The organism is Chelativorans intermedius (genome assembly GCF_025398255.1).
Classification (GTDB): Bacteria; Pseudomonadota; Alphaproteobacteria; order Rhizobiales; family Rhizobiaceae; genus Chelativorans; species Chelativorans intermedius.
The window spans coordinates 388,849-446,519 of sequence record NZ_JAODNW010000001.1 but is presented as its reverse complement, the minus strand read 5'-3'; the positions used below and the strand labels follow the sequence as shown (position 1 = coordinate 446,519).

The window sequence follows — 57,671 nt, the reverse complement described above, 5'->3', positions numbered from 1 at the left end:
GGGCTCTACCCGGCGCGGCGTTAACGCGCGGCTAACCGTAAGCTATGGCGGGCCTTGCGGTCCGTCCATGCGGTGCGCCCTTCTGCCGCTGCTTTGCACGGGGTGCCAGACCCCACCGAATCGACCCTGATTCCTTCAATCGGCGCCGAGGTCAAGCCGCTGTGCCATGATTCGCATGGAAAAAGCGAATCTCGACTCGGTGCAACCGAAGCGCGTTTCACACAAGCTCTCCGCCCGGCGGAGCGATCAGCGCCCCGACAGCCTCTGCCCGGCAGTTCTAGGACCGCCCGGCGCGCCCGGAGAGAATGCCAAATCCCTCGATCAGTGCTTCCGTTGCCTGCACTTTGCGCAGCTCTGCCTGAATCTCCACTAGATGCCGATAGTTCTCTTCGGTCGGTTCGTTGGCCAGCGCGTGCTCGGCCGCCTTGAGTTCCTTATGTAGAAAGCCGGCGCTGCGATGCAAGTGCAGGGCCTGCTGAAACGCCTCGCGCGCGTCCTCCAGCGCGGCGTCGGGCAAGGCCGGCCATTGGTTGGCACGGCGCAGGAGCGCCTCGGCGCGCTCCATCACCTCGCCTGCGCCGGCCGCCTGCACGGCCTCGCGCAGAACCTGCCGCTCCAGCGCCGCCCCGTGGGCCAACGCATCGAGCAGCGCGGCGCGCAGACGCGCCAGATCGCGGCTTGCCAGCGGCAGGGCTTCGATGGCATCGAAATGCTCGTCGATGAGCGCGGGGTGATTGACCGCGGCCACCATGATCGCTGCCTCGCGCAAGGGCATATGCCCGCCTGCCGCTCGCACCATGGCCGAGCGGGCCAGGCTTTCGGAGACGGCGAGCCGGCCCGCCGCCGCCCCCGGCCTGCCGTGCGGCCGCCCGCCGGGTCCATGCCGCCCCCCCTGCCGGGAGGAGCCGAAAAAGGCATTGACGCGCTCTCGCAGGTCCTGGGCATAGTGCCGGCGCACGCTCTCGTCGCGGATACGGCCGGCGAGCGCGCGCAGGCTCTGTTCCAGTGCGGCGCGGCGTTCCGGCGTGTCGAACACCCGCCCGGAAGTCTCCCGCATCCATAAAATATCAGCCAGCGGCCGCGCCTCGGCCAGCAAGGCGTCGAAGGCCGCACGCCCCTCCTCGCGCACCAGATCGTCCGGGTCCTTGCCCTGCGGCAGAAGCGCAAAACGCAGGGAGCGCCCGGCGCGCACCATCGGCAGCGCCATATCTGCCGCCCGCCATGCCGCGCGCAGGCCGGCCTCGTCGCCATCGAAGCAGAGGACCGGCTCCTCCGCCATGCGCCACAGAAGCTCAAGCTGCTGTTCCGTCAGCGCCGTGCCGAGCGGCGCCACCGCGTTCTCCACCCCCGCCTGGGCAAGCGCGATGACATCCATGTAGCCTTCCACCGCGATGACGGGCCCGCCGCGCGCCGCCTTGCGCGCCCGCGCATGATTGTAGAGCACCTGCCCCTTGTGAAAGAGCTCGGTATCCGGCGAGTTCATGTATTTGGCAGGCACATCGGGCGACAGCGCCCGTCCGCCGAAGGCGATCACCCTGCCCCGCGGATCCGTGATGGGAAACATGATGCGCCCGCGGAACCAGTCATAGGAGACCGGGATGTCCGGTCCGTGGCGAACGAGCCCGCAGGCCTCGATCTGCTCCTTCGCCACGCCCTTGCCGGCAAGATGCTCCTTGAGCGCATTGCGGCTGTCGGGCGCAAAGCCGAGGCGGAAGGCCTGCTGCGTGGCAGGCGAGAGGCCGCGCTCTCGCAGATAGGCGCGGGCCTCGGCGCCCTCCGGCCCCTGCAGGCGCTCCTCGAAGAAACGCGCCGCCATCTCCATCACATCGGTAAGGCTCGCCCGCTCCTTCTCGCGGCGTTCGGCCTGCGGGTCGCGCGCCGGCATCGCCACGCCGGCCATCTCCGCCACCCGCTCGACAGCCTCGGGGAAACTGATCCCCTCAAGCTCGGTAAGAAAGCGGAAGTGATCCCCGGACGCGCCGCACCCGAAGCAGTGATAGCGCCCCTTGCTGTCCTCGCAGTGGAAGCTCGGCGTCTTCTCCCCATGGAAGGGACAGCAGGCCCAATAATCCCCCCGCGCCGCATTGGTCTTGCGCCGGTCGAAAGTCACGCGGCTGCCCACCACCTGGCTGATGGGCACGCGGTCACGAATCTCGTCCAGAAAGCTGGTGGAAAAGCGCATTGGGTTGGAGCCCTCTCATACGCCCTATACATCACTTCGTGATCCGCCGCGACCATCGGTGCACAGCCATCCCCGCTTGTTCACAGGCCAGAAGGGGCGGCATCCCGAACCCGAAGGCATTTATTCCGGGCGCTGTATGCGCGGGCGCGCGCGCCAAACACGCAGCGCGCTTATGTCATTGATAAGCTAGAATTCCCTTCCAAGCCGCTTCGCCCAAATGTATCGTCTTATCATTGCATAACCTTCTTGTTTGCAACCTTGGGAGGATTTTTCATGAGCTATATAATCAGCATCGCCTATATGGCGGTGCTTTTAAGCGCCCTGTTCGTTCTTCTCCGTTGGGGACAGGTCCGTTGCCAGGGGCAGATGCCGGTCGGTACGTTCACATTCGTTGCCCTGCTTTTTACGGCCGGTCTCGATATGGGCCTCGTCATGCTGCCGCTCACCGAGTTTCCAACCTATGCTGCGGAGGAGGCCTATCGCTTCGCCAATCCCCTGGCGATCGAGTTCGGGATGTGGGGACCACTTGTATGGTTGATGTATTTTCTTTCGACGTTCTACTTCGTCGTTCTTGAGCCAAGGCTTCGCGTATTTGAAATTCCTGCAATCAAAATCACATACAACCTCACGGTCATTGCAACATGTGCCTTTACCTGCTACCTGTTCCTGGTATCTATCCCCAATTACATTGGCAACATTTCTCAACCTGAATCCTGGGCGATTGTTGTTTTCGTTATTGCAGTTTCTGTATATTCAAGCGGTAGCATCAATTTCATGAAGGTACTTGCTACCAGTTCGACATGCATGTTTGTCATTCTATCGTTTGTTGCACTTATGACAGCAGCTTACTACTACAGCGGCGTAGGGATATCCGGGCTAACCGAGAACTTGGGGCTTCTCCTCGAGTATTTCTCCAACCTGCACAGGTTTGTCAGCCCGATCACCGCCTACCATGAGTTCTATCTGTTCTGGTGGTTTTCCTGGAGCATCATGATCGGTCAATTCGTTTCGATCTTCGTCGGCGGCCTGAGCGCATGGCGACTTGCCGGCGCGATGGTCCTGTTGCCCTCCATCCCGCTGGGGGTGTGGTTCGCGGTTCTCTACATCTATTTCGAGCAGAGCATCGTCATTCCACCGTGGCTGAACTGGTTCATGGTGGTCGTGGGCATCGTCTTCGTGATCAACTCTGTCGACTCCCTCATCCGCCTCTATGGGCTCAACCTCGGATGGACAAAAAGCAGACTCGGCTGGAAATCGTATTATGCACTTCATTTTCTGCTGCAGCTTGGTCTTGTAATGGCCTATCAATTCACACCTTTCAGGATCGAGTGGGTGGGGCTGGTGGTGATCGGTATCTATGCCGCAACCTACCTGCTGATGGTGCAGCGGCGTGCGCATGTAGGGGCCGCAGTTGCCGAGGCAAGAAACGCCGCTGCTGACGGATGAGCCGATAGGCGGAATTTTCTTCCCGACAGGGTCTTACGCTGCGCTCCACCTTCCCCTATAAGGCGCGCCTAGCTTGACAAAAGACCTTTACAGCAAGCCGGACGGGACACCCGCCCGGCATTTTGCGCGAGCGACGGACCAGAAGACGAATGCCCAAGCGCACCGACATCCAGTCGATCCTGATCATCGGGGCCGGCCCCATCATCATCGGCCAGGCCTGCGAGTTCGACTACTCCGGCACCCAGGCGGTCAAGGCACTGAAGGAAGAGGGTTACCGCATCATCCTCGTCAACTCCAACCCAGCCACCATCATGACCGACCCGGAGCTGGCTGATGCCACCTATATAGAGCCGATCACGCCGGAGGTGGTGGCGAAGATCATTGCCAAGGAACGCCCGGATGCGCTGCTGCCCACCATGGGTGGCCAGACGGCGCTCAACACCGCCCTCAGCCTGCGCCGCATGGGCATTCTGGAGCGCTACGGGGTGGAGATGATCGGCGCCAATGCCGAGGCCATCGACATGGCGGAGGATCGCGCCCTGTTTCGCGAGGCGATGGCGAGGATCGGGCTTGAGACGCCGAGGTCCATGCTCGCCAACGCTACGGAGGTGAAAGAGGAAGACCGCCGCCGGCACGAGGCCGAGCGCGCCGCGCTGCGCGAGAAATATTCCGGCCCGGCGCTCGATGCCGCGCTCGACGAACTGGAGACCGAGTGGCAGCTCGGCGAAGCGGATCGCAAGCAGCGCTACATGACCCATGCCATGGCCGTGGCTGCCCAGGCGCTGGATGTGGTGGGCCTGCCGGCCATCATCCGCCCCTCCTTCACGCTGGGCGGCACGGGCGGCGGCATCGCCTACAACCGCTCGGAATATTTCGAGATCATTGAACGCGGCCTTGACGCCTCCCCCACCACCGAAGTGCTCATCGAGGAATCGGTGCTCGGCTGGAAAGAGTTCGAGATGGAAGTGGTGCGCGACAGGGCGGACAACTGCATCATCGTCTGCTCCATCGAGAACCTTGACCCGATGGGTGTGCATACCGGCGACTCCATTACCGTCGCCCCCGCGCTGACGCTGACGGACAAGGAATATCAGCGCATGCGCAACGCCTCGATCGCCGTCCTGCGCGAGATCGGGGTGGAGACGGGTGGTTCCAACGTCCAGTTTGCCATCAATCCCGAAAACGGCCGCATGGTCGTCATCGAGATGAATCCGCGCGTCTCCCGCTCCTCGGCGCTCGCTTCCAAGGCGACGGGCTTTCCCATCGCCAAGGTGGCGGCCAAGCTGGCGGTGGGCTACACGCTCGACGAGCTCGAAAACGACATTACCGGCGGTGCGACGCCCGCCTCCTTCGAGCCTTCCATCGACTATGTCGTCACCAAGATTCCGCGTTTTGCGTTCGAGAAGTTTCCGGGCGCCGAGCCGGTGCTGACGACCGCAATGAAGTCGGTCGGGGAGGTCATGGCCATCGGCCGTACCTTCGCCGAAAGCTTGCAAAAGGCGCTGCGCGGCCTGGAAACGGGACTGACCGGCCTCGACGAAATCGACATTCCGGGCTACGTGATCGGCGGCGACCCCTCCGAGAACAAGAATGCCATCCGCGCTGCCCTCGGCACTCCCACGCCAGACCGGCTGCGCATGGTGGCGCAGGCCATCCGCATGGGCACCTCGCTGGCCGAGGTTCATTCCATGTGCCAGATCGACCCATGGTTCCTGGAGCAGATCGCCGCCATCGTCGCTTGCGAGGAGCGCGTGCGGGCGCACGGGCTGCCCCGGGACGCAGCCAATCTGCGGCACCTGAAATCCATGGGATTCTCCGACTCGCGGCTTGCCTCGCTGGCGCGGATGGAGACGGAGGAGGTGCGCCGGCTGCGCCATTCCCTGGGCGTTCATCCGGTCTACAAGCGTATCGACACCTGCGCAGCCGAGTTCGCCGCTCCGACGGCCTATATGTACTCCACCTACGAGCCTCCCTTCGCCGGTGTTCCGGCCGACGAGGCCCGTGTTTCCGACCGCAGGAAGGTGGTGATACTCGGCGGCGGTCCCAATCGCATCGGCCAGGGCATCGAGTTCGACTATTGCTGCTGCCATGCGGCTTTCGCACTGGCCGATGCCGGCTTCGAATCCATCATGGTCAACTGCAATCCCGAGACGGTTTCCACCGACTACGATACATCCGACCGTCTGTACTTCGAGCCGCTGACCCCTGAGGACGTGCTGGAAATCCTGCGCGTCGAGCAACAGCGTGGCGAGCTGGTCGGTGTGATCGTCCAGTTCGGCGGACAGACGCCGCTGAAGCTTGCCGACGCTCTGGAGAAGGCCGGCATCCCCATTCTCGGCACGGCGCCGGACATGATCGACCTGGCCGAGGATCGCGACCGCTTCCAGAAGCTCTTGACCAGGCTCGGCCTCAAGCAGCCGAAGAACGGCATCGCCTTCTCCGTCGAGCAGGCCCGCGTCGTGGCCTCGGAGCTCGGCTTTCCGCTGGTCGTGCGCCCCTCCTACGTGCTCGGCGGGCGTGCCATGCAGATCATCCCCGACGAAAGCCGTCTGCAATCCTATCTGCTCGACACCGTGCCGGGGCTGGTGCCGGAGGAGATCCGCCAGAAGTATCCCGCCGACAAGACCGGCCAGATCAACACGTTGCTGTCGAAGAACCCGCTCCTCTTCGACACCTATCTCGCCGAGGCCATCGAGGTGGATGTAGACTGCCTGTCGGATGGCGAAAACGTCTTCGTCGCCGGCATCATGGAGCATATCGAGGAAGCCGGCATCCACTCCGGCGACAGCGCCTGTTCGCTGCCCGTGCACACGCTCCAGCCCACCATCGTCGAAGAGCTGGAGCGGCAGACGGCGGCGCTTGCCCGCGCGCTTCGCGTCGGCGGGCTGATGAACGTGCAATACGCCGTCAAGGATGGCGAGGTCTACGTGCTGGAGGTCAACCCGCGCGCCTCACGCACCGTGCCCTTCGTCGCCAAGACCATCGGCCGGCCAATTGCCAAGATCGCTGCACGGGTCATGGCGGGCGAACCTCTCTCCGGCGCCTTCGCCCATTACGGCGAAATGCCTGCGCTTTCCGGTCTCGGTCACATCGCGGTCAAGGAGGCCGTCTTCCCCTTCGCCCGCTTCCCCGGCGTCGACACCCTGCTCGGCCCCGAGATGAAGTCCACCGGCGAGGTGATGGGACTCGACACCGATTTTGCGCTGGCCTTCGCCAAGGCGCAGCTCGGCGCCGGCGTCGAGCTGCCGCGTTCGGGCACGCTCTTCGCATCCGTGCGCGACGCCGACAAGCCGCGTGTGCTGAGCGCTGTGCGTCGCCTTGCCGATCTCGGCTTCAAGGTGCTGGCCACCGGCGGCACTGCGCGCTACCTGCGCGAAAACGGCGTGGAGGCGGAGAAGATCAACAAGGTGCTGGAAGGCCGCCCGCACATCGAGGACGCCATCCGCAACCGCCAGGTCCAGCTCGTCTTCAACACCACCGACGGACAGAAGGCGGTCTCCGACTCAAAGTCGCTGCGCCGCGCCACGCTGATGCAGAAGGTGCCGTATTATACGACCATGGCGGGGGCTGAGGCCGTTGTGGAGGCGATTGCGGCGCTGAAGGCAGGCAGCCTGGAGGTGAGACCCCTGCAGGACTATTTCCGGTAGCTGCCTTGCGGCCGTCTCGCCGCAGGTCACGGCCGCGGCATCAATGCGGGCGGTGGCGCGGGCAAGGAAACCGTTGACACCGGGCCGCGCAATCGTCCATGCTTGTTTTCATCACCAGGGGGGTCCCGACAAGGGGCTGAGATACCGCTGGCATTTCGCAGCGCGGTGACCCGTTGAACCTGATCCAGTTCATACTGGCGTAGGGATGGTGCAAAGGCCCTGGCGGCACACCGGCAAAAGCGGCATCGCCCGATTCTGATCGCGACAGGGCTTCTCCTCATCCTTCCGGCGAAGAACTGGGTCTCCATTGCATGCCAAGCAAGGAGCCTCGTCATGGATGCCCGGACACCCGATCAACCCACCCTCAATGTCACCACAGGCGCCCTTCCCGCCTCCCGCAAGGTCTACCGCCCCGGCACGCTTCACCCGCAAATCCGCGTGCCGATGCGCGAGATCGAGCTGCACCCGAGCGCAGGCGAGCCGCCGCTCACCGTCTATGATTCCTCCGGTCCCTACACCGACCCGCAGGCCGGAATCGACATTGCCCGCGGCCTGCCCCGCCTGCGCGAGGGCTGGATCGCAGCGCGCGGCGACGTGGAGGCGTATGACGGGCGGATCGTGCGGCCCGAGGACAACGGCTTTGCCGCCGGCGAACGCCTGACGCCCGAATTTCCGATACGTCACAGGCCGTTGCGCGCCAAGGCGGGCCGCGCCGTCACGCAGATGGCCTATGCGCGCGCCGGCATTGTCACCCCGGAGATGGAGTTCATCGCCATTCGCGAGAATCTCGCCCGCGAGAAGCTGAAGGAGAGGGTGAAGCGCGACGGCGAAGGGTTCGGCGCTGCCGTCCCCGACTTCGTGACGCCCGAGTTCGTGCGTGACGAGGTGGCACGCGGCCGCGCCATCATTCCCGCCAACATCAACCATCCAGAGACCGAGCCGATGATCATCGGCCGCAACTTCCTTACCAAGATCAACGCCAATATCGGCAATTCCGCCGTTACCTCCTCCATGGCCGAAGAGGTGGAAAAGATGGTGTGGGCCATCCGCTGGGGGGCCGATACGGTGATGGATCTGTCCACCGGGCGCAACATCCACAACATCCGCGAATGGATCATCCGCAACGCGCCCGTGCCCATCGGCACCGTACCCATCTATCAGGCGCTGGAGAAGGTGGGGGGCGTGCCGGAGGAGCTGACCTGGGAAATCTTCCGCGACACGCTCATCGAGCAGGCCGAGCAGGGCGTGGACTATTTCACGATCCATGCCGGCGTGCGGCTGGCCTATATCCCGCTCACCGTGGACCGGGTCACAGGCATCGTCAGCCGCGGCGGCTCCATCATGGCCAAGTGGTGCCTCGCGCATCACAAGGAAAGCTTCCTCTACGAACACTTCGATGAAATCTGCGACATCGCGAGGGCCTATGACGTTTCCTTCTCGCTGGGCGACGGGCTGCGGCCAGGTTCCATCGCCGATGCCAACGATGCGGCGCAGTTTGCCGAGCTGGAGACACTCGGGGAGCTCACGAAGATCGCCTGGGAAAAGGACTGCCAGGTGATGATCGAAGGCCCCGGCCACATCCCCATGCACAAGATCAGGGAGAATGTGGAAAAGCAGCTCGAAATCTGCGGCGAGGCGCCCTTCTACACCTTGGGGCCGCTCACCACCGACATCGCGCCGGGATACGACCACATCACCTCCGCCATCGGCGCGGCCATGATCGGCTGGTTCGGCACGGCGATGCTGTGCTACGTGACGCCGAAGGAGCATCTGGGGCTGCCGGACCGCGACGATGTGAAGACCGGCGTTATCACCTACAAGATCGCCGCCCATGCCGCCGACCTGGCCAAGGGGCATCCGGCAGCCAGGCTGCGCGACGATGCGCTGTCGCGGGCGCGCTTCGAATTTCGATGGGAAGACCAGTTCAACCTGTCGCTCGACCCCGACACGGCCCGCGCCTTTCACGACGAGACGCTGCCCAAGGAGGCGCACAAGCTCGCCCACTTCTGCTCCATGTGCGGGCCGAAGTTCTGCTCCATGCGCATCTCCCACGAAATCCGCGAGGACGCGCGGGAGGGCATGGAGCGGATGGCGGAAAGATTCCGCGCCGGCGGCGACCTCTATATGTCGCGGGAGCAGGCGGCGGCAATGGCTGGCGAGGGTGGAAACCGGCCATGAAGGTGCTGATACGCGGCGCGGGCGTCGCCGGCCTCACCCTTGCCCACGCGCTCGCCAGGCGTGGCCTGCAGGTGGAGGTGGCCGAAACCCGCGCGGACCTTGCCGGCGGCGCCTCCTGGATGGCCGGCGGCATGCTGGCGCCGTGGTGCGAATGCGAAAGCGCCGACGAGGCGGTGCTGGCGCTCGGCCGCGATGCCGCGGCCTGGTGGGAGCGCGCCCTGCCCGGCCACGTGGTGCGGCGCGGCACGCTTGTCGTGGCTCCGCCGCGCGACCGGGCGGAGCTTCACCGTTTCGCCGCGCGCACCAGCGGCCATCAGCCGCTCGACGGCACTGCGATTGCCGCCCTCGAACCGGACCTTGCCGGCCGCTTTCGCGAGGGCCTGTTCTTTCCCGGCGAGGCGCATCTCGATCCGCGCCGTGCCCTTCGCGCCCTCCATGAAAGGCTTGCCGCCGCCGGGGTGCGGTTCCACTTCGGCGGGGAACCCGCCCTCCCGGTGACTGCGGACTGGCAGGCCGACTGCATGGGCATGGCGGCCGGCGAGCCGGGTCTTCGCGGCGTGCGCGGCGAGATGCTCATCCTGCGGGCGTCCGACGTCACGCTGTCGCGCCCGGTACGGCTCATCCATCCACGCTTTCCCGTCTATGTGGTGCCGCGTGCGGATCACCACTTCATGGTTGGTGCCACCATGATCGAGAGCGACGCGCAGGGTCCGATGACCGCGCGCTCGGCAGTGGAACTGCTGAACGCCGCCTATGCACTGCATCCGGCGTTTGCGGAGGCGGAGATCGTGGAAACGGGCGTCGGGGTGCGTCCGGCCTTCGCCGACAATCTGCCGCGCGTGCGCCGGCAGGGGCGCCGCCTCACCGTCAACGGCCTCTATCGCCACGGCTTCCTCCTGGCACCCGCGATGGCCGAGCGGGCGGCAAGTCTCATCGCGGCGGGCGACGGGAGCGAAGAAGGAGAACTTGCCCATGCTGCTCATGGTTAACGGTGAAGTCCGGCAGGTGCGCGCGGCCACGCTGGCCGAACTGCTCCGCGAGCTGGAATATGAGGGCGAATGGCTTGCCACCGCGCGCAATGGCGAGATCGTGCACCGCGAGGCGCGCGCTGAGTGCCGACTTGCCGACGGCGACCGCATCGAAATTCTCTCACCCATGCAGGGAGGTTGACCCCCATGCTCACCCTCTATGGCAACGAATATCCCTCCCGGCTGCTCCTCGGCACCGCGCAATACCCCTCCCCGGCCATTCTCTCGCAGGCGGTAAAGGCATCGGGGGCGAGCCTCATCACCGTGTCGCTGCGCCGCGAGTCGGCGGGCGGCAAGGCGGGCGGGGCATTCTGGGAGCTGATCCGCGGGCTTGACGTCGAGGTCTTGGCCAATACGGCAGGGTGCCACTCTGTCAAGGAGGCTGTGACCACGGCCCGGATGGCGCGCGAGGTCTTCGCCACGAACCGCATCAAGCTGGAGGTGATCGGCAACGCGGATACGTTGCAGCCCGACGTTTTCGCGCTTGTCGAGGCAGCGCGCATCCTGACCGCCGAAGGCTTCGAGGTCTTTCCCTACACCACGGAGGATCTGGTGGTCGCCGAGCGCCTCGTGGAGGCGGGATGTCAGGTCCTGATGCCATGGTGCGCGCCGATCGGTTCTGCCAAGGGCCCGCTCAACCTGGATGCATTGCGTTCGCTGCGTGGCCATTTTCCGCAGGTGCCGCTTGTGGTCGATGCGGGGCTCGGCCGCCCCTCCCATGCTGCACAGGTGATGGAACTGGGCTTCGATGCGGTGCTGCTCAACACCGCCGTCGCCAAGGCGGGCGATCCCGTCGCCATGGCCGGCGCCTTCGCCAAGGCCGTGGAGGCCGGGCACATCGCATTTCAGGCCGGTCTTCTGGAACCGCGCGACATGGCCGTGCCCTCCACGCCTGTGCTCGGCAAGGCCACCTTTCAATGAAGCTCGATCCCTTCTACCTCATCGTGGACAGCACGGCGTGGCTGGAACGCCTGCTTCCCTTCGGGGTCAGGCTCGTGCAGCTCCGCATCAAGGAGATGGAGGCCGCTGCGCTGCGCGCCGAGATCCGCCGCGCGCGGATGCTGTGCGCGCGCCATCGCTGCCAGCTTGTCATCAACGACCATTGGCAGATCGCCATCGAGGAGGGTTGCGATTTCGTCCATCTCGGCCAGGAGGATCTGGCCGCTGCCGACCTTGCCGCCATCCGCCGCGCCGGCCTGAGACTGGGGCTCAGCACCCACGACCATGCGGAGCTTGAGACGGCGCTTGCGGCGCAGCCCGACTATGTGGCGCTCGGCCCCATCTACCCCACCATCCTGAAGAAGATGAGATGGGCACCGCAGGGCCTGGCGCGCATCAGGGAGTGGAAGGCGTTGGTCGCCCCCCTGCCCCTCGTGGCCATTGGCGGGCTCACGCCCGAGCGCCTGGCCGGCGTGTTCGCGCACGGTGCCGACAGCGCGGCGGTCGTCACCGACATCACACGCAGCGCCGATCCCGAAGCGCGCACGCGCGAATGGGTTGCAGCCACGGAGACATTGCGGTGAAGGACCCGCCCCGCGTGCTTGTCGTCGCCGGTTCCGATTCCTCGGGCGGCGCCGGCCTTGCCCGCGACATCGAGGCGGTTGCGGCCTGCGGGCTCGGCACATGCCTTGCCGTCACCGCCGTGACGGTACAGACTCATCACCGTGTCGAGCGCGTGAAGCCGATGCCGCCTGCCCTGGTCGCCGCGCAGATGCGCGCCGCCTTCGCTGCCAACACCGTTGCCGCCGTAAAGATCGGCATGCTCGCAGGCAGCGCCAATGTCGTGGCGGTCGCCACCGTTCTGGATGCGCACGGGCAGGTGCCGGTCGTGCTCGACCCGGTTCTGGCCTCCTCCTCCGGCGCTACGCTGCTGCCGCAGGCAGCCATCGCGACCCTGCGACGGAAGCTGTTGCCCCTTGTCGATGTCGTTACGCCCAATCTCCCGGAACTAGCGCTTCTCACCGCATCCGCCTTGGCGCAAAGCGAGGCCGAAATGGAAAGGCAGGGCAATTGCCTGCTGAGCGCCGGCTGTGGCGCCGTTCTGGTGAAGGGTGGCCATGCCACGGGCACGGATGCGACGGACATTCTCCTGCGCCCCGGCCACCCACCCTTGCGCCTCCGCATGCCGCGGCTGGCCGCCACGATGCGCGGCACGGGCTGCATGCTCGCAAGCACTGTCGCTGCGCTTCTGGCGCGTGGCGAGAGTCTCGAATCCAGCGTACGCAGCGCCAAGCAGGCCGTCTTCGCCCGGCTGGCGCCGGTTGCAGGGGACTGCCCCTCCCTCACGCAAACTCCATGATGACGGCATCGACGGCCAGGCTGTCGCCGGGTGCTGCCTTGATGGAGGCAACCGTGCAATCGCGCTCGGCGCGCAGCACGTTCTCCATCTTCATCGCTTCCACCACGGCAAGGATTTCCCCCGCCTTCACCTCCTGGCCCTCGCTGACCGCGATGGAGACCACCAGCCCGGGCATCGGACAAAGCAGCATCCGGGACGTATCGGGCGGCCGGCGCACGGGCATCAGGCGGTCGAGCTCGGCGATACGGGGCGTGAGAACCCGCGCCGTTGCCGAGATACCCTGCCAGAAAAGCGCCACGCCGTTGAGCACCGGGCGCACCTGAGCGGCAACCTCGCGCTCCCCGACCCGGCCGCGCCAGATGGGCTCTCCCGGGCGCCAGGAGGATGAAACCGTAAGCGGCGTATCCTCTCCCACCGTGAGTTGCAGCGCGATGGCGGGCGAAAGCTGCGCCTCGGCAATCGTGACGGGAACATAATCCTCGTTCCCCAGCCGCACCGTCCACTCGCGCCGGATCCGACCGGAGTGAGGAGCAAGACGCCCGGGCAGACGGTCCAGACGGTCGCGGCGCATGAGCTCGATGGAAAGCGCCACGGCGCATATCACGGCACGCTCTGCGCCGGAAGCCACGGGCGGGGCGAAGCCCTGCGGATATTCTTCGGCGATGAAGCTCGTGGAAAGCCGGCCCTCGCGCCAGCGCGGATGGCGCATCAGGGCGGCCAGGAACGGAATGTTGTGCTCGATCCCGTCAATCATGAAACGGTCGAGCGCCTGCCCCATGGCGTCGATCGCCGTCAGCCGGTCAGGGGCCCATGTCACCAGCTTGGCGATCATCGGATCGTAGAACATGGAAATCTCCGACCCTTCGGCCACGCCCGTGTCGTTGCGCACGACAATGTCGCCCTGCCTTCCCTCCGGAGGCGGGCGATAGCGCGTGAGGCGGCCCATCGAGGGCAGGAAATTGCGCATCGGGTCCTCGGCATAGATGCGGCTTTCCACGGCCCAGCCGGTGAGGCGCACGTCCTCCTGCGCGATACGCAGCGGCTCGCCCGCCGCGATGCGGATCATCTCTTCCACGAGGTCGATGCCGGTGACGAACTCGGTTACCGGGTGCTCGACCTGCAGGCGGGTGTTCATCTCCAGGAAGTAGAAATTGCGGTTGGCATCGACGACGAACTCCACCGTGCCGGCGCTTTGGTATCCGACGGCCTTGGCCAGCGACACCGCCTGGGCGCCCATCGCCGCCCGCGTGTCCTCGTCGAGGAACGATGAGGGGGCCTCTTCCACGATCTTCTGGTTGCGGCGCTGGATGGAGCACTCGCGTTCGCCGAGATGGACACAGTTGCCAAGAGAATCCGCAAGGATCTGGATCTCGATGTGGCGCGGTTCCTCGATGAATTTCTCGACGAATATGCGCTCGTCCCCGAAGGAGCTGGCAGCCTCCGAGCGCGCCCGCGCGAAACCCTCGCGGGTCTCCTGTTCGTTCCATGCGATCCGCATGCCCTTGCCGCCGCCGCCGGCCGATGCCTTGATCATTACCGGATAGCCGATCTCGGCAGCGACGCGGACTGCATGATCGGCATCCTCGATCAGCCCCATGAAGCCCGGAATGGTCGACACCCCCGCCTCCGCGGCGATCTTCTTGGAGGCGATCTTGTCGCCCATGGCGCGAATGGCCTCGGGCTTCGGGCCGATGAAGACGATCCCCGCCGCCTCCAGCGCCTCGCAGAACGCCGCGTTCTCCGAAAGGAAGCCATAGCCGGGATGGAGGGCTTCAGCCCCGGTCTTTCGGCATGCGGCAAGGATGGCCTGCATGTCGAGGTAGCTTTGGCCGGCCGGCGCCGGGCCGATGGCCACAGCCTCGTCGGCCATGTCCACATGCACCGCATCGGCGTCCGCCTCCGAATAGACGGCCACTGTGGCGATCCCCAGCCTTTTCGCCGTCCGCATCACGCGGCAGGCGATCTCCCCCCTGTTGGCGACCAGTATCTTCCTGAACATGTGAGCGTTTCCCCGCGGTGATCGTTTTCTTCTATGAGCTTGCACGTCGCCGCTCAAGGGATGCCCGATGCACAAGCTGTGGGCGCGGGGCCCGCGGGCTTGCGTGGCCATCCGTTTCCGAACATCCTCGCGGCAAAGTCGGTTGCCAAAAGGAGCATTGCCATGAAGACCCGTGCCGCCGTCGCCACCGCAGCCGGAAAACCCCTGGAGATCATGGAGGTGGACCTCGAAGGGCCACGCGAAGGCGAGGTCCTCGTGGAGGTGAAGGCCACGGGCATCTGCCACACAGACGATTTCACCCTGTCGGGCGCCGACCCGGAGGGCCTGTTCCCGGCCATCCTCGGCCATGAGGGCGCGGGTGTGGTGGTCGATGTCGGGCCCGGGGTCAAGAGCGTGAAGAAGGGAGATCACGTCATCCCGCTCTACACGCCGGAGTGCCGCGAGTGCCCGTCCTGCCTGTCGCGCAAGACCAATCTCTGCACCGCCATCCGCGCCACCCAGGGCCAGGGCGTCATGCCCGACGGCACCTCCCGCTTCTCGCTGAACGGGGAGAAGCTGCACCACTATATGGGCTGCTCCACCTTCTCCAACTTCACGGTCCTGCCGGAAATCGCCGTTGCAAAGGTCAACCCCGACGCGCCCTTCGACAAGATCTGCTACATCGGCTGCGGGGTAACGACAGGCATCGGCGCCGTCATCAACACGGCCAGGGTGGAGCCCGGCGCCACGGCCATCGTCTTCGGCCTGGGCGGCATCGGTCTCAATGTCATCCAGGGCTTGCGGCTCGCAGGCGCGGACATGATCATCGGCGTCGACATCAACAACGGCAAGAAGGAGTGGGGCGAGAAGTTCGGAATGACGCACTTCGTCAATCCGAAGGAGGTTGAGGGCGATCTGGTGCCCTATCTCATCGACCTCACCAAGCGTGGGGCGGATACGATCGGCGGCGCCGACTACACCTTCGACTGCACGGGCAATGTCACGGTCATGCGCCAGGCGCTGGAGTCGGCGCATCGTGGCTGGGGCGAGTCCATCATCATCGGCGTAGCCGGCGCCGGACAGGAGATCTCGACCCGCCCCTTCCAGCTCGTCACCGGCCGCGTGTGGAAAGGCACCGCCTTCGGCGGCGCGCGCGGGCGCACGGACGTGCCGAAGATCGTGGACTGGTACATGGATGGCAAGATCGAGATCGACCCGATGATCACCCACACGCTCACGCTGGAGGAGATCAACCGGGGATTCGAGCTGATGCACCAGGGCGAGTCGATCCGCTCCGTCGTGGTCTATTGATCGGAGCGGTTCTTTGCGCGGGCCGGTCGTCCCGGCCCTGGCAACTGGTCATCCACGTGAACTCTTGCGGTGAGCCATGTCCCTGAAAACCGTTTCCGAAGCGAAATCCCATGGCGGCGTCCAGGGTGTCTATGCGCATGTGTCGAGCGCCTGCCATTGCGATATGACCTTTGCGGTCTTCGTGCCGCCGCAGGCGGCGCACCGCCCCTGCCCTGTCGTTTGGTATCTCTCGGGCCTGACCTGCACCCATGCCAATGTGATGGAGAAAGGCGAGTACCGCCGCAAGGCGGCCGAGCTCGGTCTTGTCGTCGTGTGCCCGGATACGAGCCCCAGGGGCGAGAGCATACCGGATGAGAAGGACAACTGGCAGTTCGGTTCCGGCGCCGGTTTCTACGTCGATGCCACCCAGCCGCCCTTTTCGACGCACTACCGCATGTATTCCTACATCATCAAGGAGCTGCCGGAGCTGGTCGGCAAGACATTTCCCGTGGACCTGAAGCGGCAGGGCATTTTCGGCCACTCCATGGGCGGGCATGGGGCGCTCACCATCGCGCTGAAGAATCCCGGACGTTTCAGGAGCTGCTCCGCCTTCGCGCCCATCGTCGCGCCCTCGTCCGCCGGCTGGTCGAAGCCCGCCTTCGAGAAGTATCTGGGAGACGACCAGGCCGCCTGGCGGGCCTACGACGCCTGTGCCCTGGTGGAGGACGGGCATCGCTTCCACGACTTCCTGGTCGACCAGGGCACCGCCGACGGATTTCTGGAAGAGGGGCTCAGACCCTGGCTTTTCAGGGAAGCGTGCGAGAAGGCCGGCATCGCGCTCACGCTCAACATGCGCGAGGGCTACGACCACTCCTATTTCTTCATCTCGACCTTCATGGAAGAGCATCTCGCCTGGCATGCCGAGCGGCTGAACGCCGGGCACTGAGCACAAAGAACGGAAAGAAGAGCGTTTCGACTTCGCTCGTAATCTGCGATCGAAATGGAAAGTCCTTTTTCCGCGACCGCAAGAATTTCCCTCACCCGGTTGTTATCCTGCGCCGGCTCCGCCATGATTTATAGACATCGCTTGCCAGAACATGACTGCGGCAAGGCTCAACCATACAAGGAGGAATGTCCCGGTGTCCGACACCGAAACCATTTATTCGGAAGCCCCTGATCACGATACGATGGGCGGCCGCCTGTCGCGCGCCCGTGACGCGGCGGGCCTGACCGTGGCCGAGCTTGCCCGGCGCCTCGGCGTGAAGGCATCGACCATCCAGGCATGGGAAAGCGACCGCTCGCAGCCGCGCGCCAACCGGCTGGCGATGCTTGCCGGGGTGTTGAACGTCAGCCTGTCGTGGCTGCTCCATGGCGTCGGCGCCTCGCCCAGCGACGAGAGCCGCACCGAGCTGGTTCAGGCGGTTTCGGCAAATCTCAAACGGCTGCGTCGGCTGCACAGCGAATCGGCGCGCATCATTGCGCAGATCGAGGAGGATCTCGCGCGCGCATCGGCTGCCAAATAGGCCGCAAAGCCCCGCCCCTCGGCACAAACCGGCGTCCGACCGGCAGGTGACAAGCGGCCGCGCCTGCGCTAGACTCGGTTTCGTCGTGGGCCTGAAGGCCCTGCCTGTCCGTGGGAGAGAGCAGCCACCGCTGCCGCCGAAGGGGAAATAGCCCGAAATCTCTCAGGCAAAAGAACCGCGGACGGGTTAGACACTCTGGAAAGTCGGGGCGTCCACGGACGCTTCGCGCCGAAGGTGTAAGCGTTGCCGACAGAGTTCCGGCCGCGCGAGTCTCTCAGGCTTCCGACAGAGGGGCACCGACCTGCCGCATCTGCGGCATGACGTGCAGCTTTGGAGGAACGATGGGCGACGAAGACACCTTGAGACATCTCCCGCTCGAAGCGGTGCATGAAGAGGCTGGCGCGCGCTTCGGCGCCTTCGCCGGATGGCGCATGCCGCTCACCTACCCTGCCGGCGTGATGAAGGAGCATCTTCACACGCGCAGCAAGGCCGGCCTCTTCGACATCTCCCACATGCAGCTCTTTGCCGTGGAGGGCGCGGAAGCGGCCGCCTTCCTTTCGCGCGCCTGCCCGTTGGAGGCAGGGGAACTGGGCGAGGGCAAATCGAAATATACCGTGCTTCTCAATGAGCAGGCCGGCATCATCGATGACCTGATCGTCACCCGTCTCGCGCCGCAGCGCTTCATGATCGTGGCCAATGCCGGCAATGCGGCAAGGGATGAGGCGCATCTGCGCGCCATTGCGGCGGATTTCGACGTAACCCTTTCGCCGCTCGAACGTGTCTTCCTGGCCCTGCAGGGGCCGGAGGCGGAAAGCGTTCTGGCCGGTCTCGGGCTCGACCTCGGCGCGTTGACCTTCATGACCGCCATGGAGCCGCGGGAAGGATGGTTTGCCGCCCGCTCCGGCTACACGGGCGAAGACGGCTTCGAAATCGCCTTGCCGGTGGCAGAGGCAAGGGATTTTGCCGCACGCATCCTCGCCGATGACCGCGCGGAATGGATCGGCCTTGCCGCGCGCGACAGCCTGCGCCTGGAAGCCGGCCTGTGCCTGCACGGACAGGATATCGACGAGAAGACCGACCCGGCAAGCGCGGCCATTCTGTGGGCCGTTCCGAAGCACCTGCGCGAGAAGGGCGAATTTCTGGGTGCCGAAGCGCTCCGGCGCATTCTCGCCCACGGCACGAAGGAGAAGCGCGTCGGCCTGAAGCCGGAAGGCCGGCAGCCCGTGCGGGCAGGCGCTGTCCTGACCGACGAAAACGGCGCCCCGGCGGGCCGCGTCACCTCCGGCGGCTTCGGCCCCTCCGTCGGCCACCCCGTCGCCATGGGCTATGTCATGAAGAGCCATGCAGAGCCCGGAACCCGGCTTTTCGCCGAGGTGCGCGGCAACCGCGTGCCGCTTCACATCCATCCCCTGCCCTTCACACCGCATCGCTATCGCAAAGGATAATCAGGCATGAGCAAGACCTATTTCACCGAGGATCACGAGTGGATTCGCGTCGAGGGTGGTATCGCCACCGTCGGCATCACCGAATACGCCCAGGAGCAGCTCGGGGACCTTGTCTTCGTCGAGCTTCCCGAAAAGGGCCGCGCGCTCGCCAAGGGGGAGACGGCAGTGGTCGTGGAATCGGTGAAGGCCGCATCCGACGTCTATGCCCCCGCCGATGGCGAGATCAGCGAGGTCAACGAGGCGCTGTCCAGCGACCCCTCCCTCGTCAACACCGCGCCCATGGGCGATGGCTGGCTGTGGAAAATGAGGCTTGCCGACGAAGGCCAGCTTGAGGGCCTCATGGACGAGGAAGCCTACAAGAAGAGCATCGCCTAGGAAGACGCCCCCATGCCCGAGACCACGCAACCCTTTGCCGCCCGCCATATCGGCCCGCGCGAGGAAGACACGAAAGCCATGCTGGCTGCCCTCGGCCTGCCTTCCCTGGCCACGCTGATTTCCCAGGCCGTGCCGAAGTCGATCCGCATGGAGCGGCCTCTAGCCCTGCCGGAGGCGGTTAGCGAGGCGGAGGCGCTGGCCGAGCTTCAGGCCCACATGCGCGAGAACACGGTTCTGAAGAGCTTCATCGGCGCCGGCTATCACGGCTGCCATGTGCCGCCGGTCATCAGCCGCAACATGTTCGAGAACCCGGCCTGGTACACCGCCTACACGCCTTACCAATCCGAAATCAGCCAGGGGCGGCTGGAGATGCTGTTCCATTTCCAGACTCTGGTAACGGAGCTTACGGGGCTGCCCGTCGCCTCCGCATCCCTTCTGGATGAGGCAACGGCGGTGGCCGAGGCGGTGGGAATCGCCTGGCGCCATCACCGGGCCAGGCGTAACAGGGTCTCGATTGCCGGTGCACTCCACCCGCAGACCCGCGACGTGATGGAAACGCGTGCCGAGCCGCTGGGCCTCAAGATCGGCAATGGCACGGTGGACGAGGAGACGTGTGCGCTGATTGTCCCCTGGGCGGACACCTTCGGCGTCTACGAGGACCACTCGGCCCTCATCGCGGAAGCCAAGGCCAAGGACGCGATCGTCGTTTTCGTCGCCGATCCCTTGGGCCTCGTCATGAGCGAAACCCCGGCTGCCCTCGGCGCCGAGATCGCGGTCGGCTCCATGCAGCGTTTCGGCGTTCCCATGGGCTTCGGCGGGCCGCACGCGGCCTATTGCGCCGTCTCGGACCGGCTGACGCGGCTGATGCCGGGCCGCCTCGTCGGCCAGTCGACGGATGCCCACGGCCGGCCGGGCTACCGCCTGGCCCTGCAGACGCGCGAACAGCATATCCGCCGCGACAAGGCCACGTCCAACATCTGCACGGCCCAGGCGCTGCTCGCCAACATGGCGGCCGCCTATGCCATCTGGCATGGGCCAGAGGGGCTGCGCGCCATTGCCTCCCGTGTCCACGCGCTTGCTTCGCGGCTTCACGCAGGGCTTCGGGATGCCGGCCTAACCGTTCTTGGTGAAAGGATTTTTGATACTGTAACCGTTGTCGTCAAAGGCAAGGCACAGGCAATTGCAGGCGAGGCTGAAAACGGTGGTCGCCTCCTGCGCGTGATCGACGAGGATCGCTTGGGCATCACCTTCGACGAGACATCCACCGAGGCCGACCTCGAAGCCATCGCCGCACTTTTCGGGGCTTCCCTCCCGCAGACCTGCCCACCCATCGCGCCCGCCGGGCCGCGCGGCAAGACGTTTCTCACCCAGCCGGTATTCCATGAGAACCGCTCGGAAACCGAAATGATGCGCTTCCTGCGCCGGCTGGCCGACAAGGACCTCGCCCTCGACCGGGCGATGATCCCGCTGGGCTCGTGCACCATGAAGCTGAACGCGGCGGCGGAGATGTTGCCGGTCAGCTGGCCGGAAGTGGCCGGATTGCACCCCTTCGCGCCCGACAGCCATGCCAGGGGCTACCGTCGGATGATCGAGGAACTGGAAGGCTGGCTTGCCGAGATCACCGGCTTCGACGCCGTGTCGATGCAGCCCAATGCCGGCAGCCAGGGGGAATATGCCGGTCTTCTGGCCATCCGGCGCTATCATCGCGCACGGGGCGAGGTGGAACGCGACGTCTGCCTCATTCCCTCCTCCGCCCACGGCACGAATCCCGCCTCCGCCTCCATGGCCGGCATGCGGGTGGTCGTCGTGCGCTGCACGGAGAACGGCGACATCGACCAGGAGGACCTGAAGGCCAAGGTGGAGGAGCATGGCGACCGGCTGGCTGCCCTGATGCTCACCTATCCTTCGACCCATGGCGTGTTCGAGGAAGGTGTGCGCGACATGTGCGCCACCATCCATGCCCATGGCGGGCAGGTCTATTTCGACGGCGCCAACCTCAACGCCATGGTGGGCCTTGCCCGCCCCGGCGACCTCGGGGCCGATGTCTGCCACATGAACCTGCACAAGACCTTCTGCATCCCGCATGGCGGCGGCGGGCCGGGCGTGGGGCCCATCGGCGTAAAGGCGCATCTGCAGCCCTTTCTGCCCGGACACGTTGTGCGGGGCTCCGGCCATGCGGTGGCTGCCGCTCCCTTCGGCAGCGCGTCCATCCTGCCGATCACATGGATGTACATCCGCATGATGGGCGCCGACGGCCTGAAACGGGCGACCGAAATGGCGATTCTCGCCGCCAACTACATCGCCGCGCGGCTGAAGGAGCACTATCCCGTTCTCTACAAGGGCCGCAACGACCGTGTGGCGCATGAATGCATTCTCGACACGCGCATTCTCAAGGAACGCGCCGGCATCACGGTGGAAGACGTTGCCAAGCGGCTGATCGACTATGGTTTCCATGCCCCCACGATGAGCTGGCCGGTGGCCGGCACGCTGATGGTGGAACCCACCGAGTCCGAGCCCAAGGGCGAGCTCGATCGCTTTTGCGAGGCGATGATCGCCATCGCAGAGGAGGTGGCGCGCGTCGAAAGGGGCGAATGGCCAAAGGACGACAATCCGCTCGTCAACGCGCCCCACACCGCCAGCGAGCTGATGGCCGAGAAATGGACGCACCCCTATTCGCGCGCGCAGGCCGCCTTCCCTTCCGGCGGCTTGGACGCCGCGTCGAAATACTGGCCGCCCGTCTCGCGCGTTGACAACGTGGCCGGCGACCGCAATCTCGTCTGCGCCTGCCCGCCCGTGGAGGCGCTGGCAAGCTGACCCTCGGCCGCCCGCCCCTCTCCTGTCCGGGATGGGCGGGCGGCACGTTGAAGGCGAAGCCTTCTTCGCCTATGACACGCGCCATGCCGGCTTGTCGCAATCGTGCCGGTGCGGCCCGCCGTCGGCCGGCACTCTTGAACGGAACCGGAACGGCCTTCGCTTTGCCACGAAAAGCATGGCAAGATCGCCGGTGATTCGCGGGGTACGGGAAGAGCTTACTTGATGGACGATACCAACGACCTCTTTGCGGGGCTGGATGCCAGCACCGAACGCCTCAAGCAGCCCGAAGCGCCGGCTGCCCCGCGGCGCAGCACCCAGCGCCAGGCCCGGCCGGATGCTGGCGACGGCTACAGCGCCGCCGACATCGAGGTCCTTGAGGGGCTTGAGCCGGTGCGCCGCAGACCCGGCATGTATGTCGGCGGCACCGATGACAAGGCCCTGCACCATCTCTTTGCCGAAGTCATCGACAATGCCATGGACGAGGCGGTGGCCGGCCACGCCACCTTCATCGAGGTGGAGCTCGATGCCGACGGGTTCCTTACCGTCACGGACAATGGCCGCGGCATCCCGGTCGATCCGCATCCGAAGTTCAAGAACAAGTCGGCGCTCGAAGTCATCATGACGACGCTGCATTCCGGCGGCAAGTTCGATTCCAAGGTGTACGAGACGAGCGGCGGCCTGCACGGCGTTGGCGTGTCCGTTGTCAACGCCCTGTCGGAAAGGCTGGAGGTGGAGGTGGCGCGCGGGCGCAAGCTCTATCGCCAGTGCTTCTCGCGCGGGGTGCCGCAGGGCGGTCTGGAGATGCTGGGCGATGTGCCGAACCGGCGCGGCACACGCGTGCGCTTCAAGCCCGACGCGCAGATCTTCGGCGCGGGAGCGCGGTTCCAGCCCGCCCGGCTCTACCGCATGGCCCGCTCCAAGGCCTATCTCTTCGGCGGTGTGGAAATCCGCTGGGCTTGCGCGCCCTCGCTCATCGCAGAAAAGGACGACACGCCGGAGAAGGCCACCTTCCATTTTCCGGGCGGCCTGAAGGACTTTCTCGCCGCCTCGCTCGACGGAGAATATCAGGTCACGCGTGAGCCCTTCTCCGGGCGCAGCGAGAAGCGCGGCGGCCATGGCGCCGTGGAATGGGCGGTCACCTGGTACGCAGGCGACGGCTTCCTGAACTCCTACTGCAACACGGTGCCCACGCCCGAGGGGGGAACGCACGAGCTGGGCTTCCGCTCGGCCCTGCTCAAGGGCCTGCGCGGCTATGCCGAACTCACCGGCAACAAGCGGGCCGCCATCATCACTGCCGAGGACGTGATGATCTCGGCTGCCGGCATGCTTTCGGTCTTCGTGCGCGAACCGGAGTTCGTCGGCCAGACCAAGGACAAATTGGCCACGGCGGCGGCCATGCGCATGGTCGAGAACGCGGTGCGCGATCCCTTCGACCACTGGTTGGCCGACAACCCGCAGGAAGCCTCAAAGCTGCTCGACTGGGTGATCGCGCGCGCCGACGAGCGCCTGAAGCGTCGTCAGGAGCGCGAGGTGAGCCGCAAGAGCGCGGTGCGCAAGCTGCGCCTGCCGGGCAAGCTGGCCGATTGCACGGCAAGCGCCGCTGCGGGCGCGGAAATCTTCATCGTCGAGGGCGATTCGGCCGGTGGCTCCGCCAAGCAGGCGCGCAACCGCGCCACGCAGGCCGTTCTGCCCCTGCGCGGCAAGATCCTGAACGTGGCCAGTGCCGGCTCCGACAAGCTTGCCGCAAACCAGCAGATATCCGATCTCGTGCAGGCGCTCGGCTGCGGTACGCGCTCGAAATATCGCGAGGACGATCTGCGCTACGAGCGCGTCATCATCATGACGGACGCGGATGTCGATGGCGCCCACATCGCCTCGCTGCTGATCACCTTCTTTTATCAGGAGATGCCGAAGCTCATCGAGAACGGGCACCTCTTTCTGGCCGTGCCACCGCTCTACAAGATCACCCAGGGCGGCAAGACCATGTATGCGCGCGACGACGCGCACAAGGAAGAGCTGCTTGCCACCGAGTTTACCGGCCGCGGCAAGATCGAGATCGGCCGCTTCAAGGGTCTGGGCGAGATGCTGCCGAGGCAGCTCAAGGAGACCACCATGGATCCCGCCCATCGCACGCTCCTGCGGATCGACGTTCTGGACAGCGCGGAAGCCACGAAGATGGCCGTCGAGGCGCTGATGGGCACAAAGCCCGAGGCGCGATTCCGCTTCATCCAGGAGAATGCGGAGTTTGTCGAGGATCTGGACATTTAGGGGCTGCCGATGCGGCAGCCTGCCTATGCCGCAGCCAGGGCGAGCGCCTGTTGGCGGGCATTCTCGCGCAGAACCTCCAGATGGATGCGCTTGAGAAGCGTGGCAAGCGCATCGCGGTCGCTCTGCGGGCCCGCCTCGCATCCCTCCAGCGCCTTCAGCATGTGCCAGGAGACCTCCTGCGGCCCGGCAATGCGCCTCCCGTTGGCCACTTCCCGCCAGATGCTCAGTGCCGCCAGAATCGGCGCGTGAGTGACGGGCTTCAGCCCGGCGCTGGAGAAAAGGGCGGCAAGCGCGCCGGCGCGGCCGCCGGACAGGAGCGCCTGCACGCGGCGTTCCCCGCGCCCGCTCAGCGCCGCAAGCGCGACGCCGAAGAAATCCACCTTTCCATGCGCCACGGCACGCGCCAGGAAAGCGGAGGTGAGATCGCCGCGAAGGCGAAGATGCTCCACGAGTGCGGCGTGCTCGCAAGACGCGGTGCGGTCGATCAGCGTGATTGACGCACGGACGCAGGCTTCCCGCGCGACATGTTCGGCACGTGTCGCCCCCATCAACGCCTTTACGATCGGTGCGGCCGACAACGCCTCACCGGTACGTACCACCAGCATGTGCCGGCAGTCCGGCGGCAGGCGCGGATCGGCGGCGAGCGCGGCGCGCAAGGCGCCGTTGCCCCCGTGACGCTCGATCATACGGCGAAAGCTGACCCCGGCGATCTGCGCGCCCTCGTTCCCCACGAGCGCCAGGCAGGCTTCCGCGGTACCGATCTCGGCAAGCGCCGCCGACAGCGCCATCGAGACGCGCGGCCGGCAGGCCAGAAGTCGCTGGATCTCCCCACCCGCCGTTGCCGCCCGGTCGACAAGATCGGAATCGGAAAGAAGCGGCGAGCGCAGGAGCACGGGCGCCGCCACCTCCGGCTGATCGTCGGCCAGTGCGGCCACCACCTGAGCCGGGGCACGATGGCTGAGCGAGAGGGTCTCCGAAAGCGCCAACCGCACCTTGGCCGAGGGATCGTCGAGCAGCAGCGTCAATGCCGCCTCGGCCGCCATGCGATCCTCGAAGCAAATGTCATCGCGGATGTAGGCGCGGGCCAGCGCCGCCGCCGCTGCCGCCCGTTCGGCCACCTTGGCCGTCTCGATCCATTTCAGGAAACGCTGGATTACGATCAATTGCCTGCCCCCAAACCCTGCGAGAAAGGCTAGCGGCAATTCGTATAGGAATGGTTTACCATACGCACGCTTGCCGGCCGGCGCGCCGGCCCCTATCAAGAACGTCGCAAGCCGGAGAAAGCCGATATGGCGGGACTTTATCTGGAAGATTTCACACCGGGCCACATCTTCAGGCATACGCTGCGCAAGACGGTGACGGAGAGCGACAACATGCTGTTCTCCGTCATGACGCTGAACCCGCAGCCGCTTCATATCGATTTCGACTTCGCCGGAAAGACCGAGTGGGGCAAGCCGCTGGTCAACTCTCTCTTCACCCTGGGGTTGATGATTGGCATCTCCGTGCACGACACCACCCTGGGCACCACCGTCGCCAATCTGGGCATGACGGAAACCACCTTCCCCCATCCCCTTTTCCACGGCGATACGGTGCGCGTGGAGACCGAGGTGAAAAGCGTGCGCGAATCGCGCTCGAAGCCGGATCGCGGCATCGTGGAGTTCGAGCACCGTGCCTACAACCAGCATGACCGGCTGGTGGCCCGCTGCCTGCGCCAGGCAATGATTCTCAAAAGGCCCGCCTGATGCGCTCGCTTCTGTTCGTTCCCGCCGATTCGGAAAAGAAGCTGGAAAGGGCGCTGCAAAGTGCGGCAGATGTGCTCATTCTGGACCTCGAGGATTCCGTGGCGCCGACGCGAAAAGCGGTTGCACGGCAGATCTGCACCGAATTCATGACCGCCCACGGCGATGCGTCCGCCCGTTTTTATGTGCGGGTGAACGCGCTTTCGAGCGGGCTTATCAACGATGACCTGGCCGCCGTGATGCCGGCGCGGCCCGCCGGTATCATGCTGCCAAAGGCAGAAGGCGGGCAGGATGTGGCGCAGCTTTCCATGAAGCTGCGGGTGCATGAGGCCGAAAACGGCATCGCGGACGGCGCGACGGCCATCCTGCCGATCATCACGGAGACCGCGCGGGGCGTCTTCTCGGCTGGCACCTACGCGCAGGCCAGCGCACGCCTTTCAGGCCTCACCTGGGGCGCGGAAGACCTTTCCGCCGAGGTCGGCGCGCGCACCGCGCGTGACGAGGAAGGGCGTTATACAGGCGTCTTCCAGCTTGCGCGGGCCACGACACTGCTTGCCGCCAGCGCGGCGGGCGTGGCGGCGGTGGATACGGTGTTTCCCAATTTTCGCGATCAGAGCCGGTTTGCGCGCGAGTGCATCGAGGCCGAGCGCGACGGCTTCACGGCCAAGATGGCGATTCACCCGGCGCAGGTGCCGGTCATCAACGCCGCCTTCACACCTTCGGAGAGCGCCATTGCCGAAGCGCGCCACATCATCGAAGCCTTCGAAAAGGCCGCAGACACAGGGGTGGCGAGCATAGAAGGTTCGATGGTGGATCGGCCGCATCTCATCCGGGCAAGGCGCATTCTGGAACGCGCCCGCCTGGCCTGGAGCAACTGATCGGTGCCGCCGGGAGACGGGAAGAGCGCCGCTCCCCTCCTCTCAGCGGTCTTTCCAACGCGGCCGGCGCATGGAAAAGGTCTCCGTGACCGCCGCATAGTCCATATAGCCGAGGCGGGCCAGGTTCTGCGCCCGCGTGACATCGAACAGCCCGTCGACGAGCATGGAATCGTCCACATGCACGCCCACCACCTCGCCGGTGACGACGAAGACGCCGGCGTGGCGACCCTGCAGGTCGCGCGGCTCCAGCACCTCGGTCACCTTGCATTCGAGCGTGGCCGCCGCTTCGGCGACACGCGGACAGGCGATGTTCCGGCAAGGCGCGGGCGTAAGCCCGGCCAGATCGAACTCGCTGACATCCGGCGGGGCGTCGATGGCCGTCTCGTTCATCTTACCGGCCAGAGAGAGGCTCACCAGGTTGACTGCGAACTCGCCCGTCTGGCGGGCGATCGAGGCACTGTCCTTCTCGCCCTCGGAGGAAAACCACACGAGATAGGGATTGGAAGAGAAGGCGTTGAAGAACGAATAGGGCGCCAGATTGAAACGCCCGTCCGGCCGGCGCGTGGAAATCCAACCGATGGGGCGCGGCGCCACGATGGCCTTGAAGGGATCGTGCGGCAGCCCGTGGCCGCTTTTCGGTTCGTAGAACATCGCCGTCAGTCCTCCCAGGGGCCGGCATAGTCGTTCACCAGCCCGGCAATGTCGGGGCGCGGCCGGTCGGGCGTGCCGCCGGGATGCCGTCCGATATGCACGAAGCCCACCACGCGCTCCTGCGGGGCAAGCCCCAGGATGCGCCGCCCTTCCTCGATGTCGGAGTACCAGTTGGTGATCATGTTGGCGTGATAGCCAAGCGCCCCTGCAGCATGGATCAGGTTCATGGCCGCCATGCCGGCCGAAAGGAACATCTCCCATTCGGGAATCTTCGTGCTTTCCTTTGGCGTGAAGATCACGCCGATCACCAAGGGCGCGCGCGAGAATCGCGTCAGCTCCTGGTTGCGCCGCGCCTCGTCGAGCGGCCCTTCGCGCGTCTCGGCCAGATTGGCCAGCATCCGCCCCACCCTCTCGCGCGCCTCGCCGCGATAGAGGATGAAGCGCCAGGGTGCGAGCATTCCATGGTCGGGAACGCGGGTGGCGACCCTGAGCATTGTCTCCACCTCGCCGTCGGAAGGTGCCGGCCCGGACAGCTCATGAATGGGCGGCGAACGGCGGGCGAGCATGAAGTCGATAACCTGCTGGTTCAAAGGCGGCTCCCTTGGGTGATGGATGCGCGACAAAGGCCGCGGTTCCGGGCATATGCGGCCTTGAAATTGCCACCCGGTTGGGCTTCAAAGCAACCCATGAGATTGCTTTCCGGGGGTTTCCTTTTCTTCGTCTTTGCCGCCCTTGCCGCGACGGCCCCGAGCGCCTTCGCGCAGGAGGACCTGCTTTCCTTGGACGAATTGCGGGTGCCCGGTCTCAACGAGTATGCCCCTCCCAGACAGAACGATCCGCTGGCCCTGGCGGAGACCGGAGAGGTGACGCTTTCGGCGCTGTTGAGCGAGGAATCGGAGGAGATTCCGGGCGGTCTCGTCTGGCGCATATTCGCGCCCGAGCCGGGGGCGGATGGCACGCTGCCGCTGGTGGCCACGGCGAAGGGCGGAACCAGCACCTTCATGCTGCCGCCCGGCGGGTATCTGGTGCATGCCGCCTATGGCCGCGCGGGCGCCACGAAGCGCATCACCGTCGGCCCGGAGCCCAAGACGGAGCAACTTGTGCTCGATGCCGGCGGTCTGAAGCTCGATGCGGTGCTGCCCGGCGGTATCCGCATTCCGCCGCAGCGCCTGCGCTTTTCGATCTATGAGAGCGAGCCGGACGCGACAGGCGAGCGACCGCTCATCATACCCGATGTGCAGCCCGATTCGGTGGTGCGTCTCAACGCGGGCACCTATCACGTCGTTTCCACCTACGGATCCGTCAACGCGGTGATCCGCGCCGACATCCGCGTGGAGGCAGGAGAGCTGACGGAAGCGACGGTGGAGCATCGCGCCGCCCCCGTGACGTTGAAGCTGGTGCGCGAGCCCGGCGGCGAGGCGATTGCCGATACGGCCTGGTCGATTCTCGCGGGAACCGGCGAGATGGTGCGCGAGATGGTCGGAGCCTACGCCTCCATGGTGCTTGCCGAAGGCGAATACACGGTGGTGGCGAAGAACCGCGACCGCATCTACCGGCGCGATTTCACCGTGGTGCCCGGCCGCCGGCAGGACGTCGAGCTGTTGCCCGACGACCTGGTGGATCCCGACGAGGAGATCATAACGGATTAGGACGCCGCGCGGCGCATGTCCGGCGGCGTCGCCTCCCCGGCAAGGCTTGCGACGGCTTCTTCCAGCGACAGCGAAGCCTGTTCGCGGCTGCCCAGCCGGCGCATGTTCACCGTGCGCTCCTCCGCTTCGCGCTTGCCGCAGACCAGGATAACCGGCACCTTGGCATGGCTGTGCTCGCGCACCTTGTAGTTGATCTTCTCGTTGCGCAGGTCGGTCTCCACCGTCAGCCCCGCCGCCTTCAGCCGCCCGGCCACCTCGCAAGCATAGGCGTCGGCATCGGAGGTGATGGTCGCCACCACCACCTGGACGGGAGCGAACCAGAGCGGAAAGTGACCGGCATAGTTCTCGATCAGGATGCCCAGGAAACGCTCCATCGAACCGCAGATGGCACGGTGGATCATCACCGGCTGCTTCTTCTCCGAATCCCTGTCGATGTAGAACGCACCAAAGCGCTCCGGCAGGTTGAAGTCGATCTGCGTTGTGCCGCACTGCCATTCGCGGCCGATGGCGTCCTTCAGCACATAGTCGAACTTCGGCCCGTAGAAGGCGCCGTCGCCGGGATTGATCGCGGTGGTGATACGGCTGTCGGAGCGGCCGATCTCCTCCAGAACCCCGGTCATGATCTCTTCGGCGTGATCCCAGAGCGCATCCGAGCCCACCCGCTTCTCCGGCCGCGTGGACAGGAAGACCTTGATCTCCTTGAAGCCGAAATCCGCGTAGGTGGACAGGATCAGCTCGTTGATCTTCAAGCACTCCTCGGCCAGCTGCTCCTCGGTGCAGAAGATGTGGGCATCGTCCTGGGTAAAGCCGCGCACACGCATCAGACCATGCAGCGCACCGGATGGCTCGTAGCGATGCACCGTGCCGAATTCGGCAAGGCGGATGGGCAGGTCGCGATAGGACTTCAAGCCATGCTTGAAGATCTGCACGTGGCCGGGGCAGTTCATGGGCTTGAGTGCGAAGACGCGCTTGTCTTCCGCCTCCTCGTCCGCGCACTCGACCTTGAACATGTTCTCCTTGTACCAGCCCCAGTGGCCGGAGGTCTGCCACAACGAATGGTCGAGCACCTGCGGTGCGTTGACCTCTTCATAGGTGCCATCGAGGCGACGGCGCATGTAGGAAACCAGGTTCTGGAAGAGACGCCAGCCCTTGGCGTGCCAGAACACCACGCCCGGCCCCTCCTCTTGGAAATGGAACAGGTCCATCTCGCGGCCAAGCCGGCGATGGTCGCGCTTCTCGGCCTCCTCCAGCATATGGAGGTACTGATCGAGCTGCTCCTGCGTTGCCCAGGCCGTGCCGTAGATACGGGTGAGCATCGCGTTCTCGGAATCGCCGCGCCAATAGGCGCCGGCCACCTTCATCAGCTTGAAGGCATTGCCGATCTGCCCGGTCGAGACCATGTGCGGGCCACGGCACAGGTCGAACCAATCACCCTGCGCGTAGATCTTGACATCCTCGCCCTCGGGGATCGCGTCGACCAGCTCGACCTTGTAGAACTCCCCCTTGTCGCGGAAAACCTGCCTTGCCCTCTCCCGCGGCCACACCTCCTTGGTGAAGGGCTTGTTGCGGGCGATGATCTCGCGCATCTTCTTTTCAATGACCGGCAGATCCTCCGGCGTGAAGGGCTCGTCGCGGGCGAAATCATAGTAGAAGCCGTTCTCGATCACCGGACCGATGGTCACCTGGGTGCCGGGGTAGAGCTCCTGCACAGCCTCGGCCATCACATGCGCCGCATCGTGACGGATGAGCTCCAGGGCGCGCGGGTCGTCACGGGTGATGATCTCGATGCGCCCCCCGGCCTCGCCGATCGGATCGGCAAGATCGCGCAGCGTGCCGTCGAGCGCGTAGGCAACGGCCTTCTTGGCCAGCGACTTCGAGATGGAGGCGGCAATATCGGCGCCCGTCGCCACCGCGTCGTATTCGCGTCGGGAGCCATCGGGAAATATGAGGGAAACGGCCTGGGCCATGACAGATCTCCTATCCAGTCCCGCCAACGAGCGCGGGTGGTGAAACAGCTTTGCGTTGGGCGGCCCGCATCTAGCCCCATCCGCTCGCCGCGTAAAGGCCCTTTCCCTTCAAAGCCGCCACAGGCGCCACGGCGCCCACCACCTGTGGCGCGGCGGCAGCGCCTCAGGCACCGGATCGACGCCATGGGTACCGCCCGGGCCGCAGCGCAGCACCCGAAACAGCCCCATCCATCCACCCGCCCACAGCCCGTGGCGGGCAATCGCCTCATACGCATATTCCGAGCAGGTGGGAAAATGCCGGCAGGAATTGCCCACGAAGCCCGAAAGCGTGAGCTGGTAGAAGCGCACGAACCCGGTGCCCAAAAGCCGTCCCGGCGTGCGCGGCCATTGACCTTGCCAGTTGCGGGAGAGTTTCATTCTTTCTCGACGACCGCTTGCCAACGAGGGCGGCAAAGACCGCGATCCTCGATAGGGGAGCCGTTTCGGCCCACTCTCCTCAAGCCGCCTTCTCTGCCTGCTTCTTCTCGATCTGATCGAGACAGTCGACCACCGCGTCGAACGTCAGCATGGTGGAGGCATGGCGGGCCTTGTAGTCGCGCACCGGCTCCAGATATTTCAGGTCGGAAAAGCGCCCGCCGGGCGGTGGCCCGCCCTCCTTCAGCATGCGCAACATGGCCTGGCGCACCTCCCGCAGCTCTTCGGCGCTGGCGCCGATCACATTGTTCGCCATGATGGAGGAGGAAGCCTGGCCCAAGGCGCATGCGCGCACCTCATGGGCGAAATCGCTCACCACCCCGTCCTCCATCTTCAGATCGACCGTGACGGTGGAACCGCACAGCCGGGAATGCGCGGTGGCGGTGGCATCCGGCTCTGCCAACCGGCCGATGCGGCCGATATTGCCCGCAAAGCCAAGAATTTTCGCATTGTAGACGTCGTCTATCATGAATTTCCGCCTGACGGCGCGGAGCAAGCACGGCTTGTCGCGCATATGTCTTTCATTCGCGCTCGGACCAACTATATAATGATCTCAGCCGGTGAAGGGCAAGAAGGGCCAGGAGGCCGTTTCCCCGCCGGACGCAAGCCGCTTTTCGGGCGGGACTGTGGAACGTTCCCGGAAAACCCGCGAAGGCCTTGAACCGTTCAACTCGTCCCTGCGAGACAGGGACTACGGGAGACGCCTCGTCATGGACGCAATCATCAAGAACTTCCCGCACCGGCCCGACTCTTCGGCGAAGGAAACGGGCAAGCCCGACTTCCTGGACAAGCGCGAGACCGACCGGCCGAGCAGGGAAGAGGCGGAAGCGGCCGTGCGTACCCTTCTGCGCTGGACCGGTGACGACCCGGAGCGCGAGGGATTGCGGGAAACGCCCCAGCGCGTTGTCAAGGCGTTTGAGGAGATGTTCGGCGGCTACGATCTTTGTCCCGCCGAGGAACTGGGGCGCACCTTCGAGGAAGTGGCGGGCTATGACGACCTGGTGCTGGTCAAGGACATTCCCTTCCACTCGCATTGCGAGCACCACATGGTGCCGATCGTCGGTAAGGCGCATGTCGGCTACCTCCCGAACGGCAAGGTGGTGGGCCTGTCGAAGATCGCGCGCGTGGTGGACATCTTCGCCCGCCGCCTGCAGACCCAGGAGGCGCTCACCGCGCAGGTCGCCGCTACCATCCAGCACGTTCTGGACCCGCTGGGCGTGGCCGTGATGATCGAGGCCGAGCACATGTGCATGGCCATGCGCGGCATCCGCAAACAGGGCTCGACGACGCTCACCTCCACCTTCACCGGCATCTTCAAGGAGAAGCCGGAGGAGCAGGTGCGCTTCGTCACCATGGTTCGCGACAGCCGTGGCGGCTGAGCCTGCCATGCCCGGCCTTGCCTTCTCCCCCCCTTCCCCCGACAAGCACGTTCTGGAGGAAGGAACCGCCTTCACGCCGCGCTTCGATGCCGACGGCCTGGTGACGGCCGTCGTTACCGATGCCGCCGACGGGGCGCTGCTCATGGTTGCGCACATGAATGCCGAGGCGCTTGCGAGGACTCTGGAGACCGGCATCGCGCATTACTGGTCGCGTTCGCGCCAGACCTTGTGGAAAAAGGGGGAGACTTCCGGCAATGTGCAGCATGTCGAAAGCATCGGCACCGATTGCGATCAGGATGCCGTGCATTTGAGCGTGCGCGTGGCCGGCGATGGCGCCACCTGCCACACCGGCCGGCGATCGTGCTTCTATCGCAAGGTGAGCCTCCAAAAGGGCGAGCCTGTCCTCGTGATGGCGGAAAAGTGATACTGTTGCCCTTCCGAGGGGTGGCTTCCTGATTTTCCCGCGTTCATATTCATAAAATGGATACGCGCCGGCGCCAGAATATGTCCCGGGGCAGGAGATGAAGATGCTCGAATGGGCGCAATACCGGGCGAGAAAAAGGGGCGAGGAGGCCGATCCCCCTTCCCCGCCGCCGTCCGCGCCGCCGGTACAGAAGGAAAGACGGCCCGGCATCGCGTTGGCGCTCGGTGGGGGTGCTGCGCGCGGCTGGGCCCATATCGGCGTCCTGCGGGCCCTGGAAGAGGAAGACATCCCCATCAGCATGATTGCCGGCACCTCCATCGGGGCGCTGGTCGGCGGTTGCTATCTTGCCGGCAAGCTGGACGCACTGGAGGAGTTTGCCCGTTCGCTGACGCGCCGGCGCATCTTCGGCCTGCTCGACCTTAACTTTGGCGGCAGCGGGCTGTTTGGCGGCATGAAGCTGACCAGCCGCATGGAAGAGCATCTGAGCGGCGTCACATTCGAGGATTTGTCTCGGCCCTTCGTCTGCGTGGCGGCCGAAATCCGCACGGGCCACGAAGTCTGGCTGTCGAGCGGCTCGCTGATCACCGCGATGCGGGCCTCCTACGCGCTTCCTGGCGTCTTCGAGCCCGTGGTCTGCAATGGCCGTGTTCTGGTGGACGGTGCGCTCGTCAACCCGGTTCCCGTCTCGGCCTGCCGCGCCTATGAGCAGCCGCTCGTCGTGGCGGTCAATCTGCACTACGACATTTTCGGCCGTGCCGCCGTCATCAAGCACTCGGCAGACCTGCCGGAGATGGAGAACGGTCAGACCGAAGGCCGCAAGACGCCGCTGGTCGTGGACAAGGGGCCGCGTCAGCGCGACGCCAGGCTGGGGATTACCGGCGTGATGGTTGAAGCCTTCAACATCATTCAGGACCGCATCTCGCGCGCCCGGATGGCCGGAGATCCGCCCGACATCTCGCTGCAGCCGAAGCTTGGCCAGATCGGGCTCACCGAGTTCTATCGGGCCGACGAGGCCATCAGGATCGGCTACAATTCCGCAAAGGCCCAGCTTCCGGAGCTGCACCGGCTGCTGAGCGTGCTTTCCTGACGGCTATTCCTCCGCCGCATCGGTGATGCGAAACTGGACGGAGCGCGAACCGTTCCAGTGGTTGGCGGCCAGCGTTCCCGCAAGATGAATCGTTGCGCCGCGGCGCGCCAGCAGGAAACGGCCGAGATCGCTTTCGGCGGCGCGGAAGGCGATGGCCGGCAAGCGGGTTCCCGAATGGGTGCGCAGATCGGCGCGCACATGCCCGTTGCCCACCACCTGCGCATCGGCAAGGCGATGGCGCGGCAGCGCCAGCACCGGCGCGGGATGGCCCGCACCATAGGGGCCGGCCGCCTCCAGCATGTCGAGAAGCTCGAAGGTCGCACCTTCCGCCGACAATGCGGCGTCGATATGCAGGCTCTCCACGGCACGCAAAGCTCCCACGGTATCGGCCGCCCGCTCCTCGAAAAAGGCGCGCAACCCCCCCAGCTTCGCCCGCTCCACGGTGATCCCGGCGGCCATGGCGTGACCGCCGCCCTTCTTAAGCAGCCCCTTCGCCACCGCCTCGCGCACCAGCCGGCCGAGATCGAAGCCGGCAATAGAGCGGCCGGAGCCGGTGCCCAGGCCGCTGCCGTCGAAGGCGATGGCAAAGGCGGGGCGTCGGGCGTGATCCTTCAGCCGCGAGGCAATCAGCCCGACAATGCCGGGGTGCCAGCGCTCGCTCGCCGTTACCAGAATCGCCGGCCCGTCGCCGGCGGCCAGCTCCGCGTCGGCCTCCGCGCGCGCCTCCGCCAGCATCTCCGTCTCCATGACCTGGCGCTCCCGGTTCAGCCGGTCGAGCGTCGCGGCAATCGTCTCCGCTTCCGACGGGTCCGATGAGGCCAGCAGCCGGCTGCCCAGCGCCGCGTCCCCGATGCGCCCCCCGGCATTGATGCGTGGTCCCAGGAGAAAGCCGAAATGGTAGGGATTGAGCGGCTCGCCGATGCGCGCCAGGCGGGCGAGCGCGGCAAGGCCCGGCGTCTTCATCTGGCGGGCCGCAAGCAATCCCTTGACGACGAAGGCGCGGTTGACGCCGACAAGCGGCACCACGTCGCAGACGGTGGCCAGCGCCACGAGATCGAGCAACGAGAGCAGATCGAAGGGCTGCGTGCGCGGCATCCTCTCCTGCAGGAGGCGGCGCGTGCGCACGAGGGCGAGAAACACCACGCCCGCGGCGCACAGATGCCCCTGGCCCGAAAGGTCGTCCTCCCTGTTTGGATTGACGAGCGGAACGCCATCGGGAAGCGCGCTGCCCACCTGATGGTGATCGAGCACCACAACATCCGCGCCGGCCTTCCGCGCGGCGGCGATGGCCTCCGCGCTGTTGGTGCCGCAATCCACGGTGATGATGAGCGAGGCGCGCTCGGCCAGCTCGCGCATGGCCTCCGGGTTGGGTCCGTATCCCTCGAAAATTCGGTCGGGAATATAGATTTCCGATTCCACCCCATAATGGGCGAGAAAGCGCTTCACCATCGCGGAAGACGCCGCCCCGTCGACATCATAATCGCCGAAGATCGCAACGCGCTCGCACCGCGCCGCCGCCCCTGCAATGCGAGAAGCCGCGCTGTCCATGTCGGTCAGCGTGATGGGGTCCGGCAGAAGATCGCGCAGGGACGGCGCCAGAAACCGGTCCGCCTCCTCAACGCCCACGCCGCGCCCGGCCAGAACCCGCGCCACGATCTCCGGCAGCCCCGTGCTCTGGGCCATGCCGAGCGCCAGGTTCTCGCCGCGCGCATCGAGCCGGTGGCGCCACGCCACGCCACGCGCCGACCGTCGCACGTCCAGGAAGTAACGTCTCTCGCCGTTCACGCCTGTTCTCCCGTCCTTGCCGGACGATAGACGTTCGACGGCATGAATTGCAGGCTGATTCAGAACTTATCCAAATCCTGATGCTGCGCCTTGATCTCGCGCACCGTTCGCGAGGAGGAGCGCATCACGATGGTGTGGGTGTGGATCGAATCGCGGGCAAAGCGGACGCCCGAGAGCAGATTCCCGTCGGTGACGCCGGTGGCGGCGAACAGCACATCGCCGCTGGCCATTTCCTCCATGCGGTACACCTTTTTCGGATCGGAAATGCCCATCTTCGCCGCGCGCGCGACCTTCTCCTCGGTGTTGAGCTGCAGGCGGCCCTGCATCTGGCCGCCGATACAGCGCAGCGCCGCGGCCGCCAGGACACCCTCCGGTGCGCCGCCGATGCCCATATAGATGTCGATGCCCGTCTCATCGGGATTGGTGGTGTGGATGACACCGGCCACGTCTCCATCGCCGATCAGGCGGATGGCCGCGCCCGTCGCCCGCACCGCCTCGACAAGGCGCGCATGGCGCGGACGGTCGAGAATGCAGGCGGTAATCTCCCGCACCGGCACGCCCTTTGCCTTGGCCAGGTTCTCGATGTTCTCCGCCGGCGGCGCGTCGAGATCGACGATGCCTTCGGGATAACCCGGACCGATGGCAATCTTCTCCATGTAGACATCCGGCGCGTAGAGCAGGCTGCCCCGCTCGGCGATGGCGATGACGGCCAGCGCATTGGGCAGGTTCTTCGCGCAGATGGTCGTGCCTTCCAAGGGGTCGAGCGCGATGTCCACCTCCGGCCCCTCGCCCACGCCCACCTCCTCGCCGATATAGAGCATCGGCGCCTCGTCACGCTCGCCCTCGCCGATCACCACGGTCCCGCGGATCGGCAGACGGTTGAGCTCGGAGCGCATGGCATCCACCGCTGCCTGGTCGGCAGCCTTCTCGTCGCCGCGCCCGCGCAGCCTGGCGGCAGCCACGGCGGCACGCTCGGTGACGCGAACGAGTTCGAGCGTCAGGATCCTGTCGAGACCGGCCTGGGGGTTCTTGGGCATGAAGGTCATCCCTGCTCTCCCGGAGGTGACGGCGGCCGCGCGGGCCGCGAAACATGTCGAGGCACCGTTTTGACAAAGTGCGCGAGAGACGGCAAGAGCCGTCGGGCCCCGCCTACAAACTTGAATCGATTGAATAATTGGAAAAGCCTCTCCCATCCTGAAAACAGACGGGGAAGGCCCTCACGCGGCCCGCTCTATGCGGATGACCTGCGGCTTGGTGGTCAGATGGCCGTCCTGCGTGATCTCGGTCACGGCCTTGCGCACGGCGGCTTCCGTGGTCTCATGCGTGACCAGCACAACGGTCTTGTGCGCCTCCTCTGTGGCGTCGCCGTGCTGGACGATGGATTCGAGCGATATATCGTTTTCGGCCATGCGCCCGGCTATCGCCGCGAAGACGCCCGTGCGATCATACACCGTGAGGCGGATGAAGTAGCCGCCTGCATGGGCGCGCATGCGTGCGCGCTGGTAGGGGGTGAGCGCGCGCGCCGGCCAGCCGAAGACCGGCCCGTGCTGGAAGCCGGGACGGCTCTTCGCGATGTCGGCAATATCGCCAATCACGGCGGAGGCCGTGGCATCGCCGCCGGCGCCGGGGCCGGAAAGAAGAAGTTCGCCCAGCATGTCGGTCTCGATGGCGACGGCGTTGGTGACGCCGTGCACCTGGGCGATGACGGAGCTGACCGGAACCATGGTGGGATGCACGCGCTGCTCGATGCCGCTTTCGGTCTTCTGCGCCACGCCGAGCAGCTTGATGCGGTAGCCCAGTTCGCTCGCGGCTCGGATGTCGGCCTGGGTGATGTTGGAGATGCCCTCCATGTAGATGTCCCTGGCCGAGATGCGGCACCCGAAGGCAAGGCTGGTAAGAATGGAAAGCTTGTGCGCGGTGTCATGCCCTTCGATGTCGAAGGTCGGATCGGCCTCGGCGTAGCCAAGCCGCTGCGCCTCCGCAAGACAGGTCTCGAAGTCGATTCCCTCGGCCTCCATGCGCGTGAGGATGTAATTGGCCGTGCCGTTCAGGATCCCGAAGACGCGGTTGACCCGGTTTCCGGCCAGCGCCTCGCGCATGGTCTTGATGACCGGTATGCCGCCGGCCACCGCCGCCTCGTAATTGAGCAAAACGCCCTTCTCCTCGGCGATTGTGGCCAGTTCGACACCGTGGCGGGAAAGCAGCGCCTTGTTGGCCGTAACCACGTGGCGGCCGGCCTCCAGTGCCGCACGCACCGCCGCCAGTGCCGGGCCGTCCTCGCCGCCGATCAGCTCCACGAACACCTCGATGCCTGGCGCGCGCGCCAGGGCCACCGGATCGTCGAACCATTGCGCCTGGCTCAGGTCGACGCCGCGGTCCTTGCCGCGATCGCGCGCCGACACGGCCACCGGCACGATGCCGCGGCCGCATTGCCGCGTAAGCTCGGCTTGCTTGGCGGCGAGCATGCGGACGACGCTGGCACCCACGGTGCCAAGACCGGCAATTCCAATGCGCAAGGCTTCGGCCATATCGGGCGTGTTCCTTCGGTTTTCTGTTCGAGATGCTGCGGGAGGTCAGCGCCGCGCGGCAAGCAGGATGACGTTGTCGAGCGTCTTCTCAGCCGTGGCGAGGAAGCGCTTGATGGAACGCGCCGCCTGGCGGATGCGATGCTCGTTTTCCACCAGCGCGATGCGCACATAGTCATCGCCGTGCTCGCCGAAGCCGACACCGGGGGCCACAGCGACCTCGGCCTTTTCCACGAGCAGCTTGGAAAACTCGAGCGAACCGAGCTGGCGGAACGGCTCCGGTATGGGCGCCCACGCGAACATGGTGGCCGGCGGCGGCGGCACCTGCCAGCCGGCGCGGCCGAAAGACTCTACCAGCACGTCGCGGCGGCGGTGATACACCGAGCGCACCTCCTCGATCTCGGCGCCGTCGGAGTTGAGCGCGGCGGCGGCGGCAACCTGGATGGGCGTAAAGGCACCATAGTCGAGATAGGATTTCACGCGCGCCAGCGCCGCGATCAGCCGCTCGTTGCCGACGGCAAATCCCATGCGCCAGCCCGGCATGGAGAATGTCTTGGACATGGAGGTGAATTCGACCGTCACGTCCATCGCACCCGGCACCTGAAGCACGGAAGGCGGCGGATTGCCGTCGAAATAGATCTCCGCATAGGCAAGATCGGACAGGATGATGATGTCGTTCTTGCGGGCAAAGGCCACGATATCCTTGTAGAAATCGAGCGAAGCCACGCACGCCGTCGGATTGGAGGGATAGTTCAGGATCAGTGCCAGCGGCTTGGGGATGGAGTGGCGCACCGCCCGCTCCAGCGCCGGAATGAAGCCGTCGTCCGGCTCGGCCTGGATGGAGCGGATGACGCCGCCCGACATGATGAAGCCGAAGGCATGAATGGGATAGGTCGGATTGGGGCACAGCACCACATCGCCCGGCGCCGTGATGGCCTGCGCCATGTTGGCAAACCCTTCCTTGGAGCCGAGAGTGGCCACCACCTGCGTCTCCGGGTCGAGCTTCACGCCGAAGCGGCGCGCATAATAGGCCGCCTGCGCACGACGCAGGCCAGGAATGCCGCGCGAGGTGGAATAGCGGTGCGTGCGCGGGTCGCGCACCACGTCGCACAGCTTGTCCACGATGGCCTTCGGAGTGGGAAGATCCGGGTTGCCCATGCCAAGGTCTATGATGTCGGCGCCGCGCGAGCGGGCGCTGGCCTTCAGCCGGTTGACCTGCTCAAACACGTAGGGCGGCAGCCTGCGGACCTTGTGAAACTCTTCCATGGCCTCGTTTCCGGTAAAAAGTTGCTTCCCGCGCCTATACACCCGTTCTCGGGACCGGTCGATAGCCCGCGTCGGGGCGATCTATTCCGTGGCCTCGATTTCCCTGAGCGCCTGCTCGGCGTGCGAGCGGGCAAGGGCGTGCAGCCGTTCGGCCTCGCTCTCGGCGGCGGATACACCCGCCTGCGCCTGCTGCTTCCTGCGCAAGGCGTCGAGTTCCTCGACGGTGCGCTGCCGCTCGTCCTCCGCAATCTGGGGTGCGGCCGCCTCCATGGGCACATTGAGGTTGGGGTAGCCATCGGGCTGCAGGGGACGATCCGGCGCGGCGGCAAGCGTCGTGGGCGCGGCATCTTCCAGCGCGAGCGTCGAACAGGATGCCGCCGCCAGCGCAAGAGGCATCACGATGAGTCCCGTGCCCAGGAATGAGAAGGAAATTCGCTCTCGATATGCGATTTTCATATTGTTTTTCCGCTAAGCGGCTACCCTAGATGTTATTATGGCAATTTGGCGTCCACGGGAAATCAGGCACGAAGAATGATGCAGTCCGGCGACCAGAACAAGCGTCAACCCGAGGAGACCGGGCTCGAGCGCTACATGGTGCGCGATCCCGAGCGCTTCGCGCTCAATCTTGCCCGCGCGATCGAGGAGGCCGGCAGGGCGGCGGCGGCCTGGTCGCGTCCGCGCGAGCAGGGCGAAAGGCGCGACACCATGACCGAGCCGCTTGCCGACATGGTCAAGACCTTCTCCAGGCTCACCGAGTACTGGGTGTCGGATCCGGCCCGCGCGCTGGAGGCGCAGACGCGCCTGTTCTCCGGCTATATGGGCATCTGGGCAAACTCCATCCGCCGCATTCGCGGCGAGGACAGCGAAGACAGCGCCATAAAGCCCGAGCCGGGAGACAGACGCTTCCAGGATCCGGACTGGGCGAAGAACGCCTTCTTCGACTTCCTGAAGCAGGCCTATCTTGTGACCGCGCGCTGGGCGGCGGAACTGGTGGAGAATGCCGAGGGACTGGACGATCAGTCGCGCCAGAAGGCCCGCTTCTATGTGCAGCAGGTGAGCGAGGCCCTCGCGCCCACCAACTTCATCATGACCAATCCCGAGCTCCTGCGCGAGACCTTCGAGTCGGATGGCGAGAACCTTGTGCGCGGCATGCGAATGCTGGCCGAGGACATCGCCGCCGGAAAGGGCGAACTCAAGCTGCGCCAGTCGGACTACACGAAGTTCGAGCTGGGGCGAAACCTGGCGGTAACGCCCGGCAAGGTGGTGGCGCGCAACGATCTGGTCGAGATCATCCAGTACATGCCGGCCACGGAGAAGGTTCTCAAAAGACCTCTCCTGATCGTGCCGCCATGGATCAACAAGTTCTATGTGCTCGATCTCAATCCACAGCGCTCCTTCATCCGCTGGGCCGTGGAGCAGGGACACACCGTGTTCGTCATCTCCTGGGTCAATCCCGACGCCCGGCATGGCGACAAGGGTTGGGACGAATATTTCCACGAAGGAATCCGCTTCGCGCTCGATACGATCGGCAAGCGGACCGGCGAGAAGCAGGTCAACGCGCTCGGCTATTGCGTGGGCGGCACGCTTCTGGCGGCCGGCCTTGCCCTGATGGCGCAGGAGAACGACGCGCGGATTGCCTCCGCCACGCTCCTCGCCACCCAGGTGGATTTCACCCACGCGGGCGACCTCAAGGTGTTCGCGGACCGCGAGCAGGTGGATGCCCTCGACCGGGCGATGAAGGAAAAAGGCTATCTGGAAGGCAGCCACATGGCGACCGCCTTCAACATGCTGCGCGCGCGCGATCTCATCTGGCCCTATGTCGTCAACAACTACCTGCGCGGGCGCGACCCCCTGCCCTTCGACCTGCTGTACTGGAACGCCGACTCCACACGCATGGCGGCCGCCAACCATTCCTACTACCTGCGCAACTGCTATCTGGAGAACAATCTGGCGGAGGGTCGGGCAAAACTGTGCGGGCGCCGCCTCTCGCTTTCCGACATCAAGGTGCCGATCTACATGCTGGCGACCATCGACGACCACATCGCGCCGGCAAAGTCGGTCTTTCTCGGCGCCAAGCTGTTCGGCGGGCCGGTGGAGTTCGTGCTCGCCGGCTCCGGCCACATTGCCGGCGTCATCAATCCCCCGAGTCTCGGCAAATATGGTCACTGGACGGGTGGCGGCGCTCGCGAAACGCTTGAGGAGTGGATCGCAGCCGCCAAGGCCGCCGATGGCTCCTGGTGGCCGCACTGGCACGGATGGATCGAGGGCCTCGATCCGACACGCGTGCCGGCGCGCAAGCTCGACCGGCGGCGAAAGATGCTGGGCGATGCCCCGGGCAGCTACGTGAAGGTTCGGGCCTGAGCACATTCCCCAGCGCCGTTTCGCCGCAGCAACACGGACTGGCGGAGACAGCCGCCATGACGATTTTCCACAAGATGTTGCAAGAGGAGCACAATTTCGTTACCACTCCTTCATTGTCGTCCGGGTGCGTCGGGGGGAACGAGCGACGCGTGCGGGGGTAGTTCCGCAGAACCGCCTGCCGAGAAGGAAAGCTGTTGATTGCCAGGGGACCGGCCGCGGTCGGGAAAAGTGCTCATTGCGATTCGGCGAGGTGGCGCACCGTAGGCGCGGTGATTGCCTGCGCGGTGCTGGCTTCCTGCGCGGCGTCCTCCGATCCGGCAGTGGAACTGGGCCTTGCGCCTGCATCCCAGGAATTGAGTGGCGAAGACGCGGGTGGCGCCGGCCTGCATGAGGTGGCACTGGTCGGGGCAGGAGAGATCCACCCCTCGCCCCGTCCCGACGAAACTACCGCCGAAGCGTCACAGGCCAAAGAAGCGGCCACCGACACCGCGGGACTGTCCGAACTGCCATCGGAAGGAGAGGAGCAGGAGGCGGCGCGTCCACCTGCGCCAGAGAAGGCAGCCGACTCACCCCGGCCACCCGACAAACGCGGTTTCCTGGCCAGTCTGTTCACGTCTGCCAGCACGCCTTCGGCGGATGCCCGCCCGGAGGATGCGGACGAGACGGTTGCCACCTCCAAGGTGACGTCGCCTGAGGAGGAGACGCAGAGGGCGGATCCGCCGGCCGCAGCCGAAAAGGAAGACGGGGACGGCGCGCCGAAACAGGTGGCCGAAGCTGCGCCCGAGGATGGGGAACAGGAAGACCGGCCGGCAAAGCGTGGATTCCTTGCCGCCTTCTTCTCGCCTGCCGAAGCTGCACCACGCGAGCACGATCCCTTCGACAGCGCGGTGGCCGAGGCGGCGGTTGCCGAGCCGCAGGAGCCGGACACGGCCGAGAAGCCAAAGGTTACGCTCGCCGCCGGCGGTGATGCCAGGCTCGTTCGCGCCTCCTTCAGCGGTGAGGCACTGCCCGGTGTGCGCGAGAACGAGGCGCTCTTCGACATCGTGCGAAAGTCGGAAATCGGCGACATCAGCGACCTTTACGAGCAGGAAGCCACCTATGAGGTCGCTTCCGCGGCCGGCCTCGCCCGGCTCGCCCCGCATGGCCTTCTCAAGCAGCGTGAAAGCGTGGATGTCTCCTGCTTCAAGCCGGCATTGGTGCGCATGCTCAAGAATATCGAGCGCCACTACGGAAAGCGCGTGGTGGTCACCTCCGGCTATCGCAGCCCGGAATACAACAGGCGGGTGCGCGGCGCGCGCAACTCCATGCACATGTACTGCGCGGCAGCCGACATTCAGGTTCCCGGCGTCAGCAAGTGGGAGCTGGCCCGCTATGTCCGCGCGCTGCCGGGACGCGGCGGCGTTGGCACCTATTGCCACACCAAGTCGGTGCATGTGGACATCGGGCCGGAACGCGACTGGAACTGGCGCTGCCGCCGCAAGCGCTGACCCCTTCACCCGGAACCGGAAGCCGCCTGCGGACAACGCCATGCGCAGAGTTGGAGAGCGCAAGCGCCCGGAAATCGCGAAAAAGTCCCCTCCGGTCCGACGACACGGCTTGCGGGCGGGCGCGAAGCTCTCTATAAGGCGCCTCGTCTTGCCCGCGCCCATCGTCTAGCGGTCTAGGACGCCGCCCTTTCACGGCGGAAACACGGGTTCGAGTCCCGTTGGGCGTGCCAGCGATCTTTCACGACAGTGTCCACGCAGGCGGCGGGCGCGTCTTGCGGATCGTTGCATTCTGTTTCACCAAGGCCCGGCCGCGCGTTCAGGCGGCTTTCTGCCGAGGGTCTGGCCCATGGAATTCTCCTCCCCGCTTATCGAGGCGCGCCTGGTGCGGCGCTACAAGCGCTTTCTCGCCGATGTCACGCTTGCCGACGGTACGGGTCTCACCGTGGCCGTTCCCAACACCGGCTCCATGTTGGGCCTGACGACGCCCGGCGCCCGGGTGCTGCTTTCCAGATCGGACAACCCGAAGCGCAAATACGCCCATTCGCTGGAGATCGTGGAGGCCGATGGAACGCTGGTCGGCATCAACACGGGCCTGCCCAACAGGCTGGCGGCAGAGGCGATGCGAGCTGGGCTCATCGGCGATCTGGGCTCGTATCCGGTGGTGAGGCCCGAGCAGCGCTATGGCGAACGCTCGCGCATCGACTTTCTTCTCGAACATCCCGACCGGCCCCCCGCCTATGTGGAGGTTAAGAACGTCCACTATATGCGCCAGAAGGGCGTGGCGGAATTTCCCGACACGGTGACGGCGCGCGGCGCCCGCCATCTCGACGAGCTGGCCGCCATGCGGGCTGCCGGCGCCCGCGCCGTGATGGTCTATGTGGTGCAACGCGGCGACTGCCATCGTTTCCGACTGTGTGCCGATCTCGATCCCGCCTATGCCGCCACCTTCGCGCGGGCCCGCCAGGCCGGACTGGAAGCCTTTGCGATTGCCTGCGATGTCAGTCCACGCGCCATCGTGCCCGATCGCCTGATCGAAATGGAGGATGTGGCAGCGCCCGCTTGAAGCCAGCCGTTCCTATGGCGTGAAGACGGAAATGGCTCTGGGGTGCACCTTGAAGTGCGCCGGCGTGGAGGTGACGATCTCGCCATCCGCATTGACCGGCATCGGCGCCTTCGTCTCGATGTCGAACTCCACGCAGCGCGCGGTCCGTACCTCCTTCCAGGCGCCATGCCTGCCCGAGCGGAAGGATCGGATCATCAGCGCCAGCTTCCAAAGATTGGACATTTCGAGGCTGTAGAGGTCGAGATGGCCGTCGTCGATTTCGGCGGTCTCCTCCACCACATTGCCACCGCCGTAGTGCCGGCCGTTTCCAACGGCAATCTGATAGGTCTCCACCTCGGTCACCTGCCCCTTCTCGGCGATCCGGGCACGGAACCGAGAGGCACCGGCCAGCACCTTGATCGCCGCCAGCGCGTAGCCCAGGCGCCCGAAGCGCCTCTTCAAGGCCGGGTCCAGTCCCTGGGCGAGCTTGGTGCTCAGTCCGATGCTCGCCACGTTGAAGAAGGCATGTCCGTTGACCGTGCCCATGTCGATGCGGCGCGTGCGCCCTTTGACGATCACCTCTGCCGCCTCCTGCAGATCCATGGGTATGGCAAGTGTGCGGGCCAGATCGTTGGCGGTGCCCATGGGGATGATGCCCATGGGCAACCCGCTTTCCATCACCGCCATGGCCGCGGAAGACACCGAGCCATCACCGCCGCACACGACGACGAGATCGGCCGTGTTGCGCAGACGCACGATGTCCCGGGCAATCTCCGGCAAAGCCTCGAAAGGCTCGACCGTGACGGCAAGTCCGCCGGCCTCCAGCCGCTCGACAACCGGCTTGATCGACTCCCCGCCGCGTCTGGCCTTGGGATTGAAGAGCACAAGGGCGCGCCGGGTGGTGTTCTTGCTCATGAAAAACTCTGGGAATGGGGTTCAGGCCGGATATAGATAAGGCGGGCGCCGCGCAATTTCGACCGGCAGAAGAGCCCCTCGCCCGCTCAATCAGCCCTCTCAATCTGCAAGTCGCGGCCTGCCGGGGTTGAAGCTTTCGTGATACGGTGCCAAATCTGTGGCTCTGGGTCACATCAGACCGAACGATCAAGACGGAAGCCGATGGTCACCTATCTCGACGCGGAAACGGCGCCCCTGCGCAACACCGGCCAGATTCGCCTTTATGGGGAGGAGGGCTTCGAAGGCATGCGCCGGGCCTGCCGGCTCACCGCGCGTTGCCTCGACGAGCTTGCCGACTTCGTCAAGCCGGGTGTGACGACGAACGCGATCGACCGTTTCGTCTTCGAGTTCGGCATGGATCATGGCGCGATTCCGGCCACGCTGAACTATCGCGGCTACACGAAATCCACCTGCACCTCCATCAATCACGTGGTCTGCCATGGCATCCCGGATGACAAGCCGCTGAAGGAAGGCGACATCGTCAACATCGACGTCACCTATGTGCTCGACGGCTGGCATGGCGATTCCAGCCGCATGTATCCCGTGGGGCGCATCAAGCGTGCCGCAGAGCGGCTTCTGGAAGTCACCCATGAGTGCCTCATGCGCGGCGTGGCGGCGGTGAAGCCCGGCGCGCGCACCGGCGCCATCGGCGCGGCCATCCAGGCCTATGCGGAAAGCCAGCGCTGCTCCGTGGTGCGGGACTTCTGCGGCCACGGCCTCGGACGGCTCTTCCACGACGCGCCCAACATCCTCCACTACGGCAACCCCAATGACGGAGTGGAGATGCGCCCCGGCATGATCTTTACCATCGAACCGATGATCAATCTTGGCCGTCCGCACGTGAAGGTGTTGTCCGACGGCTGGACCGCGGTCACCCGCGACCGCTCGCTCTCCGCCCAGTACGAGCATTCGATCGGCGTCACCGAGGATGGATGCGAGGTGTTCACCCTCTCCCCGGCAGGGCTGGACCGGCCCGGACTGGCCTCCTAGATTACATCCGAGGCGTCTGGTGGCGGGGCGGTTGATGAGCGACGACGAGCGGGGATTTTTCGACGGCGGCCCCTTTGGCGCGCCGCGCAAGGCGCCGAAGGTGAAGAAGCATTATGAGGGCCATCGCGAGCGCCTGCGTCAGCGCTTTGACGAGGCCGGGCCGGACGCGTTGGCCGACTACGAGCTTCTGGAGATGGTGCTGTTCCGCTCGGTGCCGCGCGCCGACACCAAGGCGCCGGCCAAGGCTCTTCTGGAACGGTTCGGCTCCATCGGCGAGGTTTTGGGCGCGCCGCAAAGCCGGCTGAAGGAGGTGCCCGGTATCGGCGACGCGGCGGCCCGCGATCTCAAGCTGATTGCCGCCCTCACCCAGCGGATGCTGCGCGCCGAAGTGCGGGGGCGGCATGTGCTGTCCTCCTGGTCGCAGGTGCTCGACTACTGTCGCGCCGCCATGGCCTATCAGGACCGCGAGGAATTTCGCATCCTCTTCCTGGACAAGAAGAACGGCCTCATCCGCGACGAGCGCCAGCAGACGGGCACGGTGGACCACACCCCGGTCTACCCGCGCGAGGTGGTGCGCCGGGCGCTGGAGCTTTCCGCCAGCGCCATCATTCTGGTGCACAACCATCCTTCCGGCGACCCCACCCCCTCTCGTGCCGACATCGAGATGACCAAGACCATCATCGCCACCGCCGCACCGCTCGGGATCACCGTCCACGATCACATCATCATCGGCAAGAACGGCCATGCCAGCATGAAGGGGTTGATGCTGATCTAGCGGCGCGATCCCAACGGATGGTACCCATCTGTTTCGGTCAGACCACAGGCCCCACGGGCGGCACGCCTACTCTGCAGCCGCAGCCGGACGCGCCGCCTCCACAATCTGCCGGATCTCGGCACGGCACGAGCCACAATTCGTGCCTGCCTGCAACGCCTCGCCGATGGCCGCCACGCTGTTGCAGCCGGCGCGCGCCGCAGCCGCAATCTGGTTGGCGCCGACACCGAAGCAGGAACAGACGGTTGCACCCGGGTCGGGCCGGTCCGCGCCGGCCCGCCCGGCAACCACCCTGAAGCGCGACCGCGCCTCGGCGTGCGCGCGAGCAAGCTGCTCGACGACGAACCCGCGCGACACCGCAACCGGCGTGCGCGAAAGATAGAGCGCACCCAAAAGCCGCGTGCCGGCGAAGGCAGCCACCCGGTGGGTTCCCCGCCGCTCATCGTGAAAGGCGATGAACTCCAGATTCGGGGGGTGCGATGCCATCATATTCCGCAACAAGGCCTCGGGCGCATCATGCGGCGCACCATGGGCCAGCTCCAGCCGCCAGCCCCCCACACAGCGCGCCAGCGCCCAATAGTCGAAGTCTTCGGCCCGTGGCCGCTCTGCCGCCACGGCAAAGCCATACCAGGCTGCGGCAAAGCGGGAGAACCGCACCGCCACATTCTTCAACGCCGGCTGGCCCGAGACGGGATCGGTAAGAGCCGGCACCAGCGCGTCCACCCGGCCGCGCGCGCAAAACTGGTCCGTCCAGTGCATGGGTACGAAGATCGAGCCCTGCTGCTGGCGGGGCGAGACGAGCGCGCGCACCAGAACGGCGCCATGGGGACTTTCCACGTGCACGATCTCCGCCTCACCGACGCCCAGGCGTTGCGCATCCGCCGGATGCAGCTCGCCATACGGCTCGGCCAGATGCGCGGAAAGCCGCGCGCTCTTTCCCGTGCGCGTCATCGTGTGCCAGTGGTCGCGCACCCGTCCGGTGTTGAGAACCATGGGATAGCGGGTGTCGCAAACCTGCCGGCGCCGGGGTGAAACGGCGACGAAGCGGGCGCGCCGGTCGGGCGTATAGAAACCGCCGGCGGCGAAGAGGCGGGATACCTCTTCCCCCTCGCGCGCCGGCCACTGAAACGGGCGCATCATCGCGTAGTCCGCAGCTTCGATCCCGGCATGAAGACCGATGTCGAAGTCGCGCGTGCCCTCGTTCTCACAGGCCGAAAGCGCCGCGTGTTCGCGGAAGATGTCGGCCGGGCCAGCATAGGAGAAGGCATCCGCAAAGCCCATGCGCTGCGCCACCTGCGCGATCTGCCACCAGTCGGGCCGCGCCTCGCCGGGCGGTTGGAGAAAGGCGCGCTGTCGGGAGATGCGTCTTTCGGAGTTCGTCACCGTGCCGTCCTTCTCCCCCCAGCCTGCGGAAGGCAGCGTCACATGGGCGTGGCGCAGGGTGTCCGTGGCGCTCGCAATGTCGGAGACGACCACGAACGGGCAATCGCGCAGGGCGGCCGCCACCGCGTCTGCATCGGGCAGCGAATCGACCGGGTTGGTGGCCATGATCCACAGCGCCCTGATGCGCCCGTCGGCCACGGCCTTGAACATCTCCACCGCCTTCAGCCCCGGCCTGTCCGCCATGCGCGGGGAACGCCAGAAGCGCTGCACCAGCGCCCGGTGCGCGGCGTTCTCCAGATCCATGTGCGCGGCCAGCATGTTGGCAAGTCCGCCCACCTCGCGCCCGCCCATGGCGTTCGGCTGTCCGGTGACGGAGAACGGCCCCATGCCCGGGCGGCCGATGCGGCCGGTGGCCAGATGGCAGTTGATGATGGCGTTGACCTTGTCGGTGCCGAGCGCCGACTGGTTCACCCCCTGGCTGTAGACCGTGACGGTGCGCTCGCGTGCGGCGAAAAGGCGATAGAACGCTTCCACCTGCTGCGCTGGAAGTCCCGTCTCCTGCGCCACGCGCGCGATGTCCAGGCCGCGCGCGGCATCCAGCGCCTGCTTGAATCCATTTGTGTGCTGTTCGATGTAACCGTTTGCAATCGCATCGGAATTGGCAAGGTAGAGCAGAAGCCCGGCGAACAGGACTCCATCCCCGTCCGGCGCGATGGCCAGATGCAGGTCCGCGAGATCGGCCGTCATCGTGCGGCGTGGGTCGATGAGCACGACCTTCATCTCGGGCCGTTTCTCCTTCGCCGCCGCCAGCCGCTGGTATAGAACCGGATGGCACCAGGCAAGGTTGGAGCCGACGAGCACGACGAGATCCGCCAGCTCCAGATCCTCATAGATGCCCGGCACGGTGTCCGAACCGAAGGCGCGGCGGTGTCCGGCCACGGAGGAGGCCATGCAAAGCCTGGAATTGGTGTCGATATTGGCCGAGCCGATGAAACCCTTCATCAGCTTGTTGGCGACATAGTAATCCTCGGTCAGCAGCTGGCCGGAGACATAGAAGGCGACCGAATCCGGCCCGTGCTCGGCAATCGCCGCCGAAAACCTGTCGGCCACGAGGTCGAGCGCCTCGTCCCAGGCAGCCCGGCGCCCGCCGATCTGCGGGTAGAGCAGCCGCTCATCCGTGCCCAGTGTCTCCGCCAGCGCCGAGCCTTTCGAGCACAGCCTGCCGAAATTTGCCGGGTGCTCGGGATCGCCCTCGATCGAGACGGAGCCATTCGGGCGCGGCGTCGCGATGATGCCGCAGCCCACGCCGCAATAGGGACAGGTGGTCTTCGTCGCCGTGCCGGCCTCATGCCTCATGGCGCAGCCCTACTCCGCCGGAACGCGCACGGGTTCGCCCATCTTGCCGGCTCGCGGCTCGTGCCTCTGCCCGGTGCGATGGTGCGTGGCGTAAAGGGTGAGGCCGACAAAGGTGAGCCCGCCCACCAGATTGCCGACCACCGTCGGGATCTCGTTCCACAGTAGATAGTCCGTCACCGAGAAATCGCCGCCGAGCATCAACCCCGAGGGGAACAGGAACATATTCACGATGGAATGCTCGAAGCCCATATAGAAAAACAGCATGATGGGCATCCACATGCCGATGACCTTGCCCGAGACGGAATTCGACATCATCGCGGCAACGACACCGGTCGAGACCATCCAGTTGCACAGCACCCCGCGAATGAAGAGCGTGAGCATGCCTGCCGCGCCATGGGCGGCGTACCCCACGGTGCGCCCCTCCCCTATGGTGCCAATCTTCTGGCCGACGGCGTTCGGCTCCGTCGAGAAGCCAAAGGTGAAGATGATGGCCATCATCACCGCCACGGTGAGCGCGCCGGCGAAATTGCCGATGAAGACAAGGCCCCAGTTGCGCATGACACCCCCGAACGTCACGCCCGGGCGCTTGTCGATGAGCGCCAGTGGCACGAGGGTGAAGACGCCGGTAAGAAGATCGAAGCCCATCAGGTAGAGCAGGCAGAAACCCACGGGAAAGAGAATGGCCCCGGCGAGCGGCTCGCCCGTCTGCACCGAAATGGTGACAGCGAAGGCCGCCGCCAGCGCCAGGATGGCACCCGCCATATAGGCGCGGATCAACGTGTCTCGCGTGGACATGAAGACCTTCGCCTCACCCGAGTCGATCATCTTGGTGACAAAGTCCGTCGGCTGAACGTAAGACATGACTGCTTCCTCATTCGGCTGGAAAGGTGCCCGGGAGGGTGGCGGGAGCGCTCACTCCGCCGCCATTGCCAGCACCGTGGTTGCATCCATGAAGATCCGCTCCCCCTCGCGCTTGAGCGCGAAGGTGCGCACGACGCCCTCGTCGGCCCCCTGCGCAAGGCCGGTCTCCAGCGAAAAGACCCAGTTGTGCAACGGGCAGGTCACTTCCGCCCCGTGCACGATGCCCTGGCTGAGAGGCCCGCCCCTGTGCGGACAGCGGTCTTCGATGGCATAGACCTCGTCGCTTGCCGTGCGGAAAACCGCGACCCGGCCGAGGGGCGTCTCAACACAGCGCGCCCCGCGGCGCGGAATGTCGTCGAGCCGGCCGATTTCCACCCAATCGTTCATCGCATTCACTCCGCTGCCTGGGGAAAGCCGATTGCCGCCATCGGCTTGAACTCGTGCTTGTCCCGCCCCGAGACACGCTCGGACCACGGATCGACCTGGGCGAACTTCTGGGAGAAGACGAAGCGATCGAAATATTCCTTGCGCCGTGCCTTGTCGGCGAGCACCTGACGGCGGATTTCGTCATAGCCGACGCGCTTGGCCCACTTGTAGATGCGCTCCAGATAGCGCGCCTGCTCGCGATACATCTGGACAAGCGCCACGATCACCTCCAGCGCCTCGTCCTCGCTCGTCACCAGGCCAAGCTTCTCGGTGCCCTTGATGTCGAGGCCGGCCGCGCCGGCGAAGTGGATCTCAAAGCCGGAGTCCACGCAGATCACGCCCACATCCTTGCAGGTGGCCTCCGCGCAGTTTCTGGGGCAGCCCGAGACCGCCATCTTCACCTTGGCCGGCGTCCACGAGCCCCACATGAACTTCTCGATGCGGATGCCCAGTCCGGTGGAATCCTGCGTGCCGAAACGGCACCAGTCCGAGCCCACGCAGGTCTTCACCGTGCGCAGGCCCTTCGCATAGGCGTGGCCGGAGACGAAACCGGCCTTGCCCAGCTCGGCCCACACGGCAGGCAGGTCCTCCTTCCTGATGCCCAGCATGTCGATGCGCTGGCCGCCGGTGACTTTCACGGTCGGAATGTTGAACTTGTCCACCACGTCGGCGATGGCACGCAGCTCCCTCGCCGAGGTGACGCCGCCCCACATGCGCGGCACCACGGAATAGGTGCCGTCCTTCTGGATGTTTGCATGCACGCGCTCATTGATGAAACGCGACTGGTAGTCGTCGGCATATTCGTCCGGCCAGTCGCAGACAAGGTAGTAGTTGAGCGCCGGCCGGCATTTGGCGCAGCCGCAGGAGGTCTTCCATTCCAGTTCCTGCATGACGGCGGGAATGGTCTTGAGCTTCTTCGCCCTGATGAGGCGACGCACATCGTCGTGGCCGAGATCGGTGCAGCCGCACATGGGCTGAACGGTGGTCGGATTATAGGCATCGCCCAGTGTCAGCTTCATCAGCTGCTCGACGAGCCCCGTGCACGTGCCGCAGGATGAAGAAGCCTTGGTGTGGGCGCGCACATCGTCGAGCGCCGTCAGCCCCTTCTCCCGGATCGTGGAGACGATCTTTCCCTTGCACACGCCGTTGCAGCCGCAGATCTCCGCATCATCCGGCAAGGCTGCAACGGCCGCCATAGGGTCCGCCTCACCCCCTCCCTGATAGGCCTGGCCGAAGATGAGCGTCTCGCGCATCTGCGAAACGTCCGTGCCCTTCTTGAGCAGGTCGAAGAACCAGGCGCCATCGGCGGTATCGCCATAAAGCACGGCGCCGAGGATGCGGTCGTCCTTGAGCACAAGCCGCTTGTAGATGCCGGCGGAGGCATCGCGCAAAACGATCTCCTCGCGATCCTCGCCATCGGCAAAATCGCCGGCAGAATAGAGGTTTACGCCGGTTACTTTGAGCTGCGTTGCCGTCTCGACGGGACGGAAGGCGGCCGGCATGCCGCGCAGCGTCCTGGCGGCCACCCTGGCCATGTCGTAAAGCGGGGCGACAAGGCCGTAGCAGATGCGCTCGTGCTCCACGCACTCTCCGATGGCCAGGATGTCGGGATCCGAGCTGACCATCTGGTCGTTGACGACGATGCCACGCTCGACATCGAGCCCCGCATCCACCGCGATACGGGTCTCAGGGCGAATGCCGACAGCCATCACCACCAGGTCTGCGGGATAGACCGTGCCATCCTCCAGAAGCACGGCCTCTGCACGATCCTCGCCGAGGATCGCCTTGGTCTGCGCCTTTGTGTGGATCTTGATCCCGCGGCCCTCGAGTTCCTTCTGCAGGAGATAGCCTGCGGCGGGGTCGAGCTGGCGCTCCATCAGGTGGCCCATCAGGTGTAGCACCACCACCTCCATGCCGCGCGCGCGCAGGGCTGCCGCCGCTTCGAGCCCCAGAAGGCCGCCGCCGATGACGACGGCTCTTGCGCCGGGCCTCTCGGCTGCCGCCACCATGGCATTGACATCGTCGAGGTCGCGGAATGCCATCACGCCGGGCAGGTCCCTGCCCGCCACGGGAATGATGAAGGGAGCGGACCCCGTGGCGATCACCAGCTTGTCGTATGGGGTTTCCCCGCCCTTGGAGAAGACGACCTTCGACTGGCGGTCGATCCTGGTGACCGTCTCGCCGAAGCGGCAGGTCACGTCATGGGCGGCATACCAGTGCGCATCATGGGTGACGATCTCCTCGAAGGTCTTTTCTCCAGCCAGCACCGGCGACAGCATGATGCGGTTGTAGTTGCCGCGCGGCTCTGCGCCGAAAAGGGTCACGTCGAATGCCTGTTCTTCGGCCTCGAACAGATGTTCGAGCATGCGCCCGGAGGCCATGCCGGCGCCGATGACGACGAGTTTTCTCTTCATGGGTTCACTCCGCTGCAGCAAGGCGCGTTTCCTTCTGGCGGGCGATGCGTGCCGCCCGCCTTTCACTGATCGATCGAAGTTGCTCTTCGCCGGGGTTCGCCCCGCCCTCGTAAGCCTCCAGGAACTCCAGAAGCTCCTCGCGATAGGCGTAGTAGTCGGGGTGTGCGAGAAGCGCGGCGCGCGAGCGCGGGCGCGGCAGATCCACCTCCATGATGTTGCCGATCTTGGCGTTCGGGCCGTTCGACATCATCACCACCCGGTCGGCCAGCAGGATGGCTTCGTCCACATCGTGGGTGACGCAGATGGCGGTAACCTGCGTGCGCGCCCACACCTCCATGAGCACGTCCTGCAGCTCCCAGCGGGTAAGGCTGTCGAGCATTCCGAAGGGCTCGTCGAGCAGGAGCAGCTTGGGAGAGAGCGCAAAGGCGCGCGCGATGCCGACGCGCTGCTTCATGCCGTTGGAGAGGTCGGAGGCCAGCCGGTGCATGGCATCGGCAAGACCGACGCGCGCAAGGTAGTATTCGATGACGTCCCGCTTTTCCGCCCTGCTGGCACCCGGATAGACCCTGTCGACGCCGAGCTCGACATTCTGATAGGCCGTCAGCCAGGGCATCAGCGAGGGCGACTGGAAGACGACGGCCCGCTCCGGCCCGGCTCCCGAAACCTCGGTTCCGTCGAGAATGATGCCGCCCTCGGAAATGGGATTCAGCCCAGCGGCCATCGTGAGCACCGTCGACTTGCCACAGCCCGAATGGCCGATCAGCGTGATGAACTCGCCCCTGGCGACCTTCAGGTCGAAGCCGTCGACCACTGTCAGCGGCCCCTTGGGCGTGGGATAGACCTTCTTGAGCTGGCTGAACTCCAGATAGCGCTCCTTCAGCGGATGTCTGGCCGCCGCCTCACGGACACCGGGCGGCCGCCCCGCCTGCGTGATCGGCACGACATTGGGCAGCACGATCTCGCGCTCCACATCGGCCCCGCGCGCAGCACCGATCTCCATGAGATACTGCGTCACCTCGGCGCGCAGGCGGATGAAGGTGGGATCCGAGTTCATGGCCGCCCTGTCGCGCGGGCGCGGCAGATCGACCCTGAACTCCGGTCCGAAACGGGCGTCCGGCCCCGGCGTCAGCGGGACGATGCGGTCGGCCAGCAGGATGGCCTCGTCCACATCGTTGGTCACCAGGATGATGGTCTTCTTCTCCTGTTCGCAGATCGCTGCGAACTCGTCCTGCAGCTTGGCGCGCGTCAGCGCGTCGAGCGCCGACAGCGGCTCGTCCATGAGAAGCACCTGCGGCTGCATGGCCAACGCCCGCGCCACGGCCACCCGCTGGCGCATGCCGCCGGACAGCTCGGCCGGCCTGCGGTCGCGCGCATGGGAGAGGCCCACCATCTCGATGTACTTCTCGACGATGGCGCGGCGCTCCGCCCGGGGGCTTGCCTTGAAGACCTGATCGACGGCGAGCGCCACATTGCCTTCCACCGACAGCCAGGGCATCAGCGAATAGGACTGGAAGACAACGCCACGCTCGGGCCCCGGCCCGTCCACTTCCCTGCCCTTGAAGATGACGCCCCCGGCATCGGGCTTCACGAGCCCGGCAAGCGCCGAAATCAGCGTCGTCTTGCCCGAGCCCGAGAAGCCCACAATGGCGATGAACTCGCCCTCCGCCACCTTCAGGTTGATATCGGTAAGCACGGGATTGCGCCTTGCACCCTCGCCATAGTGCTTGGAAAGCCCGGAGATTTCCAGAAATGCCATCCTCGCCTCCTAGCGGTTTGCCGAGAAGGTGAAGGCGCGCTGCAGCGCATACATCAGCCGGTCAAGCAGGAAGCCGATGATGCCGATGGTCAGCACCGCCACCATGATCTTGGCAAGCGACTGCGAAGAGCCGTTCTGGAACTCGTCCCACACGAACTTGCCGAGGCCGGGGTTCTGCGCCAGCATTTCCGCCGCGATCAGCACCATCCAGCCGACGCCGAGAGACAGGCGAAGCCCCGTGAAGATCAACGGCAGGGCGGAGGGCAGCACCAGCTTCGTGATGATCCTGGCCGTTGGAAGCTGCAACACGCGGCCGACATTCATCAGATCCTTGTCGACGGAGGCGACGCCGAGCGCGGTGTTGATGAGCGTCGGCCACAGCGAGCAGAGCGTGACCGTGATCGCCGAGATCAGAAGCGACTTCGGCAACCAATCCACCGTATCCACATAGAGTGCCGAGACCACCATGGTGACGATGGGCAGCCACGCCAGCGGCGAAACCGGCTTGAAGATCTGGATCAGCGGGTTGACCGCGCCGTTGACCGTGCGCGACAGGCCGCAGGCAATGCCGAGCGGCACGGCCACCAGCGTGGCGAAGGCGAAGCCGAGCCCCACCGTCAGCAGCGAGGTGGCAATCTGGTCGAGATAGGTCGGCCGGCCCGTATAGTCGCGCCACTTCACCCGGTCTTCCCGCCCGTCCGCAATCAGCTTGGCGTTGCGCGCCTCCTGGCGCTCGTAGAACTCCAAAGCCTTCTGCCGCTCGGCCCTGTGGTCCTCCCACAGGTTGACCGCCTGCTGCCACACCTGCACCGGGCCGGGAATGGCGCCCAGCGAGGTCTGCACCTGCGGAGCGAGAATACCCCAGGCGGCGAGGAAGAGACCGATCCCGACGAGCGGCACGAGGAGCACCCGCTTCAGCTCGGAGAACTGTTCGCGCGGGCTGTCGCCGGCGGCGATCTTCAGGAGCGGGGTCAACCAGGACAGTCCCAGCGCGTCCAGCCAGCCGGCAGCCTTGTTGATGCGGGTGAAGAGGCGCTCCCTGCGCGCCTCCCGCCCGGCGGCGGTTGCAATGGCATCGCTCGCATTCGTCATAGTCGGGTTCCTTGGGTGTGCTTCTCGTTCGGCGGGCGCCCCTCGGCCCCCGCCCCTTTCATACGGCCTTTCAGCCGCCGACGACCTCGGTGCCTTCCACCGTCTGATTGGCCTTCAGGCCGATGGGCAGCGAATCGATGTAGGCGTTGGGCTTGCGGCCGTCGTAGGAGATGCCGTCGATGATGTCGGCGGCCGGTGTCGGCGCGCGATAGCCGTCGGAGTCCCAGGGGAAATCGGCCTCGTCGACCAATCCCTCCTCCACCAGCATCCTGGCGGCTTCCAGATAGATGTCGGGCCGGTAAACGGTTCTGGCCACTTCGTGATACCAATCGTCCGGCTTGTGCTCTGCGATCTGCCCCCAGCGGCGCATCTGGGTGAGGTACCAGATGGCGTCCGAGTAGTAGGGATAGGTGGCGAAGTAGCGGAAGAAGACGTTGAAGTCGGGCACTGCCCGCTTGTCTCCCTTCTCATATTCGAAGG

General features: G+C 65.5%; 47 protein-coding genes, 1 tRNA gene and 2 riboswitches (1 of these 50 running past the window's edge). Of the genes, 27 read left to right on the top strand and 21 right to left on the bottom strand.

The features are described 5' to 3' along the window. Positions 1 to 277: 277 nt before the first annotated feature. Positions 278 to 2,182: a DNA primase gene (gene dnaG / locus NYR58_RS02185; protein WP_261518778.1), complete on the bottom strand. Its 1,905-nt coding sequence runs from the start codon at positions 2,180 to 2,182 to the stop codon at positions 278 to 280. Positions 2,183 to 2,455: 273 nt separating this feature from the next. On the opposite strand from dnaG, the gene NYR58_RS02180 reads away from it, so the two are divergent. The 8 genes from NYR58_RS02180 (at position 2,456) to NYR58_RS02145 (ending at position 12,780) form a co-directional block, all read left to right on the top strand. Beyond that, the gene (locus NYR58_RS02180) at positions 2,456 to 3,628 is read left to right on the top strand and encodes a BCCT family transporter (RefSeq protein ID WP_261518777.1); all 1,173 of its coding nucleotides are present in this window, start codon (positions 2,456 to 2,458) and stop codon (positions 3,626 to 3,628) included. A 149-nt stretch (positions 3,629 to 3,777) separates the two neighbouring features. Then, positions 3,778 to 7,275 carry a carbamoyl-phosphate synthase large subunit gene (gene carB / locus NYR58_RS02175; protein WP_261518774.1) on the top strand — a complete coding sequence of 1,166 codons (3,498 nt, stop codon included), beginning with the start codon at positions 3,778 to 3,780 and terminating at the stop codon, positions 7,273 to 7,275. 106 nt (positions 7,276 to 7,381) lie between these two features. Continuing rightward, positions 7,382 to 7,499, top strand: a riboswitch (TPP riboswitch). A gap of 109 nt (positions 7,500 to 7,608) precedes the next feature. Further along, entirely contained in the window at positions 7,609 to 9,453 is a 1,845-nt protein-coding gene (gene thiC, locus NYR58_RS02170) for a phosphomethylpyrimidine synthase ThiC (RefSeq protein ID WP_261518772.1), read from the top strand. Further along, positions 9,450 to 10,442, top strand: coding sequence for a glycine oxidase ThiO (gene thiO / locus NYR58_RS02165; protein WP_261518771.1), 993 nt, complete (start codon positions 9,450 to 9,452; stop codon positions 10,440 to 10,442). The genes thiC and thiO overlap by 4 nt, the downstream gene beginning before the upstream one ends. Further along, positions 10,426 to 10,623, top strand: a complete 198-nt coding sequence (gene thiS / locus NYR58_RS02160) for a sulfur carrier protein ThiS (RefSeq protein ID WP_261518770.1) — start codon at positions 10,426 to 10,428, stop codon at positions 10,621 to 10,623. The genes thiO and thiS overlap by 17 nt, the downstream gene beginning before the upstream one ends. A gap of 5 nt (positions 10,624 to 10,628) precedes the next feature. Next, the gene (locus tag NYR58_RS02155; RefSeq protein ID WP_261518768.1) at positions 10,629 to 11,402 is read left to right on the top strand and encodes a thiazole synthase; all 774 of its coding nucleotides are present in this window, start codon (positions 10,629 to 10,631) and stop codon (positions 11,400 to 11,402) included. Further along, positions 11,399 to 12,004: a thiamine phosphate synthase gene (locus NYR58_RS02150; protein ID WP_261518766.1), complete on the top strand. Its 606-nt coding sequence runs from the start codon at positions 11,399 to 11,401 to the stop codon at positions 12,002 to 12,004. The genes NYR58_RS02155 and NYR58_RS02150 overlap by 4 nt, the downstream gene beginning before the upstream one ends. After that, entirely contained in the window at positions 11,995 to 12,780 is a 786-nt protein-coding gene (locus NYR58_RS02145; protein ID WP_261518846.1) for a hydroxymethylpyrimidine/phosphomethylpyrimidine kinase, read from the top strand. The genes NYR58_RS02150 and NYR58_RS02145 overlap by 10 nt, the downstream gene beginning before the upstream one ends. On the opposite strand, the gene NYR58_RS02140 is transcribed toward NYR58_RS02145, so the two are convergent. Further along, positions 12,764 to 14,779, bottom strand: a complete 2,016-nt coding sequence (locus NYR58_RS02140; protein ID WP_261518765.1) for an acetyl-CoA carboxylase biotin carboxylase subunit — start codon at positions 14,777 to 14,779, stop codon at positions 12,764 to 12,766. The genes NYR58_RS02145 and NYR58_RS02140 overlap by 17 nt on opposite strands. Positions 14,780 to 14,941: 162 nt before the next feature. Between NYR58_RS02140 and NYR58_RS02135 the strand changes: the two genes are divergently transcribed. From NYR58_RS02135 to parE, 7 genes are all read left to right on the top strand, one after another. Continuing rightward, on the top strand, positions 14,942 to 16,069 hold the full coding sequence (locus NYR58_RS02135; protein WP_261518764.1) for an S-(hydroxymethyl)glutathione dehydrogenase/class III alcohol dehydrogenase: 1,128 nt from the start codon (positions 14,942 to 14,944) through the stop codon (positions 16,067 to 16,069). An 82-nt stretch (positions 16,070 to 16,151) separates the two neighbouring features. After that, positions 16,152 to 16,994, top strand: coding sequence for an S-formylglutathione hydrolase (gene fghA / locus NYR58_RS02130; protein WP_378074584.1), 843 nt, complete (start codon positions 16,152 to 16,154; stop codon positions 16,992 to 16,994). A gap of 193 nt (positions 16,995 to 17,187) precedes the next feature. Continuing rightward, positions 17,188 to 17,571 carry a helix-turn-helix domain-containing protein gene (locus tag NYR58_RS02125; RefSeq protein WP_261518762.1) on the top strand — a complete coding sequence of 128 codons (384 nt, stop codon included), beginning with the start codon at positions 17,188 to 17,190 and terminating at the stop codon, positions 17,569 to 17,571. 101 nt (positions 17,572 to 17,672) lie between these two features. Continuing rightward, positions 17,673 to 17,759: riboswitch (glycine riboswitch) on the top strand. A gap of 153 nt (positions 17,760 to 17,912) precedes the next feature. Continuing rightward, positions 17,913 to 19,016: a glycine cleavage system aminomethyltransferase GcvT gene (gcvT, locus tag NYR58_RS02120; RefSeq protein ID WP_261518760.1), complete on the top strand. Its 1,104-nt coding sequence runs from the start codon at positions 17,913 to 17,915 to the stop codon at positions 19,014 to 19,016. 6 nt (positions 19,017 to 19,022) lie between these two features. Continuing rightward, positions 19,023 to 19,391, top strand: coding sequence for a glycine cleavage system protein GcvH (gcvH, locus tag NYR58_RS02115; RefSeq protein WP_261518758.1), 369 nt, complete (start codon positions 19,023 to 19,025; stop codon positions 19,389 to 19,391). A gap of 12 nt (positions 19,392 to 19,403) precedes the next feature. Further along, entirely contained in the window at positions 19,404 to 22,205 is a 2,802-nt protein-coding gene (gene gcvP, locus NYR58_RS02110; protein WP_261518756.1) for an aminomethyl-transferring glycine dehydrogenase, read from the top strand. A 222-nt stretch (positions 22,206 to 22,427) separates the two neighbouring features. After that, positions 22,428 to 24,473: a DNA topoisomerase IV subunit B gene (parE, locus tag NYR58_RS02105; protein WP_261518755.1), complete on the top strand. Its 2,046-nt coding sequence runs from the start codon at positions 22,428 to 22,430 to the stop codon at positions 24,471 to 24,473. A gap of 23 nt (positions 24,474 to 24,496) precedes the next feature. Here parE and NYR58_RS02100 read toward each other — a convergent pair whose 3' ends face one another. Further along, positions 24,497 to 25,636, bottom strand: a complete 1,140-nt coding sequence (locus NYR58_RS02100; protein WP_261518754.1) for a DUF2336 domain-containing protein — start codon at positions 25,634 to 25,636, stop codon at positions 24,497 to 24,499. Between the two features lie 126 nt (positions 25,637 to 25,762). On the opposite strand from NYR58_RS02100, the gene NYR58_RS02095 reads away from it, so the two are divergent. Both NYR58_RS02095 and NYR58_RS02090 read left to right on the top strand, forming a co-directional pair. Continuing rightward, complete coding sequence (locus NYR58_RS02095) at positions 25,763 to 26,215, top strand: MaoC family dehydratase (protein WP_261518753.1); 453 nt, start codon at positions 25,763 to 25,765, stop codon at positions 26,213 to 26,215. Further along, the gene (locus tag NYR58_RS02090; RefSeq protein WP_261518752.1) at positions 26,215 to 27,090 is read left to right on the top strand and encodes an HpcH/HpaI aldolase/citrate lyase family protein; all 876 of its coding nucleotides are present in this window, start codon (positions 26,215 to 26,217) and stop codon (positions 27,088 to 27,090) included. Before NYR58_RS02095 ends, NYR58_RS02090 begins: the two co-directional genes overlap by 1 nt. A gap of 42 nt (positions 27,091 to 27,132) precedes the next feature. On the opposite strand, the gene NYR58_RS02085 is transcribed toward NYR58_RS02090, so the two are convergent. Together NYR58_RS02085 and NYR58_RS02080 are read right to left on the bottom strand one after the other, a co-directional pair. Continuing rightward, complete coding sequence (locus tag NYR58_RS02085) at positions 27,133 to 27,741, bottom strand: flavin reductase family protein (protein ID WP_261518751.1); 609 nt, start codon at positions 27,739 to 27,741, stop codon at positions 27,133 to 27,135. 5 nt (positions 27,742 to 27,746) lie between these two features. After that, positions 27,747 to 28,307, bottom strand: coding sequence for a nitroreductase family protein (locus NYR58_RS02080; RefSeq protein ID WP_378074585.1), 561 nt, complete (start codon positions 28,305 to 28,307; stop codon positions 27,747 to 27,749). A gap of 120 nt (positions 28,308 to 28,427) precedes the next feature. On the opposite strand from NYR58_RS02080, the gene NYR58_RS02075 reads away from it, so the two are divergent. Continuing rightward, a complete protein-coding gene (locus NYR58_RS02075; protein WP_261518747.1) occupies positions 28,428 to 29,390 on the top strand; it encodes a hypothetical protein in 963 nt (320 codons plus the stop codon). Here NYR58_RS02075 and thrS read toward each other — a convergent pair. From thrS to NYR58_RS02060, 3 genes are all read right to left on the bottom strand, one after another. Next, positions 29,387 to 31,357 carry a threonine--tRNA ligase gene (gene thrS / locus NYR58_RS02070; RefSeq protein WP_261518745.1) on the bottom strand — a complete coding sequence of 657 codons (1,971 nt, stop codon included), beginning with the start codon at positions 31,355 to 31,357 and terminating at the stop codon, positions 29,387 to 29,389. The two genes, NYR58_RS02075 and thrS, sit on opposite strands and share 4 nt — an antisense overlap. A gap of 108 nt (positions 31,358 to 31,465) precedes the next feature. After that, positions 31,466 to 31,774: a membrane protein insertion efficiency factor YidD gene (yidD, locus tag NYR58_RS02065; protein ID WP_261518744.1), complete on the bottom strand. Its 309-nt coding sequence runs from the start codon at positions 31,772 to 31,774 to the stop codon at positions 31,466 to 31,468. Positions 31,775 to 31,853: 79 nt separating this feature from the next. Then, positions 31,854 to 32,300: an iron-sulfur cluster assembly scaffold protein gene (locus NYR58_RS02060; protein ID WP_261518743.1), complete on the bottom strand. Its 447-nt coding sequence runs from the start codon at positions 32,298 to 32,300 to the stop codon at positions 31,854 to 31,856. A gap of 241 nt (positions 32,301 to 32,541) precedes the next feature. Here NYR58_RS02060 and folE point away from each other — a divergent pair, with 241 nt between their 5' ends. The 3 genes from folE to NYR58_RS02045 all read left to right on the top strand — a co-directional run bounded on the left by folE (position 32,542) and on the right by NYR58_RS02045 (position 34,721). Beyond that, on the top strand, positions 32,542 to 33,210 hold the full coding sequence (gene folE, locus NYR58_RS02055; protein ID WP_261518742.1) for a GTP cyclohydrolase I FolE: 669 nt from the start codon (positions 32,542 to 32,544) through the stop codon (positions 33,208 to 33,210). A gap of 7 nt (positions 33,211 to 33,217) precedes the next feature. Further along, the gene (hisI, locus tag NYR58_RS02050) at positions 33,218 to 33,634 is read left to right on the top strand and encodes a phosphoribosyl-AMP cyclohydrolase (protein WP_261518844.1); all 417 of its coding nucleotides are present in this window, start codon (positions 33,218 to 33,220) and stop codon (positions 33,632 to 33,634) included. Between the two features lie 103 nt (positions 33,635 to 33,737). Then, on the top strand, positions 33,738 to 34,721 hold the full coding sequence (locus NYR58_RS02045; protein WP_261518741.1) for a patatin family protein: 984 nt from the start codon (positions 33,738 to 33,740) through the stop codon (positions 34,719 to 34,721). Positions 34,722 to 34,724: 3 nt separating this feature from the next. On the opposite strand, the gene recJ is transcribed toward NYR58_RS02045, so the two are convergent. The 5 genes from recJ to NYR58_RS02020 form a co-directional block, all read right to left on the bottom strand. Beyond that, entirely contained in the window at positions 34,725 to 36,506 is a 1,782-nt protein-coding gene (gene recJ / locus NYR58_RS02040; RefSeq protein ID WP_261518740.1) for a single-stranded-DNA-specific exonuclease RecJ, read from the bottom strand. Between the two features lie 59 nt (positions 36,507 to 36,565). After that, complete coding sequence (gene glpX, locus NYR58_RS02035) at positions 36,566 to 37,543, bottom strand: class II fructose-bisphosphatase (protein WP_261518843.1); 978 nt, start codon at positions 37,541 to 37,543, stop codon at positions 36,566 to 36,568. Between the two features lie 180 nt (positions 37,544 to 37,723). After that, entirely contained in the window at positions 37,724 to 39,034 is a 1,311-nt protein-coding gene (locus tag NYR58_RS02030) for a homoserine dehydrogenase (RefSeq protein WP_261518739.1), read from the bottom strand. 45 nt (positions 39,035 to 39,079) lie between these two features. After that, the gene (locus NYR58_RS02025) at positions 39,080 to 40,297 is read right to left on the bottom strand and encodes an LL-diaminopimelate aminotransferase (protein ID WP_261518738.1); all 1,218 of its coding nucleotides are present in this window, start codon (positions 40,295 to 40,297) and stop codon (positions 39,080 to 39,082) included. Between the two features lie 81 nt (positions 40,298 to 40,378). Continuing rightward, positions 40,379 to 40,753: a hypothetical protein gene (locus tag NYR58_RS02020; RefSeq protein WP_261518736.1), complete on the bottom strand. Its 375-nt coding sequence runs from the start codon at positions 40,751 to 40,753 to the stop codon at positions 40,379 to 40,381. Positions 40,754 to 40,828: 75 nt separating this feature from the next. Here NYR58_RS02020 and NYR58_RS02015 point away from each other — a divergent pair, with 75 nt between their 5' ends. The 4 genes from NYR58_RS02015 to sfsA all read left to right on the top strand — a co-directional run bounded on the left by NYR58_RS02015 (position 40,829) and on the right by sfsA (position 45,208). Beyond that, positions 40,829 to 42,658, top strand: a complete 1,830-nt coding sequence (locus NYR58_RS02015; protein ID WP_261518735.1) for a PHA/PHB synthase family protein — start codon at positions 40,829 to 40,831, stop codon at positions 42,656 to 42,658. A 194-nt stretch (positions 42,659 to 42,852) separates the two neighbouring features. After that, positions 42,853 to 44,145 (top strand): D-Ala-D-Ala carboxypeptidase family metallohydrolase, encoded by a 1,293-nt coding sequence (locus tag NYR58_RS02010; RefSeq protein WP_261518734.1) that lies wholly within the window; start codon positions 42,853 to 42,855, stop codon positions 44,143 to 44,145. A gap of 154 nt (positions 44,146 to 44,299) precedes the next feature. After that, a tRNA-Glu gene (locus NYR58_RS02005) sits at positions 44,300 to 44,375 on the top strand. A gap of 116 nt (positions 44,376 to 44,491) precedes the next feature. Next, a complete protein-coding gene (sfsA, locus tag NYR58_RS02000; protein WP_261518733.1) occupies positions 44,492 to 45,208 on the top strand; it encodes a DNA/RNA nuclease SfsA in 717 nt (238 codons plus the stop codon). Between the two features lie 12 nt (positions 45,209 to 45,220). Here sfsA and NYR58_RS01995 read toward each other — a convergent pair whose 3' ends face one another. Beyond that, on the bottom strand, positions 45,221 to 46,102 hold the full coding sequence (locus NYR58_RS01995) for a lipid kinase (protein ID WP_261518732.1): 882 nt from the start codon (positions 46,100 to 46,102) through the stop codon (positions 45,221 to 45,223). A gap of 201 nt (positions 46,103 to 46,303) precedes the next feature. Here NYR58_RS01995 and map point away from each other — a divergent pair, with 201 nt between their 5' ends. Together map and radC are read left to right on the top strand one after the other, a co-directional pair. After that, on the top strand, positions 46,304 to 47,131 hold the full coding sequence (gene map / locus NYR58_RS01990; RefSeq protein WP_261518731.1) for a type I methionyl aminopeptidase: 828 nt from the start codon (positions 46,304 to 46,306) through the stop codon (positions 47,129 to 47,131). A 34-nt stretch (positions 47,132 to 47,165) separates the two neighbouring features. Continuing rightward, positions 47,166 to 47,906 (top strand): RadC family protein, encoded by a 741-nt coding sequence (gene radC, locus NYR58_RS01985; protein ID WP_261518730.1) that lies wholly within the window; start codon positions 47,166 to 47,168, stop codon positions 47,904 to 47,906. A 66-nt stretch (positions 47,907 to 47,972) separates the two neighbouring features. On the opposite strand, the gene NYR58_RS01980 is transcribed toward radC, so the two are convergent. The 7 genes from NYR58_RS01980 to NYR58_RS01950 all read right to left on the bottom strand — a co-directional run. Then, positions 47,973 to 50,642, bottom strand: a complete 2,670-nt coding sequence (locus NYR58_RS01980) for a nitrate reductase (protein ID WP_261518726.1) — start codon at positions 50,640 to 50,642, stop codon at positions 47,973 to 47,975. 9 nt (positions 50,643 to 50,651) lie between these two features. After that, a complete protein-coding gene (locus tag NYR58_RS01975; protein ID WP_261518725.1) occupies positions 50,652 to 51,503 on the bottom strand; it encodes a formate/nitrite transporter family protein in 852 nt (283 codons plus the stop codon). Positions 51,504 to 51,554: 51 nt separating this feature from the next. Then, entirely contained in the window at positions 51,555 to 51,890 is a 336-nt protein-coding gene (nirD, locus tag NYR58_RS01970; RefSeq protein ID WP_261518722.1) for a nitrite reductase small subunit NirD, read from the bottom strand. 5 nt (positions 51,891 to 51,895) lie between these two features. Further along, positions 51,896 to 54,343, bottom strand: coding sequence for a nitrite reductase large subunit NirB (gene nirB, locus NYR58_RS01965; RefSeq protein ID WP_261518721.1), 2,448 nt, complete (start codon positions 54,341 to 54,343; stop codon positions 51,896 to 51,898). Between the two features lie 4 nt (positions 54,344 to 54,347). Beyond that, positions 54,348 to 56,099, bottom strand: coding sequence for an ABC transporter ATP-binding protein (locus NYR58_RS01960; protein WP_261518720.1), 1,752 nt, complete (start codon positions 56,097 to 56,099; stop codon positions 54,348 to 54,350). A gap of 9 nt (positions 56,100 to 56,108) precedes the next feature. Then, positions 56,109 to 57,191, bottom strand: a complete 1,083-nt coding sequence (locus NYR58_RS01955; protein ID WP_261518718.1) for an ABC transporter permease — start codon at positions 57,189 to 57,191, stop codon at positions 56,109 to 56,111. A 70-nt stretch (positions 57,192 to 57,261) separates the two neighbouring features. Then, positions 57,262 to 57,671: the end of a CmpA/NrtA family ABC transporter substrate-binding protein gene (locus NYR58_RS01950; RefSeq protein WP_261518714.1), read on the bottom strand. Its footprint extends 997 nt past the window's final position; 410 of the gene's 1,407 nt are visible here — the last part of the coding sequence; its start codon lies off the right edge, out of view; it ends in the stop codon at positions 57,262 to 57,264.

Excerpts from the sequence above, each read along its gene's own strand:
- dnaG (WP_261518778.1), bottom strand. The coding sequence starts at position 2,182 with ATGCGCTTTTCCACCAGCTTTCTGGACGAGATTCGTGACCGCGTGCCC.
- NYR58_RS02180 (WP_261518777.1), top strand. The coding sequence starts at position 2,456 with ATGAGCTATATAATCAGCATCGCCTATATGGCGGTGCTTTTAAGCGCC.
- carB (WP_261518774.1), top strand. The coding sequence starts at position 3,778 with ATGCCCAAGCGCACCGACATCCAGTCGATCCTGATCATCGGGGCCGGC.
- thiC (WP_261518772.1), top strand. The coding sequence starts at position 7,609 with ATGGATGCCCGGACACCCGATCAACCCACCCTCAATGTCACCACAGGC.
- thiO (WP_261518771.1), top strand. The coding sequence starts at position 9,450 with ATGAAGGTGCTGATACGCGGCGCGGGCGTCGCCGGCCTCACCCTTGCC.
- thiS (WP_261518770.1), top strand. The coding sequence starts at position 10,426 with ATGCTGCTCATGGTTAACGGTGAAGTCCGGCAGGTGCGCGCGGCCACG.
- NYR58_RS02155 (WP_261518768.1), top strand. The coding sequence starts at position 10,629 with ATGCTCACCCTCTATGGCAACGAATATCCCTCCCGGCTGCTCCTCGGC.
- NYR58_RS02150 (WP_261518766.1), top strand. The coding sequence starts at position 11,399 with ATGAAGCTCGATCCCTTCTACCTCATCGTGGACAGCACGGCGTGGCTG.
- NYR58_RS02140 (WP_261518765.1), bottom strand. The coding sequence starts at position 14,779 with ATGTTCAGGAAGATACTGGTCGCCAACAGGGGGGAGATCGCCTGCCGC.
- NYR58_RS02135 (WP_261518764.1), top strand. The coding sequence starts at position 14,942 with ATGAAGACCCGTGCCGCCGTCGCCACCGCAGCCGGAAAACCCCTGGAG.
- gcvT (WP_261518760.1), top strand. The coding sequence starts at position 17,913 with ATGGGCGACGAAGACACCTTGAGACATCTCCCGCTCGAAGCGGTGCAT.
- gcvH (WP_261518758.1), top strand. The coding sequence starts at position 19,023 with ATGAGCAAGACCTATTTCACCGAGGATCACGAGTGGATTCGCGTCGAG.
- gcvP (WP_261518756.1), top strand. The coding sequence starts at position 19,404 with ATGCCCGAGACCACGCAACCCTTTGCCGCCCGCCATATCGGCCCGCGC.
- parE (WP_261518755.1), top strand. The coding sequence starts at position 22,428 with ATGGACGATACCAACGACCTCTTTGCGGGGCTGGATGCCAGCACCGAA.
- NYR58_RS02095 (WP_261518753.1), top strand. The coding sequence starts at position 25,763 with ATGGCGGGACTTTATCTGGAAGATTTCACACCGGGCCACATCTTCAGG.
- NYR58_RS02090 (WP_261518752.1), top strand. The coding sequence starts at position 26,215 with ATGCGCTCGCTTCTGTTCGTTCCCGCCGATTCGGAAAAGAAGCTGGAA.
- NYR58_RS02085 (WP_261518751.1), bottom strand. The coding sequence starts at position 27,741 with ATGTTCTACGAACCGAAAAGCGGCCACGGGCTGCCGCACGATCCCTTC.
- NYR58_RS02080 (WP_378074585.1), bottom strand. The coding sequence starts at position 28,307 with ATGCTCGCCCGCCGTTCGCCGCCCATTCATGAGCTGTCCGGGCCGGCA.
- NYR58_RS02075 (WP_261518747.1), top strand. The coding sequence starts at position 28,428 with ATGAGATTGCTTTCCGGGGGTTTCCTTTTCTTCGTCTTTGCCGCCCTT.
- thrS (WP_261518745.1), bottom strand. The coding sequence starts at position 31,357 with ATGGCCCAGGCCGTTTCCCTCATATTTCCCGATGGCTCCCGACGCGAA.
- yidD (WP_261518744.1), bottom strand. The coding sequence starts at position 31,774 with ATGAAACTCTCCCGCAACTGGCAAGGTCAATGGCCGCGCACGCCGGGA.
- NYR58_RS02060 (WP_261518743.1), bottom strand. The coding sequence starts at position 32,300 with ATGATAGACGACGTCTACAATGCGAAAATTCTTGGCTTTGCGGGCAAT.
- folE (WP_261518742.1), top strand. The coding sequence starts at position 32,542 with ATGGACGCAATCATCAAGAACTTCCCGCACCGGCCCGACTCTTCGGCG.
- hisI (WP_261518844.1), top strand. The coding sequence starts at position 33,218 with ATGCCCGGCCTTGCCTTCTCCCCCCCTTCCCCCGACAAGCACGTTCTG.
- NYR58_RS02045 (WP_261518741.1), top strand. The coding sequence starts at position 33,738 with ATGCTCGAATGGGCGCAATACCGGGCGAGAAAAAGGGGCGAGGAGGCC.
- glpX (WP_261518843.1), bottom strand. The coding sequence starts at position 37,543 with ATGCCCAAGAACCCCCAGGCCGGTCTCGACAGGATCCTGACGCTCGAA.
- NYR58_RS02030 (WP_261518739.1), bottom strand. The coding sequence starts at position 39,034 with ATGGCCGAAGCCTTGCGCATTGGAATTGCCGGTCTTGGCACCGTGGGT.
- NYR58_RS02025 (WP_261518738.1), bottom strand. The coding sequence starts at position 40,297 with ATGGAAGAGTTTCACAAGGTCCGCAGGCTGCCGCCCTACGTGTTTGAG.
- NYR58_RS02020 (WP_261518736.1), bottom strand. The coding sequence starts at position 40,753 with ATGAAAATCGCATATCGAGAGCGAATTTCCTTCTCATTCCTGGGCACG.
- NYR58_RS02015 (WP_261518735.1), top strand. The coding sequence starts at position 40,829 with ATGATGCAGTCCGGCGACCAGAACAAGCGTCAACCCGAGGAGACCGGG.
- sfsA (WP_261518733.1), top strand. The coding sequence starts at position 44,492 with ATGGAATTCTCCTCCCCGCTTATCGAGGCGCGCCTGGTGCGGCGCTAC.
- NYR58_RS01995 (WP_261518732.1), bottom strand. The coding sequence starts at position 46,102 with ATGAGCAAGAACACCACCCGGCGCGCCCTTGTGCTCTTCAATCCCAAG.
- map (WP_261518731.1), top strand. The coding sequence starts at position 46,304 with ATGGTCACCTATCTCGACGCGGAAACGGCGCCCCTGCGCAACACCGGC.
- radC (WP_261518730.1), top strand. The coding sequence starts at position 47,166 with ATGAGCGACGACGAGCGGGGATTTTTCGACGGCGGCCCCTTTGGCGCG.
- NYR58_RS01980 (WP_261518726.1), bottom strand. The coding sequence starts at position 50,642 with ATGAGGCATGAGGCCGGCACGGCGACGAAGACCACCTGTCCCTATTGC.
- NYR58_RS01975 (WP_261518725.1), bottom strand. The coding sequence starts at position 51,503 with ATGTCTTACGTTCAGCCGACGGACTTTGTCACCAAGATGATCGACTCG.
- nirD (WP_261518722.1), bottom strand. The coding sequence starts at position 51,890 with ATGAACGATTGGGTGGAAATCGGCCGGCTCGACGACATTCCGCGCCGC.
- nirB (WP_261518721.1), bottom strand. The coding sequence starts at position 54,343 with ATGAAGAGAAAACTCGTCGTCATCGGCGCCGGCATGGCCTCCGGGCGC.
- NYR58_RS01960 (WP_261518720.1), bottom strand. The coding sequence starts at position 56,099 with ATGGCATTTCTGGAAATCTCCGGGCTTTCCAAGCACTATGGCGAGGGT.
- NYR58_RS01955 (WP_261518718.1), bottom strand. The coding sequence starts at position 57,191 with ATGACGAATGCGAGCGATGCCATTGCAACCGCCGCCGGGCGGGAGGCG.